We start from the raw sequence: 57671 nt of genomic DNA on the forward strand, positions 1-57671 counted from the left end.
CGGAAAGGAATGAAGGACTTCTCTTGCTGTGCGTTGCAGGAAGTGGGTGATTGTAGTAAGTGAGGTACGAGCGAACGAAAAGAACCTACTGGAAGCAAATGGCTGTGCGGTAGGGAATATCCAAATGCTTCTACAAAAACCAAAGGTTATCTTTTCCAAATTCGGGTATTTCGTTACCGTCAAAATGTGGTAGCATTTCTGCAACCATTTCAGGGTATTTTATCGTAACTGGCAAATTCTGTTGTCTTACTGATTTCCAATACATTCTACTGAATTGATATACTTGGTCTATGAGTTCTCTTACTGTTTTAAAATCATCAACCAATTCTTTTTGAGTGCAGTATATTTTTAGTTTTATCGGGAATGGGTAGCCATCGTGAAAATTGAAACCGTTATTACTGTACCTTGTGTTGTTGAACAATAGAAACTTGTTGTAACCAATATTGATGTATGTACCGCTTAATGGCATTAAGTCCTTCCAGTTTAAATCGAACGCAACAATATCTGAGGTTTCTGTTTTGTTGATAGATACAATGAATACCGGAATACTTAATCCTAAACGTTTCAAACCATTTTCAATTGGTTCTAATTCTGCTCTACCCATTGTTTTGTAGAAATGAATTACCAAGCGTTTTATTTCAGGATTTAGTGCTGCATATTCTTTTACGACTCTTATGATAGAACCCGCCAGTTCTTTTGTTTGGTCTTGTTGGAAACATTCAAAACGGTTAAATCTTCCGTTATTAGAAAAACTGAATGCACTTCCTATGTATTTAATATCGAAATCAGGGTTTTTAAACGCTCCTACACCAATAACCAATTCTTTCTTTATCGTATTATCCAAACGCCAAGGAATACCGTTTAATTTGGCTAATATGGCTATGGCAATGTTGGGTAAGCTAAAGTAATATTTATCGTTGGTCATTACTTTTTCAGCATCTATTACCTGAGAGGAAATTCCCTTTTTGAGCAAAAGCTCTTTCAGTCTGTAATAAATCTTTCTCCTGGACTTATCGAGTGAGTTTTTAGAAAAGGGACTAATGTAAATGGCTATATATTGAATATCGGGTTCAAAATGCTTTTCTGTTACTTTATGGTAGATTTCAGACCAAGGATTTTCTTTATCCTCAAACATTATACTAAATCCCTTTTCAGTATGATAAGGCGTATGAATGAATTTTGATAAGCCTCCAAATCCTTTTTCTGTACCTCTAAAGAAACCATCCATTTTCTTAGCTACCTGATAATCGTCTTTATGAAAAATGAAAAAGAAATGAATATTGGAAGTATCGCTAAAATCAAATGGACCGTGATTTTTCATACCGTTCATTGGAACAATGTCGGTATTGCCTTCTCCAAACAATAACTGGTTGCTATTGCTTTTAACCCTTCCCATTTTGATTTCCTCTACTGGTATAAAGCCATTGGAATTGATAGGGATAAGCTTTTTAAATGCTTCGGTATTTAGATAGGTATTATAAAAGAAGTCAATAGCATCCTTGAACTTTTTGTATTTGTTGGATTTATCGGGTGCTTCTGTAGTTTCACCTAAAGCATCACGAGTATTGAAGTTCCATACAGGAAACACTTGGTTGTAAGCTCTTTTACCTGCATTTGGCAATTCATCAAACCTATACAGCCCATTGTCAAAGATTACCCAATTAAACGCTGTTGGTGAAACTGACTCTTGTAATACCTCTACTGATTGTTTATAAACTTTGGAAATACCCTCAAAGGTTACGAGTAACTCCAGTTGTTTGGTTACTGTCTTGAACTGTACTTTTAGCGAATAGCGGTCGAATAAATTAAACTGTCCTGTTTTATCGTACTTTTTACTTGGTAGCCAAACTTCTGTATCGCTGATAAAATTAGGTTTGACCAAAAAGCCTTGGGCTTTGAAATATTCGTGTATTAAGTAATTGTAATACCGTTTTAATATGGAAACCGATAAAGCCGAATTATTCACAAAGTAAGAACGTTCTTCTCCGTTTTCATCTTCTTTAACCTCATAGCGTGGATTTACCGCTTTGGTTACTGGATAAAAACCTTCTACTTCTTTTGTGAATGATGTGTAATAATGCTCCTGTTCCCCAAAATTCTCAATAACCTCAACAGGTACTAATCTATGATTTATCCTTGAAAGGATTTCATCTTCTACATTGGTAAAGTAGAGTGTTAGTTCTTTCTGCGGATGGTTAAAGGTTAGGATGTTGAAACAGTGATTTTGCATTAGTTTAGTTGGTTTTATCGGTTCATACCAATTGAATGTATTCTTATTCTTAATTCATTTTCTTAAACTCAATTTTTTTAACTGTCTGTTTAAGTATTTCTAATGCCAAGGGTTCTTCATTGAAGTCGTATGTGAGTTTATCACTGTATGCTTCAATCAAAAAGTCATCTTCCGGTACTTTAAAAAAAGTAGCGAGTTTCTCAATTTGTTCCCTTGTTGGAAAGCGTTCTCCGTTTTCAAATTTACTCACCATAGAGGTGTCAACATCTACTGCTGCGGCTACTTGCCTGAGCAATAGTTCTTGTTTTAACCTTAACGTTTTGAGCTTAGAAGCGAATGTTTCCATTTTGGCAAAATTAAACTTGACAGATTCTGCCAAATATAAGAAAGTAAAACGTAATAAAAAGAAAAAGAGAGGTATAAAATAACAGGTAAGGGATTTGAGGAAATAGAGGAAACTAAGGATGTTTAATCCTTAGCATCCTCAACATCCTTGTTTTCCTCAATAGAGAGGTTTGTATAGTTGTCCTGTTGCTCACGGTGAATAAGGTTGGACTTTATAAAACCAGTGATATAGCCTTCGGCTGTTTTTGCAGGAATGTTTAGTTTTTTGGCTACTTCCAAATACTTCTGACGGTTAAAGTTTCTTGGTAAAGCGTATAGGAATTTTTCTTTGCGGTTCATTCGGGTAGGTTTGGTTTCTTCTTTTGGAAGCTCACCAAATACTTTACTGGAATGTTTCACCAATACTTTAATCATAGCCAATGCGGTTTGAAAATCTCTTTCCTCACAAATGAGTTTATTAGAAGTATCTCCAGTTTCCAATATCCTTAATGCTGAAAAGAGCATACAGAAACGGAATGCAATTAGCCCTAATCTTCTAATGGTAGCCATATAGTCCATCCCTTGAAGATTGAGGTATTTTACTTGTATCTCACTAAAAAACTGATTGAATTGCTCTTGTTGGTCTGCGGTTAAGTAAAACTGAAAATCACCATTGCTTTTGAGCAACTTATATAGGTCGTAGAACTGGTTTCCTAAATTCTCAAAGTAATCATCTAATCCGTTATCTGTAGTGCTTGCAAATACGTTTTTCCAAACAGGCTTAACATTCATAAAGTAGAAAATAAAGCGGCTGAACAAGCCGTTTTCTGCACTTGGTATTAAAGCCGAAACTTGTTTTGGCGTACCTGAAAGGACGGTCGATAGACAAGGACTTTCAATGTCTACAAACTCACGGTCGGTTCTGCGGTAATAGGAAATAGTTTCGTGGTGGAATGCTTTTCTGAAACCATCACTATAATTTCCGTAATCGCTTTTAAAGGCGTGTGCTAAGGTATCTCCTTCGGTTTCAAAAATTAAGCCTTTGCCATCACTATCACCCAATAATTGGTATGCACCTGTTGAACTATTGTTTGCAGGGATAAACAGCATTTTTTCAGGTGGTTTGGCTGGTTTTTCTACACCTTCAACTTTACCTTTATTGGCGTTGTACTCCGCCATTTCCAACTCAAAATGTTGCTTATGCAATTTGGCTTCTTCTCGTAATTCCTTGTGAATAGGATTTACTAATTGACGACAATGCACCAAACGTCCTTTTCCTGCGGATGCTTGTGCCGTAATAAATAGAAATAGATTAGAGAATACTTTCTTACCGTCATAAATACCGTAGAGTTTTGGGAAACACGCACTAATAGCCGCTAATGACCCTAAGAGCAAAATATCTCTTTCTTCATCTGAGGTAGCTACATCCACCACTTGTTGTAAGTATTCGGGAAGCTCAGGATATAAGGATTTAGGGAATGTTGGCATTATTTCCTTAATCGGTTCTTCTTCCTGGTATTCTTGTACTGGTGTAGCCTTTGTTGATTTGTGATTACTACTTTTAGCGTTATACTGTTCATTGGATTGTGTTACAATAGAAACGCCTGCTTGTTTGGCAAGAAAGAAAAAGGTTTTCAATGAAACACCTTGACCTTTTGACTTTAGGCAATTATCAAATTGCTTATCACATTCTTTAGAGTTGTAACCTGAATAATATTGGCTTACTCTATGAAATAGGCTTCTTCCAGACTCTCCAAATTCATCAGCAAAAGCGAAACCGATATTTATCCAATCGTTGTAATTGGGAGCTATATCAATATGATTAGCTTCTATATTCTGAATGACTTTTTCAACTTCTGAATTATCGTCTGTAACTGGTAGGTAGTTCTGTTCTGTATGTTGCTCTTGTTGGTTTGAATTATCCATCCATTCCAACGGATTAAATGTTTTCTTTTCCATCATCTATAAATATTTTGGATTGATAAATACATTGGGGTCGTGAGGTAAAAAACAGGCTCTTGAAATGTCTTTACCCGAACCATCTACTTCCAAGCTGTAAGTGTATTGGATGTAATTGGCAACCGCCTTGAAATAATCTTGATGTTTGACTTTGGTTAATTCAATAGGAATAACCCATTTTAAACCATCACCAGAAGGTGATGTAAAAAGAAGTTCTGTTTCAAAGTATTCGTCTTTGAGAAGTTCCTCTTTTAGTGTGGAAATATTACTGATGTGGTCAAAGTCAATCGTTAGAAGTCCTGAATGCTTTTTGAGGTTTTTATCATTTCGTTTTGCAAATGCACCTGAGAAGGTGACATAATCGAAATTGAACGCCTTGTATTTTCGGGCTTCCTTTACATCTTGAATGTTGCGTAGTGTACTTGTACACGTAGCAAATTCATTGCCTTGGATGAGGTTGTAAACCTCTATCAAGGTTATCTCTTTTGTAGGTACTACATTGGTAACAGGCTTTTTGTAATAGCTGAATACTGGTGGTTTTGGTTTTATAATTTCGGGTTCAGGTTCTGTAAATATTACTTCCTCCTGATTGTAAAAACCGTTTTTCTGACCAATACGCAAATGCAATTCTTCATTTAGCTTATCCAGTAGTTCCTGACCAGAAAGCTTAAAATGTAGTGCTGCAAAATCAAATACATTGCCGTCTGCAATAGCTTCTTCGCTATCGATATGCACCGCACAATTATCTACTACCTTAACCCATAATGTAGGCTTGCCTGCATTAAATGGGTTTTTAGTGGGTTTACAGTCCCTTCCCGAAAGGGAAAGAACTGTTTCGCCCGGATAGTACTGTCTTAACACATAGGCATAAATATTTAGGCCGTAATGTGTTTTACTTAATATGTCTTCTCTATTTATGTCCATCACATTTGAAGTTTGGATTGTAATAGTTTGCCTGTAAAAGCTCCTCAATATCAGCTACCTTGTAGTAAAACTTTCCGCTTATTTTACTGTAAGGAATTGTGCCGTTGGTTCGGAATGTTTGCAAGGTGCGTGGACTAATGTGTAGCATCTGCATTACATCCTGATTATCTACCCACGCATTTTTCAGGTATTCAACCTTCGTTGCATTTAGCAATTCAATACGTGTATTTAGGTCTCTAACTTGCTGAGAGAGTGCCACCAGTAAATCGATTATTTCAGTCATAGCTTTACCCTCCCTTTTTTGATTAGATAATCAGCTGCTCGCTGTTCGATTTCATCAGTAGTGGCATTGCGGTTACGCAATAACCATTGGTCTAATTCCTCACGGTTGAAATAGAGTTTCTTACCGTTGGGTTTGTAGTGTGGAATGCTTCCCGCACTTGTGAGTTTATACAAGTGAGATTGCGATAATTCCAAGTACTGACAAGCTTCATTGAAGTTGAGTACATTCTTTAGTATTAGATTTTGGTCTAATACGTGTTTCTCGATAATTTCAAGTCTTTTTAAAATCTCTTCCATCTTATTATGGGTTTGAAAATTTGTAAAAGACTTCTGGCCAAAAGTCATATTCGATGTCCGAATACAGTGCTAAAGTAGATTGACTTTAAGGCTGTTATGGGGTGCAGAAACAGGGTGCAGTGTAGAGTGCAGAGTGCAGAGTGGGAAAACAAAAGCAAAAACCCTTATCGGATTAGAATAAGGGCTAAATAAAAACTGAAAAAGAATAGGAAGTGTAAAGTGCAGAGTAACCTATTTTAATAGGTTTACGGCATTATCGATTTTGTCACCTGTAAGATTTGGACGTTTTAATGACCTGAATTTTGAACGGTCGAACGGTTCTCCGTTTTCATCAACAAAACAAATTATAGTAACCTCCCATATTTTCTGCTTGAGATATTCTACTAATTTCAAATTAGTATGGATGCATTTTATGAAGTAATAAAGCTCACTGATATTTCCTGTCCAAGTAACAGGTGTATTGATTTCTTTACCTGAGAATACCTTTTTAAAAGTGGGTAGAGGTGTGTCAGTGCTAATGAAATTATTGAGCTTTAAGCTATCCCATAAATCACCAAGTTTATCAGGACTGGTGTTGTACTGTTTATAGGTGAAAGAATTGAACGGAATAGGTTTGTCCGTTGTTTTTGGTTTGGGCTTTCTTACTGGTTCAGGAGTAACCTCAATAACTTGTAGTTTCTTGATGTGAAGTTGTTCGGGAATAGGTTCATTTAATAATTGGGTGTAGAAGTCCTCCACAATAAATTCATCATCAACCCAATCTTTGAAAGCCTCCTGAACCTCCAAGTACAATTGCATATAAGCAAGTTTGAGTAGCTGCATTATATAGGTGTTGGCTTTATGTGTTTGGTCTAACTGATGCGAGGTGTTTTTTGGATTTATGTACGTAAGTGCATAATCCTTTTTCTTCAATAATTCTCCAAGGTCTTTCAAGCGTGTTTTTAATCGCTTATTGAGTGTATCATTAAGGTAGTAACGGATTAGGTTCTCGTTTCTATCTTCATCAATGGTTTGGTACAGAGCATCAAAATCAGATTTTACGGTATTCAGAATAAGCTTTGAATAGTATTTGGTTTTATTGTCAAATGGTCTGAAAAATTCAATTTCAAACTGTAAGGGCTGTTGAGGTGTGTATTCTTTTAAACTTCTAAATTTGGAAGCAAATTCATCATCCATACTATTTTGAGCAAGCCAAGGTCTTAACTCATAATCAAGGATTTTATCTAAGGTGTTGTTTTGCTTACTCATAAATCCAGTTTAATTCGGTTAGCGGCTTCTTTCTTTTGTTGGTCGATTACCTTAGCATAAATCTGAGTGGTTTTCAATTCTCTATGACCAAGTAATTTTGAAACTGTATAGATGTCTGTTCCTGCGGAAAGCTGTAATGTAGCGTAGGTGTGTCTCGCACAATGGAAGGTTATGGTTTTAGAAATTCCTGCTCTCATCATCCATTGCTGCAACTTTAAGTTGTGCCAAGCTGAATAACGCAATCCTTTAAATACTCTTTCGTCCTTATCCTGACGTTCACCGAGCAAGCCGAAGGCTTGTTCTGAAATAGGAAGGGTTTCCGCTCCTTTGGTTTTCTTTTGTCTGAAACGGATGTAGTACCCCATTTCATTTGAATGCTGAACTTCTGACCAAAGCAACTTATTTACATCTGACCAACGCAATCCGGTAAGACAAGAAAATATAAATGCTGTTTTCATTAGTGGAATTTCACATTCCGCTTGTACCGCAGCTTGTAATTCTTCAAGAGTTAAAAACTCTCGCTGAGGTTCTCCTTGTTTGAAGGCATCTACACCTTCAGAAGGATTGGTTGGAATGATACCATCTTTAACCGCTTGTTTTAATGCAGCTCTTAATTTGTTGAAATAGGAGTACTTTGAGTTTTGAGATAAGTTCTGGTTACTCTTTGTTTTGGCATCCTTATCAAGATATTCTTTAAAGCCCTGGACAAACTTTCTATCAACTTCCGCAAAAGTGATGTCCATAGGAATATAGGATTGTAAATGCTTTAGCATACTATCCCAATTTCCGTAATTACCTGAGCTATCTTTTCGCTTATCGGTAAGAAGCTGAATGTAGTTGGTAAAACTGGCTTTTAATTTCTCATTGTCACGGAAGCCATAAACACCGTTTTGGATTTCGATTTGTCGCTGTGCTCTAATTGTCTCAGCTAATTGAAGCGTTTTTTTATTGACTTCCTTTTCATCCTTGGTTTTGGCATTAGGGTCTAAATAGAGTTTTAAATACTCTGTTTTACGTTTGCCTTTGTGGTAGTAGTCCAAGTATAAACTGGTCTTACCACCTTGATTGCGTTTTCTTAGTGTAACCTTCATATCTCAAAAAAAATTGCAGTTGTTTCTGTAACAGCAAACTTGTTGTTAGCAACAAAATTTGTTTCTATAACAACAAATTAGAAACGAAAGATACGTAAAAAAGAGCAAATTAGCAACAAATAAGAATAGTTAAATAACTGTAAACACCAATAAAAGAAGGGCTTAACTAATCAAAGGAAGTGTAATTACTTCCCGATACAAAAATTAGAAAATATATTCCCCAAAAGATCATCTGTGGTGACACTTCCCGTGATTTCCCCTAAATGAAACAAGGCCTGCCGGATATCAATGGCCATGAGATCACTGGCCAGCCCCATATCCATACCTTCTTTTACTTTTTGGATTTCCTCCAAAGCCTTTAAAAGCGCATCGTAATGGCGACTGTTGGTAATAATGGTCTCATCACCACTTAAAGCTCCTGAATCTACCAGAGCGAGCAGCTTCTTTTCCAATTCTGGTATTCCCGTTCTGTTTTTGGCCGAAAGAAAAAGAACTTCCGGAATTTCTTGCTGCAATTCCTCTATTTGGGATGGCTCCAACAAGTCTACTTTATTACAAATGGGAACCAACCGTTTATTTGGATAGCGATTTCTGATACGCTCCAGTTCCGAGCGGTCAAAATCCATACGGTCAAAAAGGAAAATGATCAAACGGGCTTTTTCAATTTTGTCGAAGGTTCGCTCAATCCCAATTTTTTCTACTACATCGATCGTTTCCCGGATACCTGCGGTATCGATAAACCGAAAGTTGATACCATTCAAACTGATTTGGTCTTCAACTGTATCGCGAGTGGTTCCGGCAATGTCACTTACAATGGCCCTTTCCTCGTTCAACAAAACATTGAGCAGTGTAGATTTGCCCACATTGGGCTGCCCCACAATGGCAACAGGAATACCATGTTTGATCACATTCCCTAGGGCAAAGGAGTCAATCAATTTTTTTAGGACCTCACTGATGCGGTTCAACAGTTCGTTGAATTGAGAACGATCTGCAAACTCTACATCCTCCTGGGAAAAATCGAGTTCCAACTCAATCAAGGAGGCAAAATTCAGAAGTTCTTCTCGCAATTTTTGAATTTCATTGCTAAAACCACCCCGCATTTGCTGCATGGCAATGTTATGGGATGCCTCACTGTCGCTGGCTATTAAATCGGCCACAGCTTCAGCCTGACTCAGATCCATTTTACCATTTAAAAAGGCACGTAGCGTAAATTCACCTGCAGAAGCCGTTCGGCACCTTTTTCGTAAAATCAATTGAATGATTTGCTGTTGGATGTAGGGGGAACCATGGCAAGAAATTTCAGCTACATGCTCTCCTGTGTAGGAGTGAGGCCCCTTAAAAATGGAAACGAGCACCTCGTCCAAGACTTTGTCGTCCTCAACAATATGCCCCAAATGAATGGTATGACTCTTTTGTTGAATTAATTTTTTCCCTTTAACCGATTGAAAAATGGAATCGGTAATGGAAATGGCATCAGGCCCTGAAATGCGAATGACCGCAATGGCCCCAGTTCCTGAAGGGGTAGCCAAGGCCACAATGTTATCGGTATATGACATAGGGGCAAAAGTACAAATTAGCGGAAAGCTGTAACAATTTGGCAATATTATCTACTAATAGGGTACATCATCAAAATCAATCAAAAAATGGAAGTTGTTAATCAAAATGTTATGCGAAAGGACAGCACACTGTTGTCCATCACCCACTTGACCCAGTTATTATCGTATGTTATTGGATTTGGAAGTCTTATTGTTCCTTTGATCATTTGGTTGTCATCAAAAGACAAGGTTGAAGGAATGAATGAACATGGCAAGGCCATCATCAATCTGCAATTGAGTCTTATTCTGTACATTGTTATAAGTATCCCGGCCATTCTGCTTTTGGGCTTGGGGATTTTGGGCTTAATTGCAACAGGTATATTGGGGTTTGTTTTGCCAATAGTAAACGCTGTGAAGGCTTCGAATGGTGAAGTACCCTCTTATTTTATGACAATACGATTTTTATAAAACAAAAAAGCTGGAACATATAGCTCCAGCTTTTTAAACGTATAGTTTTAGTATTTAGTTATTCAACATCACAGGCATCACCAACATGGTAACGTGTTCGCCTTCGTCCAAGCCATCAATGGGCGTTAGGATTCCAGCTCGGTTGGGTAAGCTCATTTCCAATGAAACATCATCCGAAGATAGATTGTTGAGCATTTCCAACAAGAAGCGCGAATTGAACCCTATCTGCATGTCGTCACCTTGATAAGAACAGGAAAGACGTTCTTCCGCCTTGTTACTGTAATCCACATCTTCAGCCGAGATATTCAATTCGGCCCCGGCAATCTTTAACCGGATTTGGTGTGTGGTCTTGTTCGAGAAAATGGAAACCCTACGAACCGAACTCAAAAACTGATTTCTGGAGATGGTCAGTTTGTTGGGGTTTTCCTTTGGAATTACCGCTTCGTAATTTGGGTATTTGCCATCAATCAAGCGACAAATCAATTCTGAATTGTCAAAAATGAACTTGGCATTGCTATCGTTGTACTCAATGGTCACTTCAGATTCAGAACCAGCCAAAATCCCTTTCAAAAGAGTCAATGGTTTTTTCGGCATGATAAATTCCGCAACTTGCGAAGCCGTTACATCCTGACGCTGATATTTCACCAGTTTATGGGCATCCGTAGCCACGAAAGTCAAATTCTCGGGGGAAAATTGAAAGAAAACACCACTCATCACCGGGCGAAGGTCATCGTTTCCCGCTGCAAAAATGGTCTTGTTGATGGCCGTGGCCAATATATCGCCTAAAAGAGTGGTGGAACTTGGGTTTGAAACTTCCACTGCTTTGGGAAATTCGGCCCCATCAGCATACGCCAAGGCATATTTACCATGGTTGGAGCTGATTTCAACCGTATTATTGTCCTCTACCACAAAGGTGAGGGGCTGTTCTGGAAACGTTTTTAGCGTGTCCAACAACAAACGAGCTGGTACGGCAATGGTACCTTCGGCATCGGAATCCACTTCAAGAACGGAGCTCATGGTGGTTTCAAGGTCTGATGCGGAGACCGTAAGTTGGTTCTGTTTTAAATCAAACAAAAAATTATCTAGGATGGGAAGCGTGTTACTATTGTTGATAACTCCTCCCAAAACCTGCAATTGTTTCAGTAAATATGTACTGGATACGATAAACTTCATCAAAGAAATCCTTTAGTATTGTTGCCCATTTGACTTGAAGTCGGTAAAACTGGGCGTATAAATCGATAAAAACAAATATATCTTAAAACGGCGAAGCAAAGAAACAAATTTATCAACACTTAAGCCGCAAATTTTCGCTTTCTGTAATAGCCGAAGAAAACACCAAAAAGTAAAGTCAATATAACTGGCACACCAATGTTTATGATTTGCCATTTGGTTTTTTCGGTAGCGATTTTCTTCACATCCAATAACGGGATGGATACTTTTTTGCTTCGAATGTTTATAAGTCCGGCGTTGTCCAAAAGATAATTGGTACAATTGACCAAAAATTCCTTGTTCCCATAGAAACTACTGGTCCATTTGTCGTACCCCAATTCCAGTGGTCTGCCATTTCGCAGTTGATTTTTGATGACATCCCCATCCGAAATAACGATCATCTTGTTGGCAGTACCTTCCTCGATGGTATTCTGTAATTTCAGGGGTTTTACCCGGTTTTTGTACATCGAGACAAAATCGCCCTCGATCAGCACAGCCAAAGGCATATTTCCTGGAGTATAGGTTTCTTGGTCAGGTGGATTGTTCAAAATGTCCAGACTGATTTGTCGTGGAGTACCATCCGTTTTGGACAGCGGAGAGCTTTGTAGAAGGACCGTCTTGTCGTAATCATTTTCCAAAATATCCATTGGACTCGTAAACTGATACCGAACCGCCTCAATATTGGTATTGATGGGATGGTTGTTTTTGGAAAACACCATAGGATTGTAATACCACGGAACCGGGTCAAATTGGGAATCGTTTCCTTCTCCTGTGGCGAGAACAATTTGGGTGAAGTATAGGTCGTTTACCAATACGGGATCGATGCGAACCCCATATTTAAAGAAGAAATCCTTGAGATTTAGCTCTCGGGGCAGGGCAAAGGCGCTTCCACCGCCCGCTAGAATGCTGTCCATCTCCATGGCCACTTGATCTACCAGCCAGATGGATTTCCCTCCGTTCACCACGTATTGGTCCATCACATATTTTTCTTGATCGGAAAATGGTTCGGTAGGCTTGGCAATCAAGGCCATATCGAAACTTTTCAATTGGTCCAACACATCTTGAGGGTTAGAAGCCACGGAATCCAAGGTAATGGCGGCAATATTGTAGTACTCGCGAATACTGGTCAAATAATCAGCCAAATACCTATCTTGGAGTTCCCCATTACCTTTAATGACGGCGATACTTTTCTTCTCGGTGATGCTCAATTTGGTAAAGGCATCGGCGAAGGCATATTCCAATTGTTGCACGGAATTGTTGATGCGCTCCTCCGCAGAGGACCCAATTTTATTTTTAAGGAGGGCCACTTTTACGGTTCGGTCACCATGGTTTACCATGGCCCACGGAAAGACCAATTCTTGTGAAACTTTTCCGTTTTCCTCAACGGTTACACTGGCAGGTTGAAGCCCTAAGCTTTGCAGTTCTGCAATGGTCTGTTGGGCCAGACTTTCATCTTCCAGCGGGTCAACCAAGTTATAGGTAATGTTCTTGTTTTTGGAAGCAAAGGATTCCAGCAGTTGAATGGTTTCAGTCTTGAGTTTGGAAAACTCGGGTGGAATATTCCCATCCAAAAGCACATCAATCACCACGGGAGAATCAAATTTTTGCGCAACGTCAATGGCAGGTTGGGATAGCGTATAGCGTTTGTCTTCGGTTAAATCGAAACGTGTGTACACAAAACTAGCCAAGATGTTTACTACCACAACGGCAACAAGTGCCACGACTACTGAAATAAGAAACTTTTTCATCGGGGCAGTTGTTTTAGGCGTTGAAATGTGAGGAATAAAAAGAGTAGTGTCATTGAAATGAAATACACCAAATCCCGAGTATCTATGACGCCTCTTGCGATACTGTCAAAATGGGATTTTGCTCCAATTCCTTGAATCAATTGCTGGGACTCCCCATCTGAAAACAGTGAAGAAACGGCATCAAATCCGTTGAACATCAAAAAACATAACAAAATACCTACTAAAAAGGCTATGATTTGATTATCCGATAGGGTAGAGGCAAACAGCCCAATCGCCGTATAGGTCGAAATCAAAAATAAGAGTCCAAAATAGGAACCGAGAACCATCCCGAGGTCGTAGTTGCCCTCAATCATACCCAAATTGGAAATGGTGAAAACATAGATTATAGTTGGAATCACGGCAATGATGCATAGCAACGCAGCACCCCAAAACTTGCCCAAGACCAATTTCCAAACCGAAATGGGTTTAATCAGCAACAGTTCCAAAGTCCCCATTTTGCGTTCATCGGAAAAACTTTTCATGGTGATGGCCGGAACCAAAAAGATGAAAATCCAGGGAGTCAGCAAAAAGAAGTTGCCCAAATCGGCAAAGCCATAGTCAAAGATGTTGTACTCGCCTCGAAAAACCCATAGAAAAAGCCCGTTGAGCAACAAAAATGACCCTATGATCAAATACCCAATGGGCGAAGTGAAAAATGACCGAACCTCTCTCTTAAAAATCGCGAACATTAAGATGGGTTTGTTGATTCAACTTTGTTGACACTCCAAGCTTCGGGTTTTTCACTGAACAGTTGTTTGGTGGTTCCCCACACACCTTTAAAAAAATCCGATGTCCGATATCTTTCCAAATCCGATTCGTTTTCCCAAAAACTATACGTAAAAAACACACAAGGATTTTTGAGGTCCTGGTACAGCTCTACCAAATTGCAGCCCTCAAACGCCAAGATTCCGTTTTTTGATTCTTTAAAAATTCGCTCAAAACTAGGAATATTTTCGGGTTTAAAAGTGAGTTTCACAATACGTATCAACATTTATAGAAAATTTATAGTTACGGTATCCCTATAATTCAGGCCTAAAAGGGAGGAAGCTCCACCTACCGAATTCAGGTCACTTTTATAAATGGCCAACTCTATATAGCCTGCCGAATTGAACAAGGCCAAAGCATCGCCGGGTCCTTTTCGCTGGCTTTTATCCAAATCAAAATGGATGATGCCATTATAACTACTATGGATTTCCTTGATCTTGGTGGTGCGTGCATTTATCTCAAAAGCTCTACCATTTCTGTAGGCGTTGAAAAGACTTCGTTGAATATTGGTCACCACATTGCCATAGTTGTCAATATAAATAACATTCCCAGAAATGGTTTTTCCCTCATTGATGATTCTAGGTTCAAACTCCCTGAGCTCACGGAGTTCATCAAAAGGTCTTCCAATGACCTCCAATTTTCCACCACGGGCAATATGGCAGGCCACTTGAACAAAGACATTCAGTACAGGGAATGAACCAGAGACCACATTGGGAATTTGTATTTCTACTACCTTTTCAGGTTTTATCTCAGAAGTAATCAACGAAATCACCCCGCTATTGGCACTCACAAAATAATGGCCGTCCACTTGAACCACAATATGCTGGTTTTCTGGGGAAAGTTCAGAGTCTACCCCAACAATATGTACGGTCCCTTCTGGGAAGGAACGATAGGCATTTTTAAGGATATAAGCGCATTCCTGAATGTTGAATGGACTAATGGCATGGGAAATATCAACAAGGTTCACATCGGGAAGGTTACTCAGAATAGTCCCTTTCACGGCACCAACAAAGTGATCTTTATATCCAAAATCTGTAGTTAAGGTTATGATTGCCATGCAATACTGTTGATATGTTTTTCGCTGCTCAAATTGATTTTTGGTTAAGTTTGTGAAGTAAAATTACACTAAAAAAGAAAGAATACAATTCTTGTAAAAACAACATAAAATACCCCGCATTTTTTGAACGAACTGATCATTGAACTCACGGATATCAGCCCACAAGACTTTTTTGGGCAACAGAATGAGAATATTGAACTTCTAAAAAAATATTTCCCAAAGCTAAAGATTGTTGCCCGAGGTAGCAAAATTAAAGTCTATGGTGATGAAGAACTCTTGGAAGAGTTTGACAAACGGTTCGACATGCTCACTAGCCAATTTGCCAAGTACAACAAACTGGATGAAAACATGATTGAGCGTGTCCTTACTACCGATGGGCAAGAAGAAACAGCCTCCAAAAGTAGTGGTGATGTTTTAGTGCACGGTGTTAGTGGGCGATTGATAAAGGCGCAGACCCTTAACCAACGTAGAATGGTGGATGCCTGTAAGGTAGACGATATGGTCTTTGCCATTGGGCCTGCAGGTACTGGGAAAACGTACACTGGAGTGGCTTTGGCCGTGAAAGCGTTGAAGGAAAAACAGGTGCGTAGAATCATCTTAACCCGACCTGCGGTGGAAGCTGGGGAAAATTTGGGATTTCTTCCTGGCGACCTCAAGGAAAAATTGGACCCGTACATGCAACCATTGTACGATGCACTCCGCGATATGATTCCCGCAGAAAAACTGGCCAAGTATATTGAGGATGGGACCATTCAAATAGCTCCCATGGCCTTTATGCGCGGTCGTACGTTGGACAATGCCTTTGTGATTTTGGATGAAGCCCAGAACACCACCCACGCCCAAATGAAAATGTTCCTCACCCGAATGGGCAAGAATGCCAAATTTTTACTGACCGGCGATCCTGGCCAAATTGATTTGCCAAGACGGGTGATTTCTGGTTTGAAGGAGGCTTTGCTTATCCTTAAAAATGTGGATGGCATCAGCATTATTTATTTGGATGATAAGGATGTGATTCGTCACAAACTGGTCAAGAAAGTCATCGACGCATACAAGAACATAGAGCACCAAAACCAATTTTAAGATGGGGCAGAACACGCTTATGGACACGGATTTTCATTTTCCGAGTCAAAAATCAGTCTATAAAGGAAAAGTACGAGAGGTTTACACCTTAGGTAATGATATTTTGGTGATGGTGGCTACAGATCGTCTTTCTGCGTTTGATGTTGTCATGCCCAAAGGTATTCCTTATAAAGGCCAGATTCTGAACCAGATTGCCACCCAAATGATGCAGGCCACAGAAGATATTGTACCCAATTGGTTGATGGCCACGCCAGACCCCAATGTTGCTGTTGGGAAAGCTTGCGAACCTTTTAAAGTTGAAATGGTGATTCGCGGGTATCTTTCCGGTCACTCTGCACGCGAATACAAAGCGGGTAAAAGAATGTTATGCGGGGAACCCATGCCCGAAGGGATGAAAGAAAACGATAAATTTCCTGAACCCATTATTACTCCAGCCACCAAAGCAGAAAAAGGAGACCATGATGAGGATATTTCCAAAGAGGACATTCTAAAAAGAGGTATCGTTTCCCAAGCCGATTATGAAGTTTTGGAAAAATATACCAAAGCGCTTTTCCAAAGAGGAACCGAAATTGCTGCTAAGCGTGGATTGATTCTGGTGGACACCAAATACGAATTTGGGAAGACCAAGGAAGGCGAAATCGTTTTAATTGATGAAATCCATACACCAGACTCCTCACGCTATTTCTATGCTGATGGCTATGAAGAACGTCAGGCTAAAGGTGAAGCACAAAAACAATTGTCCAAGGAGTTTGTGCGCCAATGGTTGATTTCCAATGGATTTCAAGGTTTGGAAGGACAAACTGTCCCAAAAATGCGTGATGATTACATCGAATCCGTTTCAGAACGCTACATTGAACTGTATGAAAGCATTACGGGTGAAGACTTCATAAAAGCAGATGTGTCCAATATCCATGAACGCATTGGTATCAATGTTTCCAATTATTTGAACAGTCTTCCATAAAAGTGTTGGTCTTTTCAATTTTTGATGGTTTTTTCTGAGGATTTCATATATTTCTTCAATCAAACCGAACAAATGAACACCGACCTTCGCAAAAAGTATTGGAAAGAAAATCTTAAATACCTCTCAATTTTACTGGCAATCTGGTTTCTGGTCTCTTACGGCTTTGGAATCCTATTGGTTGATGAACTTAACACCATCCGAATGGGCGGCTTCAAACTAGGCTTTTGGTTTGCGCAACAAGGCTCCATCTACGTCTTTGTAATCCTCATTTTTGTATACGTTCGGCTCATGAACAAATTGGACAAGAAATACGGCTACAACGAAGAATAACAACCCTCTAAAACGCAATCATGAGTGATGTTCAAATTTGGACCTATGTATTGGTCGCATTGTCATTTGGTCTGTATATAGGAATTGCCATTTGGTCGCGAGCGGGTTCCACCAAAGAATTTTATGTAGCTGGAGGTGGGGTTTCCCCATTGGCCAACGGAATGGCCACGGCAGCAGATTGGATGTCGGCGGCCTCTTTTATTTCCATGGCAGGGATTATCTCCTTTGCGGGCTACGATGGGGCTGTATATTTAATGGGATGGACTGGAGGTTATGTGCTTTTGGCCCTGTTATTGGCACCTTACCTTAGAAAATTTGGAAAGTTCACCGTACCCGATTTTATTGGAGAACGGTATTACTCCAAAACAGCCCGAGTAGTAGCGGTTTTTTGTGCCCTTATTGTTTCTTTTACCTACGTAGCGGGTCAAATGCGAGGTGTGGGCATTGTTTTTTCAAGATATTTGGAGGTTGATATCAACACAGGAGTGGTCATCGGTATGGTGATTGTTTTGTTCTATGCCGTCCTTGGTGGAATGAAAGGAATCACCTATACCCAAGTGGCACAATATTGCGTATTGATTTTTGCCTTTATGGTACCGGCCATATTTATTTCAATTCAGATGACAGGGAACCCCATTCCGCAATTGGGTTTTGGTGACACCTTATCTGATGGTTCTGGAACTTATCTTTTGGATAAATTGGATGGCCTCTCCACCGAACTCGGTTTTGCGGAGTATACTTCGGGCTCAAAAAGTACAATCGACATATTTGCCATTACATTGGCCTTGATGGTGGGTACGGCAGGTCTACCACACGTAATTGTTCGTTTTTTTACTGTGAAAAGGGTTCGGGATGCCCGAAAATCAGCGGGACTGGCTTTGTTGTTCATTGCTATTTTGTACACCACGGCACCGGCAGTGGCCGTATTCGCAAGAACAAACCTCATTGAAACCGTAAGCGGGAAAGAATATGATGAAATGCCCGAATGGTTCAGTCGATGGGAAACCACTGGACTCATCGCCCATGAGGATAAAAACGGTGATGGTAAAATTCAATATGTGGCAGCACCGGAAGTAAACGAGCTTACCGTGGACCGTGACATTATGGTATTGGCCAACCCAGAAATAGCAGATTTGCCGGCTTGGGTAATTGGTTTAATTGCCGCAGGTGGATTGGCGGCAGCGTTGTCAACCGCTGCAGGATTGTTGTTGGTCATTTCCTCGTCCGTATCCCATGACTTGATCAAGAATGTCCTTAATCCTGGCCTATCCGAAAAGGGAGAGCTTTGGGCGGCTAGGATTTCGGCTGCCGTTGCTGTAATCATTGCAGGGTATTTTGGAATCAACCCGCCGGGCTTTGTGGCCGCGGTGGTAGCATTGGCCTTTGGACTTGCGGCGGCATCATTCTTTCCTGCGATTATCTTGGGCATCTTTTATAAAAAGATGAACAGCCAAGGGGCGATATCAGGAATGGTAGTAGGGCTTTGTCTTATGCTTTTCTACATGATGAAGTTTAAATTCGGAATTTTTGATGGAGGACAGGAAGCTGTTGCTGGTTTACAAGGTGATTGGTGGTTTGGTATTTCGCCAGAAGGATTTGGGACCATCGCAATGCTAGTCAATTTTATTGTGGCCATAGCAGTGAACACCTTTACCAATGATCCTCCTGAAGATGTTCAGGAAATTGTGGAAAATATCCGTATTCCAAGTGGTGCTGGAGAAGCCGTTGAACATTGATAAACCCAAAAATTGAACCCTTTTTCATAATTTTAAAGTCACATTAAAAATTAAGCATACTAAATGAGCAATTACCATATTAAACATTTGGAAGAGTATTTTCAGGTCTATCGTAAATCCGTAAGAAACCCAGAGGCGTTCTGGGAAGAAGTGGCAGAGGAGCACTTTTTCTGGCGTAAAAGATGGGATTCGGTTTTGGAATGGGATTTTACAAAACCTGAAATCAAATGGTTTGATGGTGCCCAACTCAATATTACCGAGAATTGTATCGACCGCCATTTGCGGAGTAGAGGCGATAAAACAGCCATTTTATTTGAACCTAATAATCCGAAGGAAGAAGCACAACATATAACCTATAACGACTTGTATGAAAGAGTCTGTAAGTTTGCCAATGTCCTCAAGGATCAAGGCGTTAAAAAAGGGGACAGGGTAGTAATTTATTTACCCATGATACCCGAATTGGCGGTATCGGTTTTAGCCTGTGCCCGAATAGGTGCTATACATTCGGTTGTTTTTGCAGGATTTTCATCCACTGCATTGGCAACTAGAATCAATGATTGTGAAGCAAAAATTGTCATTACCTCAGATGGTTCATTTAGGGGAAATAAAACCATTGATCTAAAAGGAATTGTTGATGAGGCATTGAAACAATGCCCAGGTATTGGAAGTGTATTGGTGGCCAAGCGAACTGGAGCGAAGATCGATATGATGGAAGGACGTGACCAATGGCTACAACCACTGTTGGACAAAGCCTATGCCGATTGTGTCCCTGAAATTATGGAAGCGGAAGACCCACTGTTCATTTTGTACACATCAGGTTCTACAGGACGTCCAAAAGGAATGATGCATACCACGGCCGGGTATATGGTGTACACCGCATATACTTTTAAGAACGCTTTTCAATACCGAGAAGATGACATCTATTGGTGTACGGCCGATATTGGTTGGATTACAGGCCACTCCTATATTGTGTATGGACCATTGATCAATGGGGCCACTACAGTGATGTTTGAAGGTGTCCCTTCCTATCCTGATTTTGGTCGATTCTGGGAAGTGGTGGAAAAACATAAAGTCACCCAATTTTATACGGCACCAACGGCTATCCGAGCCTTGGCCAAGGAAAATTTGGACTTTGTGACGAAACACGACCTTTCTAGCTTAAAAGTTTTGGGTACCGTGGGAGAACCTATTAATGAGGAAGCTTGGCACTGGTACAATGATCATGTTGGAGATAAAAAATGTCCCATTGTGGATACCTGGTGGCAAACGGAAACAGGAGGTATTTTAATTTCACCCATTCCTTTTTCAACCCCGACAAAGCCTACCTATGCCACTTTGCCGATGCCAGGAGTGCAACCAGCATTAATGGATGAAAATGGAAAAGAAATCAAGGGGAACCAAGTAGATGGGCGATTATGCATCAAATTTCCATGGCCTTCCATAGCACGAACCATCTGGGGAGACCATCAACGCTATAAAGACACTTACTTTTCAGCTTTTGAAGGAAAATATTTCACCGGAGACGGTGCTTTGAGGGATGAAGTTGGTTATTACCGTATTACGGGTAGGGTAGATGATGTCATCATTGTCTCTGGGCATAACCTAGGTACAGCACCTATTGAAGATGCTATAAACGAACACCCTGCAGTGGCAGAATCGGCCATTGTTGGCTTCCCCCATGATGTAAAGGGAAATGCGCTATATGGCTATGTGATTTTGAAGGAAACAGGGGAATCCCGAGACCGGGACAACCTAAAAAAGGAAATCAACCAAATGATTACGGAGCACATTGGTCCGATTGCCAAGTTGGACAAGATTCAATTTGTACCAGGTTTGCCCAAAACGCGCAGTGGAAAGATCATGCGTCGTATCCTCCGAAAAATTGCATCTAAAGAAACTGATAATTTGGGGGACATTTCCACTTTGTTGAACCCTGAGGTGGTAGAGCAAATTATTGAGGAAAGCTTATAGATTAGTAATATAAGTTACAGTGATATAAAGAAAAAGACCATTTTTAAAATGGTCTTTTTTGATTTATTCATCTAGACTTGATATTGTTGATTTCTTGATTCAATTGTTATTTGGAATTTGTCAACCTTGGATTGAAGTTCCTTTTTCAAACTTTCATTACTAATTTCTCCGTTGTTGAAATTATCATAGAACGAGGGTAACGAAAAAGTATCAGTGATGCTAGCTCCCATAAAAGGGAAGTAGGTACTCGCAGATTGTAATACGGTTGCGCCACCTCTGCCACCTGGTGATGTAGCCATTAAGAGCATGGGTTTGTCTCTCCATATTTTCATATTTAAGCGGGATAACCAGTCCACGGTGTTTTTGAAAACCGCTGCGTAAGACCCATTATGTTCAGCTAGGGATACGATGAATCCATCCGCTGTATTGAATAATTCGTTTAATCTTTTAACCGCAGTTGGAATGCCATTTTCAACTTCAAAATCTACACCGAAAATGGGCAAAACATAATTGTTCAAGTCAATTGTGATAATTTCTACGTTCTCCAATAAACTATTGGTATAGGTCAGTAAACTTTTATTGATGGATTTTTGACTATTGCTCCCTGCAATTGTGATTATTTTTTTCATGTTTGTTTTTTTTAATAGATTAGTCCATTGGCCATTTTATAATGCCATTTATTACTGCGGTTAAGACAAGACTGATTGCCAAAAGAGAATATTCGATATCTTCACTAGATTGATTCTCGAACCAGTCCATGAAAAAACCATGCGTTTATTTAAAACTTCGAAGATTAAATCACTATAGTATTACTTTGAAATTTTTATCTGTACCTAGTACAACAATACAAGCAATGCAACAATACAAAGCAGTGTAAAAGTATTCGTAGTCATTATGAGCGAAATGAGTTATCAATGCACCAATTGCGAATGGCAATAACCATAGAACCGATAGGTTTTTAACTTGATGCATCCAAAACCCAACAACCAAACCAATTACTCCAAACAATTCGCCATAACCAATAAATAGGGTCCATATTTTTCCGAAACCAAAATTGCTCATGTTGTCCATCATACTTTGCTTCTGGAAAACTTTAAAAAGACTCGCATAACCAAAGGCATAAATCAAATACGCATAGGCTACCCAATGTGAAACTTGCACTAAATTTTTCATAATGTTTAAGATTTAATAATTGTTTATAAAGTTTTTCGGTAATACACACCGAATAATGATTTTTCTATAGGATTTGATCCATACTCGTCAAAGTCCACACCAAGACCAAATTGGTGCCCATTGAATGATACGCCCGCCCGCACCTGCTGAAAACTTCTTGAATGTGTCCTAAACTCATCCCAGACGGTTAAAAACTGACCGTTGAGCCATAGCGATATTTTATCATTTATAGGGGTATTAAACTGGATTTGCGCAAAGGTTTCAGCATAAGTATTTTTGGTTTGTTGATAGCGCCCCACGGTAGGAATGACCACAAGTAACAGTCTGGAACTTTTCAATGTAAATTTAGCCGACAAACGCCCTGAATACCCTGAAATGCTATTGTAATAAACCGAGGGCCCTACTGAGATGGTCTTATTGATATTCCAGAATAACGTGGGTTGAACACCAACCTCATCAAAATCCGCATTCTCTTTTTTGTTGAATTTCTGAAAGAATGCAAGGGTTGCAATGCTCAATGAATTTTTGGCATTGATTGGATAACTTGAATACAGTGTAAAATCCGTTTTATCAAAGCCTGAGAACAGTTCTATCTGGGTGAATTGCGCATTTGAGTTCTTCGCAAATCCGAGAATTAATAGTGAAGTGATTATTACTATTTTTTTCATGCTTCAAAATTCCGAGAGGAACACATGAAAAAAAATGAACTAGTTTAAGACTTTTACATCCTATTGACCTTGGATATAATTTTACTCATAAATTCTGGTGTAATGCCAATGTAGCCTGCCAAGTCTTTCTGGGTAATTCTATTTATAATTTTCGGGTATTTATTTTTGAATTCGATATATCGTTCTTCAGCCGTTAAGGATATACCATGATTGGAACGTCTTATATAACTTATGAGCGACCTTTGATAAAGCATACGATAAAACCGTTCAAATTTTGGTATTTCTTGAAAAAGTAAATCATAATTAACCCTTGAGATACCCAACAGTTCTGAGTCTTCGGTAGCTTTAATGAAATAGCGTGATGGTTCCCTAGTGATAAAACTGGCCATGTCTCCTGTCCAATAATCTTCAATCGCGAACATGGAGATATGAGGAACCCCTGCTTCATCCAGGGTATACACTTTTAAGCAGCCCTTGGTGATAAAGTATTCATATTTTGTAATTTCACCAGCTTGAAGCAAAAATTCCTTCTTTCTAACTTTGACTGCTGTTAACAAAGAAATATACTTCTGTTTTTCGAGCTCGGTTAAATCAATAAACCTGCTAACGTTATCAATAATCAGTTTATGCGATTGCTCCAATTTCAAGATGATTTTATCCGTTCTTTAAAATTAGGCATTTGCTCCTTGCTATGAAAAATTTGTACGTTTCCCCAACTGCTTTATTATAGCACATTTTAAGCTTTTAACTACCACTGTGTAAGACAGAAAAGATAAAGTTATTGGGCAGATTTAAAAAGTCTGGAAAGATTTTAGACATAAAAAAAGACCATTTTGTGAAATGGTCTTTTTTTTGTAGCGAGAGGGGGACTTGAACCCCCGGCCTCCGGGTTATGAATCCGACGCTCTAACCAGCTGAGCTACCTCGCCTTATCATGGTTTGTTTTTAAAAATAGGCTAAAAGAGAATCCGACGCTCCCCGCCCGAACGTGCCGTTCGGAACGGGCGGGTAACCAGCTGAGCTACCTCGCCATGATTCGTTTTAGCGGGTGCAAATATAGAGTTTAATTTTTGCTGAATCAAAATTCAGGATTAATTTATTATTTGATATTTATTTTTTTATCTTCCCAAATTATATCAATTGTTGAAAAGGATTAATTGCGCGCTATAATGAGTGATAAGGTAAAATTTGAAATTGAATTTGTTATCCAAGCTTCCCCACAGTTGCTTTACCAATATATTTCTACCCCGTCTGGACTATCTGAATGGTATGCCGATAATGTGAATTCACGTAGTGAAATATTTACATTTATCTGGGATGGAGCTGAAGAACAGGCCAAAATGCTTAAACGGAAAAGTGAGGAGTTTGTAAAGTTTACATGGATTGAGAACGAGGATGATTCTTTTTTTGAAATGCGTATCATAGTGGATGAGATTACCAAGGATGTTTCTCTTTTCATTACCGATTTTGCAGATGAAGATGAAGTGGACGAGGCCAAAATGCTTTGGCAAAACCAAATCTCAGATTTAAAACAAGTCTTGGGGTCCACCTAGAAAGGATTCTCAACTATACCGTATCTTTGATCCCGATTAAAATCGGGATTTTTTATGATCAATTGTAACGGCTCACTCTTTCCAGAAGATCAAGAAATTTTGACCCATTCCAATAGAGGGTTAAAATACGGTGATGCCCTTTTTGAAACGGTACGGTGTGTGAACGGAACCCTTTTCTTTTGGGAAGACCACTATTTTAGGTTGATGGCCTCCATGCGGATTCTCCGAATGGAAATTCCCATGGAATTCACCTTGGAGTTTTTGGAAGAAGAAATCAAAAGGACCATCGCAGAGAATAATGGTACCGACAAGGCTGTTAGGGTTAGATTGACCATTTTTAGGAATGAAGGTGGGTTGTATGCCCCTGAAACTAATGATATTTCCTATATCATAGAAACCAAGCTCCTAGACTCTCCATTTTATGTAATCAATGAAGGGGATTATGAAGTGGAACTCTTCAAAGATTACTACGTAAACAAGGATATGCTGTCCAGCCTTAAGACCACCAACAAGATTTTAAATGTGGTGGCCAGTGTCTATGCCCAAGAGAATGGGTATGCCAACTGTCTTTTGGTGAATACGGACAAACAAGTGGTGGAGGCCATAAATGGAAATCTTTTTGTGGTGAAAGGGGATACCGTCAAAACGCCACCTTTGGCGGACGGCTGTTTAAATGGTATTGTCCGGAAAAAATTAATGGAAGTTATTGAAGCTACCGAGGAGTTTCAATTGGTTGAGGAATCCATATCACCTTTTGAACTGCAAAAGGCAGATGAGTTGTTTATCACCAATAGTGTTGTTGGTATTCAACCCATCTCTAAATACCGAAAGAAAGCGTTCTCTAGCACGATTGCCAAAAAATTAGTGGGAAAATTAAATGCTAGGGCCAGAATGGGTAGCTAGTTGAGGGATGGATTTTCAGGAGAATTTGACCACAACAGGTAATCTCCGCCCAATTCCACCATTTTTTCCTTCCAAAAAGCGGATGAGGATTTCTCCAAAATACCACTTTCATATTCGTTTTTGATGACTACCCAAGATTTGGACATCAGTTCTTGGTCCAATTGCTGGGAGTCCCAACCCGAGTAGCCCAAAAAGAATCGGATATCCTGTTCCGTGATCACACCTTTATTGATGAGTTCTACGGTCTTTTCAAAATTACCGCCCCAAAATATGCCATCGGAAATCTCAATACTATCATGGATTAAGTCTGGAACCTTATGGATAAAATATAGATTATCCTGTTCCACAGGGCCGCCATTGAATACTTTAAAAGGAATAGTGATTTCAGAAATAAGATCACATATGGTATAGTCCAAGGGTTTGTTAAGAATAAATCCTACAGAACCCTCATGGTTATGCTCTGCAAGCAACACCACTGATCTATTGAAGGAAACATCTCCGGTAAGTGAAGGTTCCGCAACAAGTAACTTACCTTTTTTAGGTTTATGACTTACCATTTTCATAACACTGTTACCTCTAATCGTTGTATAATATACAATTTTTCCAAAAACCTAAAGCATTGCCAAAATAAAAAAGCACTTCCTTTTGGGAAGTGCTTCTGTATATTAAAAAAATAATTGATTAGTTTACAGCACCGCTCAATTCTGCACCAGCTTTGAACTTTACAACGTTCTTAGCGGCAATCTTGATGGTCTGTCCAGTCTGTGGATTTCTACCTTCTCTGGCGCTTCTTTTGGAAACTGACCAAGAACCAAAACCAACTAGGGAAACTCTATTCCCTTTTTTAAGTGATCCCTCTACATTTCCCAAGAAAGATTCCAATGCTTTTTTGGCTGCTGCCTTAGTGATGCCAGCATCAGCTGCCATAGCATCGATTAATTCTGTTTTGTTCATAATGGAATTAAATTAATTGTTGTTAAAATAATTTTAATGCTGAACAAATTTATATGGATTTGCTATTAACGCAAGTAAAACCTAGGGAAATAGGGGTTTTTGTTAATAACTTGAAACGTTTGTTGATAAAGTCGGAAAAAAATGACATGTTTTAGCTAGCCCAAGCATAGCAAGGGATTAGCGAAGGTGGGCATTTTTATCCAAGTCTAGGCCATTTAAAACGGCTGAAGTTTCCATTTTTCTCTTACCAGGGAGTTGTATTTCCAACAATTGAAGATAGCCTTCAGCAACTGCAACTTTTAGTGTTTTTTTATCCGCAATCAGTTTTCCAACTTCATCGGTATGTTGGACGAATTCTTTTTTGGTCTTGTAAATTTTGATGGTCTCTTCCTTACCATGATTTACAAAAACACTCCACGCGGCTGGGTACGGACTCAATCCGCGAATAAGATTATGGATAGCATCCAAAGAAGCGTTCCAATCAATTTGGCAGGTTTCCTTGTGGATTTTGGGAGCAGGCTTTAGATTATCAAAATGCTTTTGTGGTGTACTGGATACTTGTCCCGAAGCAATTTGTCTACAGGTTTCCACCACGAGTTCACCACCGAGTTCCATCAAACGGTCATGCAGACTGCCCACGTTGTCCTCATCCGTTATTTGCTCCGTCTTTTGGAGAATGATACTCCCCGTATCAATTTCCTCGTCAATAAAAAAGGTGGTTACACCAGTTTCTGTCTCTCCGTTAATGATGGCCCAATTGATGGGAGCCGCACCACGGTATTGGGGAAGGAGGGAGGCGTGTAAATTAAAGGTACCGTGCTCGGGCATTTGCCAAACGGCTTTAGGTAACATTCTAAAAGCAACCACCACATTTAAATTGGCATTAAGACTTTTGAGTTCTTCCAAAAAACCTTTATCCTTAAGATTGGTAGGCTGCAGCACATTTAAGTCTTGTTCTGCGGCAAATTGTTTTACTGCAGACTCCTGCACTTTTCTGCCCCTTCCAGCAGGTCTATCTGGTGCGGTGATGACCCCAACGATATCAAAGTCAGCTTCTACGAGGGCTTTTAAACTTGCAACGGCAAAGTCTGGAGTGCCCATAAATACAATTCGCAAGGGATTATTCTTTAAGGATGTACTCATTTATTTGGTTTAGTTCCACTACTTCATCGTCAAGCAGTTGTTGCAAGGCTTTCAAAAGGGCTTTTTCATCTGCTCCTGTTGCCTTTTCTAACTTTCTGGAGGTGCTGGGACTTATCTTCAATAGGCCAATGATTCGCTCTTCCAGGTTAACAGGGGAGTCCTTTTTTTCCTTCTTGGTGCAAATATCGCATGTACCACATTTTTCAGCTGTGTTTTCACCAAAATATTTCAACAAATAAACACTCCGGCAAATCTTCTTATTTTTAATGTAACCCAACATGGCAGCCATGTTGTTTTGCTTCACCTGATTAAAATCCTGCACTTTTTTGGCAAACGGATTTATGGTGTGGTCATCTTCGCGCGGCACCAAAAAGGTAATTTCCAAATCGCTAGTGGTGTTCTTATATTCTGTAATGCCATCTTTTTGAAGTTGCTTCAGTATTTTTTTGAGGGACTTTTCATTTTCCCCCGTTTTTTTGGAGAGCAAATGAAGATTGATTTTGGTCTCGTATTCCGTAATTCCGCCGTACGTCCGCAATATGGTCTGAATGATGGGGGCCGTTTTTCGGTTTTTATCCAAATACTCGAAAATTCCAGCTTTGGAGGCCACAAACTGCAAGGTGGTCTTTTCCTGAAAGTTTTCAGATAATGCAATTACCGAGTTTTGGTCCAAGATTCGAAGTGCGTTGAAAGCCATATTTGGATGGAACTCATACCGTTTACAAAACGCATTGAACTTAAAGGACATGGGTTCCAACACAGATTCACCGTAGGAAATTTGAAAAAAGGTGTTGAGTTTGGAATATACTTTCTTAATAAAGGAAACATCCGGGAGGTTCGCCAAGAACTGCTGTTTGGCCAATTCCTCATCTTCTTTGGTAGTAAGAATTATGGCCGTGGACGGTTTTCCATCCCTTCCTGCCCTTCCCGCTTCTTGAAAGTAGCTCTCCAAACTATCGGCAATCTGATAATGCACCACCAAACGAACATCGGACTTGTCCACTCCCATCCCAAAGGCATTTGTAGCCACCATAATGTTGACTTTTCCCTCCAACCATTCCTTTAGTTTTGTTTCCTTTTCAGATTTTGAGATTCCGCCATGGAAAAAGGAGGCCTTAAATCCGTTCTTGTTCAAAAATTCCGAGAGGGAAACTGACATTTTTCGAGAACGGACATACACAATGGAACTTCCGGGAATCTTGCCAATATATTTTTTTAGCTGGTACAGCTTGTCCTCTGTTCGTTTTACCTTGAAAACAATGTTTGAACGGGAAAATGAATCTTTAAAAACAGCAACATCCTCCAATTTTAGATTTTGAACTATGTCATCCACCACTTTGGGCGTTGCTGTGGCCGTAAGGGCTATCATGGGGGTGTTGGGAATGAGTTCCTTCAAAATGGAGCATTCCAAATAGGAGGGCCTAAAATCATTCCCCCACTGCGAAATACAATGGGCCTCATCTATGGCGATAAGGTTCACATCCATTTCTTGGATTCGTTCTTGTATTAGCGATTGTTGCAACCGTTCTGGGGAGAGATAGAGAAACTTATAATTTCCATAGAGGCAATTGTCCAAGAGATCGTTGAGTTCAGTAAAAGGAATTCCGCCTGTGAGTGCAATGGCTTTTATGCCCCGGGACTTTAATTGGCTTACTTGGTCCTGAATCAAAGCCACCAAAGGTGACACCACAATACACAAGCCTTCCTTAGAAAGTGCAGGAATTTGGTAACAGATGGATTTTCCCCCACCTGTGGGCATCAATGCCAAGACATCCTTTCCCGAAAGTACAGTGTCTATGATGGTTTTCTGGGAGCCCCTGAAATCATCATACCCCCAGAATTCCTTTAAAATAGCTTTGGTCTCTTTCCGCACTAAAGTTGATTAAGTGTTTCCAAAATATAGTCAATCCTTTTTTGGATTACATCTTTTGGCACTGAAATGGGGTGATAGCCAAATTGGGTATATGTATTCATCAACGCTAGATGTATACTTTCTGCTTCCTCATACGTTTCCAATCGTTCACCATCGGAAACATAAATTTCTTCCCACGGTGGTACAATGAAAACGGTATCATACCGATGATTCATGCAGATATCAATAAATTCCTTACCATACGGTTGTCCAAAAAAATCCATATACGCAAGCACATCTGGAACGCCTCTGTCAAAAAAACTAACGGGAACCTGGATGTCCAATGATTCTTTAAAATGTTTTGCCCTTCCATACAACAAATCTTTGTTGAACTGCATGGCGTCATCCACAAAAACCAACGGGTTCGATTCAAAAACTTTGGTATCCCCTTCCTGCTTGGCCTTTGAGGTCATATCTCGTATAATTTCATGGAAGCAATGAAAACCCATACTTTCCAATCCATTGACAATGGATGTCTTTCCCGTTCCGGGAGCCCCTGTAATGACTACTTTTTTCTTGCCCAAGCCTTTTATTTAACACTACAAAGTAATGAAATAGGCTCAAGGAAAAAAAATTGCAGTGTAACCCATATATTTGTAAAAAAATAGGCATGGAGAAGGAGAACACAGATGAATTTTACGCGCGGCTCAAAGAGCAGTTACTGGAGAATACGAATTGGCCTTCGACCTACCTTTATAAGTTTATTGTTCCTACGGACGATAAACGCATTGCACAAATCCATGAAATCTTTGATAATACGGGTGCCGTCATTGAGTCCAAGAAATCCAAAAAAGGAACTTACACCAGTCTGTCCATCACGGTGCATCTTAAAAATCCAGATGAAGTGATTCAAAAATACAAGGAAGTGGCCGTTGTTGAAGGAGTAATTTCGCTCTAACCCCGTGGTTTGCCATAATTTTATTATTTTGCAAGCGTTATTGGATATACTTCCCAAGACTATTATTTCATAAAATATTTTAATTTGAATACAGTAGAAAACCTAGAATATAATACAGAGCGTCCGCAGCTCATCATTCCCGAATACGGTCGACACTTCCAAAAAATGGTGGACCATGCAGTTTCCATCTCAGATAGGGAAGAGCGCAACAAGGTTGCACAGGCCATTATCAGTGTTATGGGGAACCTTCAACCCCATTTAAGGGATGTGCCGGATTTTCAACATAAGCTGTGGGACCAATTGTTCATCATGTCAGACTTTAATTTGGATGTGGACTCCCCATTTCCAATTACATCCAAAGAAGTGCTACAGCAAAGGCCAGAACCTTTGGAATACCCTCAGAATCACCCAAAATACCGGTTTTACGGGAACAACATCAAGCGTATGGTAGATGTGGCCGTAAAATGGGAAAAGGGAGATATGCGCTCTGGTTTGGAGTACGCCATAGCCAACCATATGAAAAAATGTTACTTGACCTGGAACAAGGATTCGGTGGAAGATTCCGTCATTTTTGGTCATTTGAAGGAATTGAGTGATGGGCAGATTGACCTGTCCAGTGATGGCGAAAACCTTACCGAAAGTGGTCAGTTCCTCAAAAACAGACAATCCAAGTCCAACAGAAGTGGTGGCAATAACCAGAAGGGAAAACGCGGCAGAAAAAAAAGGTATTAAACTCCAAAGCAATCCATGGGAACATTTCGAATAGAGGGTGGTCACCAATTACACGGTGAGATAACACCCCAAGGGGCAAAGAACGAGGCACTTCAGATTCTTTGTGCCGTATTGCTATCCGAAGAAAAAATCACCATTAACAATATTCCAGACATTTTGGATGTCAACAAGCTTATTTCCTTACTTGAGGATTTGGGCGTGAAAATCCAAAAAAAGGGTAGGGGCTCCTATACTTTTAAGTCTGATGACATCAATTTAGAGTACCTCCAATCTTCAAAATTCAAGGAAGATGGCCGTGGCTTACGAGGTTCCATTATGTTGGTGGGTCCACTTTTAGCCCGATTTGGCAAGGGATACATCCCCAAACCAGGAGGCGACAAGATTGGCCGGCGCCGTTTGGACACCCACTTTGAGGGTTTTATCAAACTTGGGGCAAAATTCAGGTACAACCGCGAGGAACATTTTTACGGTGTTGAAGCAAACAAACTCAAAGGCACTTATATGCTTTTGGATGAAGCATCCGTAACCGGAACTGCAAACATTGTTATGGCCGCTGTTTTGGCCGAAGGTACAACGACCATTTACAATGCTGCTTGTGAGCCATATTTGCAGCAGTTGTGTAAAATGTTGAACCGAATGGGCGCAAAGATTTCGGGTATTGGTTCCAATTTGTTGACCATTGAAGGGGTTGAGCGTTTAGGTGGAACGGAGCATACCATGTTGCCCGATATGATTGAAATTGGAAGCTGGATTGGTCTTGCCGCCATGACCCGAAGCGAGCTGACAATTAAAAATGTCAGTTGGGATGATTTGGGACTTATTCCAACAGTATTCCGGAAATTAGGAATAACAGTGGAGCGCAGGGATGATGATATTTTCATTCCCAAACACGAAAAAGGGTATCAAATCCAAAACTTCATTGATGGTTCCATTCTTACCATTGCCGATGCACCTTGGCCGGGACTTACTCCCGACCTTTTGAGCATTATTTTGGTAGTATCTACCCAAGCTAGGGGAGAGGTGCTCATTCATCAAAAAATGTTTGAAAGCCGATTGTTCTTTGTGGACAAGTTGATAGATATGGGTGCTAAGATTATTTTGTGCGACCCTCATCGTGCTACTGTAATTGGACATGATTTTAAATCAACATTGAAGGCCACAACCATGGTATCCCCAGATATTAGGGCAGGCGTATCATTGTTGATAGCAGCTTTATCAGCAAAAGGTACTTCAACCATCCATAATATAGAACAAATAGATAGGGGTTACGAAAACATTGACGAGCGTTTGCGTGCCATAGGAGCCAAAATTGTTAGAGTTTAGTAGAGCCTCTCAAAAATACACTCGTTTGATTTAGGATATACGGTTTTGTCTACTCCTTTGGAATGAGGATAGTTACTCTGGTACCTGTTTCCTTTCCATTATTTAAATTTTCAATCTTAACCAACTCCTCATTGGAGAATTTTTTAAGGGCTTCAATTCGCTTGGCCGTAATGGACATACCCCTTGATTTTTCCCTTTTATTCTGTTGTTTTTTTGATGAATTGAACCCCACACCATTATCCTCAATGATGCTCTCAATGTGATTCTTTTTATCATTAAAAGATACCGATAATTTTTTAGCCCCCTCTTTAGGTAGAAGACCATGTAGAATAGCATTTTCTATATAAGGTTGTACCAAAAGCATGGGAACTTCAAGTTGATAGAGGTCCAGATTTTCGTCAATTTTGAAGGAATGGCTGAAAGAGTTGTCAAACCGGAGCGCCTCTAATTCCACATATATCTTTAGGAGTTCGATCTCTTCATGAAGCACTAAACTAACATTGACCGAAGTTTCCAAGACCTGTCGCAATAATTTTGAAAACTTGTTCAAGTAGGTCAATGCCGCCTCCTTATCACCCGAACTTACAAGATATCGAATGGAACTGAGGGAATTAAAAATAAAATGCGGGTTCATTTGGGCACGTAACATTCTTTTTTCCAGTTGGGAATTCATTTTCTCAATAACTTCCTTTTGCTGCGAAATCAGATTGTTTTTCTCATGAAGGATCCGGTTGGATTTTTTCTTATTTAGATACCGGAAGTAAAGCAACCCGGCCGAGAACAATAATAGTACTAGGATTATGGACAAATAGACCATTCGTTTGTTGTTCAAGGATACCGATGTATTCAATAGTTCAAGCTGCAGCTCATTTTCATTAATTTCCTTATCCTTGAGATATACATCGTGCTGTATCTGTAGATTCTGGATTTCTTTGATTTTGGTCTCGTTCAATAGACTGTCCTTGTATTCCATGGATTGATTGAGGTGGTGGATGGCCTTTGCCAACTGACCTTGGGCCTCATATATCTTATAGGCTATTTCATGCGCATCTTTTTTTTGTTCATGCCCCCCTGTATTTTCTAAGTTCTCAAGACTTTTATTGGAATAATCAACAGCTTCTAGAAACCTTCTCTGCCGAAACATCAAATCTGCAAGCTCATAGTATACCATGGATATTTGCTGCCCAATGGAAAGTTGTTTGGCGAGATTCAATGACTTTTGAAGATATTCCTCTGCCAATTTCCATTCTTCCAGTTCCTTATAACAATTTCCAATATTGGAATAATCAACGCTTAATTCAATATTGCTGTTTTGTTGGCCGTGGTAAGCACTTACTTTAAGCCATTTTTTTAATGCTGACTCATAATTTCCGTCATCAAAGTTTATCCTAGCTAGGTTGGATAAGATATCATTTTCCAAAGACTCACGACCATCTTTACTACCTTTATATACATTCAATGCTGTATCATAGCTCTCAACAGCCTTGTCCTTTTCACCCATTAAATTATAAAGTACCCCTAAATTAAAGTAGGGGGTGGATGTATCTTGGTCCAATTGTAATGAATCTATCAGTTTGATACGCTTGAGATAGTAACTTTGACTGGTTGGATAGTCCCCAATATTTTTATAGACTATACCCATGGAATTATAGACATAATTGATTCTTTTATAGTCTTTATGCTCAACGGCCAAATCTAGACACCTGTTCAAATACTCAAGTGATTCAGCATAATTTCCAGTCATACCATGAGTGACCGCTATGGAATAGAGTCCCTGGATTTCGCCTTGCGCAAATCCAACTCGTTTAGACTTTTCCACACTTAGGTGGAGATACTCAAGGGCTTTTTCTTTGTTATGGGAGCGTATGCGAACCCCAAGAGTTCTCATTGTATGAATTTCTGTAGTGTCCTTGGCAGTTTTTAATACGTTTTGGAGACTGTCAATTTCTTGGGTTTGTGCAAAGCATGTATTTAGAGTGAACCAGAAAAGAAGTATCAGACAGAAGGATGATTTGAAGAACTTCATACTCATATTTTACCCATTAAGGTAAGATAAACCTAACATAATTACTGCATTGTACCTTTATATTGTATTTTGAGCTGTAATGGTGTAGATTAATCTTTAGTATAACATTCTAACTTCTTACAATGTATCCTTTTCCACTAATGTGCCATCAGGATAAAGTGCAAACCTACCCCTGTCTTTATCATGTGCATTATCTGGATAGGGCCATGGCCATCCCCCAAATTGGGTCAAACGATATTCTTCCATAGCCTTTTGAATTTCTTCTTCGGTGTTCATAACAAAAGGGCCGTACTTGGCCACTGGTTCTTCGATGGGTCTTCCTTGGAGTAATAAAAAATGAGCTTTTTCACTCCCTACTTTAAAAGTCACTTCTTGAGACGGGTCCAGCTCAACCCCAAAGTTTGGGATGATTTTTCCATCTTCAAAGAAAATTTCAGATCCTTCATAAAAGTAGAGGGTACGGGTCACCCCAGAACTTGCTTTTGGAAGGGTATACTCAGAATCAGCTTCGACATGGATATTCCAAATGGCAACATCGTTGGCTCCATCAGCTGCCCACGAATTTGGAGCAGGATGAATGGCTTGCGTACCTTTGTAGTTGCCCGCAACCACTTTAATTTGTGCATTTTCCTCTTTTACAATAGGGATATCTTCATGCCACAACATTTTAAAATGCGGCTCAACAAACTTGCTGACCTTTGGAAGGTTTAACCATATTTGAAACAATTCCATTGGATTGTCGGCATCATCGTGGAGTAGGGGAAACATCTCTGAATGCTGTACGCCCCGACCGGCAGTCATCCACTGTACATCACCCTCTCCGAACCTACCAGCGGCCCCCAAAGAATCTGAATGATCACAATATCCCTTATTGACAATGGTAATGGTCTCAAATCCACGATGAGGATGGTACGGAAACCCTGGAATGGTCTGCCCGTGGTACATGCGCCATGCTTGGTTGGGATTAAAATCATTACCAAGACTTCTTCCCTCAAGAAGGGCGGGGTCGGGACCCATTTCTCCATTTCCTTTGGGAAAATGGTCCAAATGGTATACGCAGAATAAAAACGGGTCTTGGGTCTGCCAAGGAAAGCCTAACGGAAATGTTTGTAATATGGGGTTGCTCATAATTAATGTGTTGCGGTATTGATTTCAATCCAGTATCCTTCGGGGTCTTGAATGTAGATTTGTTTTACGCCATCAGAACGATCCGTGATGGAACTCTTGTTTCCGGGCCAATCATAAAAATTGATGTTATTGGCCATTAAATGTTCTATGAAACCTTCCAAATCTTGGGTGGCCAAGCATAGATGCATACTCTTGTTCTTGCTGAAATCAGCAATATCTTTCTTGATCAGATGCAATTGGGTGTTCCCTTGTATCTGAAACCACCTGAATCCAGGGGACCTATCAGGATGCGGAATTTCGGTCAGCCCAAGGATATCCCGATAAAAATCACCTGTTTCCATAAGTTTTGTAACCACTATTGAATAATGGTCGTACTGAAACCCGAAATCAGCTTTTTCTGCCTTGAACTGGGTTTGTAAATAGGTTTCTTTCCAAGTTCCATTCTCATAGTTACCTACCGTGAAATCATAGGTGTTGGCATCCACATATTTCCAATAATCCGTGACCACGGAACCACCATACTCATAGGTGTAGATAATGTCTTTTCCTTTGGTACTTATGGTTCCTGAGGTGACACCTCCGAATACATCGAATTCCCAAAATTTCAAGGAACTACTTTCAGTGTCAAACTTTCGGATACCGTGGTTTCTTGGCCCATATTTCGTTTGTTCCTGGTTGATAAACCCTTTGGATTCAGCCAAAACCAAGGTGCTGTCCAAACTATATTTAAACACGGTCTCTTGCTTAAATTTGGAGCCATCTCCCCAACTCCCTTCAGCTTTCCATGTTTTACCCAAAAGCGGTTCAAAAAAGGCAAGCTCGGATTTCTGGGCGTGTAGGTTGAAAAAGCCTGCAAGGAGCAGGCTTATCGGTAGTATCTTTTTCATAATGTTCAATTACCCTCCAATTCCATTGATGGGTGGAGGACCATCAATCATTGGTTCGTATTTCTCATCTCCTTTTCGGGTTTTGAACTCCTCTTTGACCTCTTCAACCAGCTTTGGGTCATCAAAAAGGTCCAACATGGTCATAGCCATAGCTTTTGATGCATAGACCAACCCTTTGTGGCCAATGCTCATGCTTCCGCAGGCCACAACGGCCCAAGAGTGCCATGGTGTATCCTTGGGCGCCACAGTTACGCTAAGGTTGATGTTGGGCACGTTCCAACTTACATCACCAACATCGGTGGAACCACCTCCGGGCAATTCTTCTGTTTCTTTTAGGGGTTTAATCTCGCTGTCCATGCCCACCTCAGGTTTTCCCGTAGCTTTTTGGATGGATTTGCCAAAAGCTATTTCTTCATCCGTATAAGTGATAGGCCCTAACAGTTCCAAGTTTTTTTGCATGATTTCACCTCCTGCACGGTTGACCAAGACTTCGTAGATTCCTGAGACCAATGATATTTTGTAATCTACATTGGCCATGATGGCAGCTCCTTCGGCCATTGCTTTGACTCGCTCATAAGTGGGAAGCATCACCTTACGCTTGGGGTCGCGAACGCGTACCCACAGTCTCGCATAGTCGGGAACCACATTAACTACCTGTCCACCGTCTTGGATATGATAATGAATTCGTGATGTGGGTTTAATATGCTCTCGGTAATAGTTGATTCCATTGGTGTAAAGTTCCAAAGCGTCAGAAGCACTTCGTCCATTCCATGGGTCTCCAGAGGCGTGGGCAGCTTGTCCGTAGAATTCAACGATAAAATCCACCAAAGAGAGGCCACTCTGTACATCAGCCTCAATATTGGCGCCTGGGTGCCAGCTTACATTAACATCCACATCGTCCCAAAGTCCAGCTTCCACCATCCAAACTTTGGCAAAGTATTTCTCCTCGGCAGGAGTTCCCAAAAATTTTACGGTCCCTTTGATAGTGCCAGCTTCAATCTGCTCCTTTATGGCAATTGCAGCTCCTAAGCTCGCTGCACCAAACATATTGTGTCCACAACCATGTCCAGGCGCACCTTCAATTCTTGGGTCCTTGGTGGGCACTGCTTTTTGTGAAAGTCCCGGTAGCGCGTCAAACTCTCCCAGGACACTTATCACAGGCTTTCCAGAGCCGTATGTGGCTGTAAATGCCGTGGGGATATTGGCAACTCCGCGTGTAACCGTCATTCCATTTTTTTCTGCGTAGTCGGCTAAAAGCTCTGCGGATTTAGATTCTTCAAAAGCTGTTTCGGCTAAAGCCCAGATGGAATCGCTGAGCATAATTAGGTTTTCCTTGTGATTTTCTACAGAGGCAATGATTGCCTTTTTATCCTTGGTCAATTTTTGAGCGGTGAGGTTCAATGATATCAAACCCAACAGTAATAAGGCTGTACTTTTTTTCATTTTAAACATTTGAGTTAGTTATTCACTAATTCAACCTTCTCAGTATTATGGTTCAAAGCCAAAAAAGGTCGAACGGATACTAAAAATACTGAAAATGCATTAACCTACAGCCTCTTTGTAGACTTTTAAACAGCGTTCCCGGGCCATTTTGTGATCTACCATTTTTTCTGGATAGCTAAGTTCTTGTAATTCAGGGACCCATTCATTTATATATGCCTTATCCTTATCAAATTTGTCAACTTGTGTCATGGGATTGAAGATGCGAAAATAGGGTGCGGCGTCCACACCGCTTCCTGCGGCCCATTGCCAGTTGCCTACATTGCTGGCCATTTCATAATCCAATAACTTTTCGGCAAAATAGGCCTCGCCCCAACGCCAATCAATCAGCAAATGTTTGCAAAGAAAACTGGCTACCAACATTCGTACACGGTTATGCATATACCCGGTACTGTTAAGCTCCCGCATTCCTGCATCCACAAAGGCATAACCAGTTTTTCCAGATTTCCAAAGTTCAAATTCCTTCTCGTTGTTGCGCCATTCAATACGGTCATACTTAGGTTTAAAGGCCTTGTGAACGGTTTCTGGAAAATGCCATAGAATTTGCATGAAAAATTCACGCCAGATAAGCTCGTTCCAAAAGGTTTCATTTTTTTCAGCAATAGCTTTCGTTACCATCTTTCTAATGGAAACGGTGCCAAACCGTAAGTGAGGCCCAAGCCTGGACGTACCTTGTTCTTTGGCGGGATAGTTTCGGGTCTTTTCGTATTTCTCAATAAAGTTTGGAGAGACATGATAATCCGGCACGGTTATTTCAGAAGGTTCAAAACCAATGTCATTTAGTTCCAAAATGGGAAATTCTGAATCCGTAAACAATCCCTGTTTTAAATGCGAACGGGTTTCATATTCAACAAGGTGAATGGATGGATTGAATTTTTCCTTCCATTTTTTCATGAAGGGCGTGTAGACCACATAAGGGTCACCATCATCTTTTACGACTTCATCTTTTTCAAAAATGACCTGATCTTTAAATGTTTTGAAAGAGATGTCGTGCTTTTTTAGAAAATCATGAACCTCGGAATCTCGTTTGTTGGCATACGGCTCATAATCATGATTGGTAAAAACAGAATGAATCTTGTATTCTTTCTGCAGCTTTTTAAAAACAGCAATGGGATGGTCAAAAAATTGAGCGACTCCACCTTTAAACTCTTTCTTAAGTTGATTATTGATTTTCTGAACCTGCTGATGGATGAAAGACACCCGTGCATCATCTTTTGGAAGTTTATCCAAGATTTCTGGGTCGAATATGAAAATGGGCAGTACCGGATGCTCATTTTGAAGGGATTGATATAGCCCAACATTATCATCCAGCCGCAGGTCACGTCGAAACCAAAACATAGAAATAGCTTTGCTCACGAATTTGAATTTAAAGTGGATATCCCACCATCAACACCGATTACTTGTCCGGTGATCCAAGAGTTTTCAGAATGTAACAAAAAAGTGGCCATGTTGGCAATATCTTTTACATTTCCTACACGTTTAAGAGGGTGTCGCTCGCTCATTTGCTTTTTCTTTTTGTCGTTACTCAACAAGCGTGAAGCCAATGGAGTATCCACAAGTGATGGTGCAATTACGTTCACTCTTATTTTAGGCGCATACTCTGCCGCCAATGCTTTCGCAAAACCCTCAATGGCTCCTTTGGCCGCTGAAATACTGGTGTGGTAAGCCATGCCTGAATCAACGGCAACTGTACTGAAAAACACCATGCTTGAACCTTCGGCCATCCTACCAACAATTGCTTTAACCACTTTGACCATGGCGAAGAAGTTTATTTCCATATCTTCTTTAAAATCTTGAATATCCAACATTTTAAAGGGTTTTAGGTTGATACTTCCAGGACAGAACACAAAGCCATGGATTTCATCAGGTATGTCTTGGCCTTCAATAGTATCTGACAACGCATCAAAGGAAATGTGATTTACATTTAAATCAGACAAGTCTTTTGCGGTACGTGAAGCTACGTATACGTTATTTTGTTTTGAAAGTTGGTTGGCAATCTCACGGCCAATTCCGTGTGACCCACCAATGAGCAATATATTTCTCAATTTAAATGGATTTTAGTTCGAGAATCGTATTTTTTTCGGCAATGGCTCCAAAAAGCGATTCCAATTTTGTTTTTCGGTATTCAAATATTTTTTTGAGCTGGGACTTCACCAAAATGGGGTGCATCAAAGTTCCTATGAAACCAAAAGGAAGTTTATAATCAATAATGTCTTCAATTTCCACCCCATTGGAAGTTTCATGTATAAAATGCTTGTGGTGCCAAAGTGCGTAGGGGCCAAATCGCTGCTCATCCACAAAATACTCACCCTGTACCACATGCGTAATTTCCGTGACCCATTTGGTGGACAAAAATGGAAAAGGTTTTACCATGTACTGAATGATTTGTCCAGCAAACATGGGTCTGTCTCCACCAGATAGAATATGGAAACCCATATGTGGAGGAGTTATTGTCTTTAGGTTTTTAGGATTGGATAAGAATTGCCATGCTTCGTCTCTAGATATAGGCAACTGTTGTTTGGCATTTAGTTGATACAATCTCATCTTGATTAATTTCTTCAAAAGTACAAAATGTTTAATTATATTTAAAATATGTTAAACAAAATAGTTCGTTTTATGAAAAGTCTTGGCGTATGCCTAAGGTTTAATCCATTTCTTTTTAGGAATATATTAACAAATCTAATTTTCAATCTAGTTAGCTTTGCTATACTAACATCTTAAACACTATATCCTATGAAAAAATCTGTATTATTTGTGTTTGTTGCATTGCTTTCCATATCATTGGAGGCACAGATTCAAACACCAGCACCTAGTCCATTTTCTGTTTTAAAACAGACTGTGGGACTAACCGAAGTTACTGTGGAATACTCAAGGCCTTCCATGAAAGGAAGAACCATTTTTGGGGATTTGGTACCCTATGATGCCCTTTGGAGAACGGGAGCCAATATGAATACCAAAATTACTTTCAGCGATGATGTAACGGTTGAGGGCAAAGAGCTAAAAGCGGGAACATACGCCATTTACTCGAGACCCCAAGAGGCTGTTTGGGAGGTTATTTTCTATACTGATTCAGAAAATGGCGGATTGCCCCAAGAATGGGATGCTTCTAAAGTGGCCGCTACGGTAAAAGTGGAGGTTTACCCAATCCCAATGCCCATTGAAACGTTTACCATTACCATAGATGATATGCACAACAATGGTGCAACTTTGGGCTTGATGTGGGAGAAGGTATACGTAGGGGTCAAATTTATTGTTCCTACAGTTGCTAAAGCCACTTCGAGTATTGACAAAGTAATGGCAGGTTCCGATATTTCTGTCAATGATTATTTTGCCGCTGCGCAATATTACTATCAAGAAGGTATGAACATGGGTAAAGCCAAAGAATGGATAGACAAAGCGGTTTCCATGAACGATGAAGCGTTCTGGATGTATAGATTAAAATCATTGATCTATGCTAAAATGGGTGACACCAAAGGTGCAATTGAAGCTGCTAAAAAATCCATGGTAATGGCTCAGGCTGCCGGTAATATGGATTATGTTAAAATGAACAAGGACTCCTTAAAAGAGTGGGGGTCAGAATAAGTCCTCTTAGAAAAAGAATCGAAAGCCCGCTTTTAAGCGGGTTTTTTTATGATTTAATTTCGGGGTGGGAGTTGCCTAAAAAATTATCAAATGCCTGTGTGATCATTGCCAAAAGAATAACCAGAACGCAACCAAAAGCATTGAGCCATAAATAGGACATCCAATCCAAATACCATCCAATGATTACAATAACCTGTGTTACGATTGCCGCAACAAAAACTGCATTCCCCCTGACAAATTTAAAGAAGAAGGCTAGGAGGAAAATTCCTAAAACATTTCCATAAAAAATGGAGCCTATGATATTTACCAACTGAATTAGGTTGTCGAAAAGGTTGGCCACGCAGGCTATAAGAATGGCAATGGTACCCCAAAGCAAGGTAAATCCTTTTGTGGCCCTAAGGTAATGCTTGTCATTATGTTCCTTTTTGTTGTTCCTTTTATAAAGGTCAAGTGCAGTAATGGTACCCAGCGCATTCAATTCAGATGCGGTTGATGACATGGCTGCGGATAGAATTACGGCCAGTAGCAATCCAATGAGACCAACAGGTAAATTGTTCAAAATAAAGTGGATAAAGACATAATCCTTGTCATTGGTCTCTACTACAGAATCAGCTTTGGCAATCAACTCCCGTGCAGCTTCCCGACTTGCACTTTCTTTTTGGTTTATTTTTATAATATCGCGCTTTGCCTGTTCAATGGCGTTGTACTCTTTCAGTTTAAGGGCTGCGGAAAATGTGTTTTGAGCAATTTTTTTCTCCATTTCCAACTCCAAATGACCTCTTTCCAAAGCCTTGTAGTCATCAACATATTCGGATTCAAGGACAGCTTGGGTGGCCGCAGGATTAAAATTTAAAGGGGAAGCATTGTATTGATAAAACACAAAAACCATCGCTCCGACCAAAAGAATAAAAAACTGCATTGGTATTTTAAGGATACCATTGAAAATCAGCCCTAATTGACTTTCCCGCACTGATTTTCCGGAAAGATAGCGCTGTACCTGACTCTGATCTGTGCCAAAGTACGCCAAGGCTAAAAAGAAGCCCCCAGTGATACCACTCCAAAAGGTATAGCGGTTATCCGTATCAAAAGTAAAATCAAGTATCTGCAATTTATTATTGGCACCGGCAATCTTCAATGCTTCTCCAAAGGAGACTCCCGTAGGAAGGGACCCTAGAATAAAGAAAAAGGCAAAAAACATGCCCGTCATAATAATGAACATCTGTTGCTTTTGTGTAACACTTACCGCCTTGGTACCACCTGATACCGTGTAGATGATTACCAAAATTCCAATTATGATGTTCAGTGTGCGCAAGTCCCATCCCAAAACTGCGGATAAGATTATGGAAGGCGCAAAAATTGTGATTCCCGCCGCAAGTCCGCGCTGTACTAAAAATAATATAGCGGTAAGGGTACGGGTTTTTAAATCGAAGCGGTCCTCTAGCATTTCATACGCGGTAAAGACCTTGAGTTTTTTATAAATGGGAATAAAAACAACGCAGATGACAATCATAGCCAGCGGCAACCCAAAATAGAATTGTACAAATCCCATCCCATCATGAAATGCCTGTCCAGGTGTGGATAAAAAAGTAATGGCACTGGCTTGGGTGGCCATCACCGAAAGTCCAATGGTCCACCATTGGGCATCATTGCCACTGAGGACGTAGTCATCAACGTTTTTGCTTCCGCGGGTTCTCCAAACGCCAAATCCAACAATGAACAACAGTGTGCTCCCAAGAATGATCCAATCTAATAAAGCCATTAAGGTTTTAGTTATTTAATATCATGATGAGGTAAAAGGCCAAAATATAAATGGCATTCAAAAGAATGACAATGCTGTATTCCTTTTTCCACTCAAATTTGGTATTCATGTTATCCTTTGACATTATCTTCTTTTTTTACGTCATCTTTTCCTATGGAAAGCATATTTGCAAAAAGTTTATAGGCCCCAGAAACCCCGGCAGGGAGCTCCCTGAAAAAGCTCAACCCGGTGTAAATATAGTGACCTTCTCCATAGGGCGCCACCAAAAGACTTCCTTTAGAGGGTTCATCATCTTCATCGTGCATGGACAGAACTGGGGTAAACTCGGCACTCCACTCACTGGGGTAATAGAGTCCTCTTTCCTGGACCCAGCCATCAAAATCACTTTTATCAATGGCATTGGGATAACTAACTAAAGGATTATTTGGTGCAATAATATCAACCTCTGCAGTTTCATCGGTTACCCGATCACGGGAAATGGTCAAATCATACGGAGCAATATTACTAAATTGTTCGGCCCATCTTCCAGCAGTATTGTATTGCACAATCATGTTGCCACCGTTTTTCACATAATTGAAAAGGATGGGTTGTTTAAATTTTAGGGCATCCACCACATTATAGGCACGAATGCCCACTACAATGGCATCGTATTTATCCAGTTCACCTTCTTGTATATCATTCGGGTCGATGGTATGTACTTGATAACCAATTTGCTCCAAACTTTCGGGAACTTTGTCACCAGCACCCATAATATAGCCAATGTGTTCACCAGACTTTTGAATATCCATGCGAACCACTTTGGCCTCAGAAGGCAATAAAATGGATTGCTTGGGGATGTGGTCGTAATTGATTTCTACAAGTTCTTTTTTATAGGATTTGTTCCCAATGGTGATGACAGGTGCAATTTTACCTTCACTTTCCACGGAAGGAGGTGTTACTTGAAAAGTAACGGTCTTTTCCTGCCCTTGTTGGGGAATTGAAAATGAAAAACTTTGTGGGGAAACCTTCCAACCAGAGGGATGGTCCAAGGTTACCGTTCCGGAGACATCATTCTTTCCTGCTCTGACCTTTACCTGGATATCTTTGGTGGAAGCATTCGCAAAGATCAAGACCTTTTCATCAATTTTAGAAGTGGCTACAGGAAGCACTGCAAATGGTTCGTACAGTTCCCCCTTGTCCGGTTTGGAAAATCGATGGATGACCGGTTTCTCAAACTCCATTTCCATACCATCAAATTCCAACGTAAACTTGGCATGAAAAACAGCAGGAGTTTCAGGTTTGCCAATCAACCTTTGTTCATCGACCTTGTACATACCCAACGTTCCAGGTTCGTCCAACCAATAGGGACTGGAATAGCCAATGTCATTTGGAACTGTGAATTCAACATCAAAATTCTTTTTCTCATTGTCGGTCAACACTTGGTTTGGAGAAATTGTGGCATCGGTTTCCGTTAACTGGATTTTTTTAAGGATGATGTTTTGTGCACTTCGGTTGAGTATCTCAAAATTTACTTTAGCCTCACTTCCGGGGCTCGTGGAGGCAGCAGTAGCATTTGCTTCCAAATACAAACCGGCACAAGCTTGAATAAGATCTTTAAGCTCTTGTGATTTTAACGTTTTCCAGTGCTCATCTTCAATCTGTTGCAAGAGTTGGTACGCCTCAATCAATTGAGGGATATGCTTTGAAGGGTTTCTAAAATCAAAATTTTCTTCGACCTTATATAAAATGGCGCCCACTGCATCACCACCTTTTACGCGTGACCAAGAAGTGTCAATTCCATCAAAAAGATTATTGCTGTTTGGTTTATCACCTTTTAAGAATTCCACATATTCTTCTTCTGATCCTCTTTGACTCAATCGTCCAAAACCTTGGCACAAATGCTGGCTACTGGCCAAAGAAGCAATTTCGTTGTTGGAAAGCCCCAAAAGGGGGTAATAAGAACCAATATCCAATTTGATCATATTGGACTTGTCAGCTTTTTCAAAATTTTCGGGACTTCCATAGAACCACCAAGAGGTATTGAAAAATATGCGCTTGGGTTGCCAAGTAGAAGTAAATTGCAGTTGTTTTGGGTAAGCATTGGGGTCATTGGTCAAATCAAAAGCTTCCATGCTCAACATGGCAGATGCGGTATGGTGCCCGTGCGTGGTCCCAGGCGACCTATGGTCAAAACGGTTGATGATAACATCTGGTTTCAGGGTTCGAATGGCCCAAACCACATCACCCAAAACTTCTTCTTTGTCCCAAATTTTAAGGGTTTCCTTGGGATGCTTGGAAAATCCAAAATCATTGGCACGGGAAAAAAGTTGTTGTCCACCGTCAATACGTCGGGCAGCCAGCAGTTCCTGTGTGCGAAGAACGCCCAAGAGTTCTCGCAATTCGGAACCGATAAGGTTTTGCCCGCCATCTCCTCGCGTTAGGGAAAGATAAACGGTATGCGCTTTGTCATGATTGGATAAATATGAAATCAACCTCGTGTTTTCATCGTCTGGATGGGCAGCTACGTAAAGTGCGGTACCCAAAAAATTAAGCTTTTGAAGGTTGTGGTAAATTTCTGTGGATGATGGTTTTTGGGGTTGTTGGGCAGAAAGTTTGAAAAATGTGCTCAATAAAGCCAGCGTGCAAACCCAAAAGTATCGCATAATTGGTTGTTTAAGTGGTTGTGCCAAATATAGAAAGATATAAATCAGTGAATATTCAATTTAGAACATCTTTAACAGGGTTCCTTGCCACTGGATAGAACTTTTTACAATCCCAGGCTATCCCGTAAAACCAAATCATCATTGTCGTGTTGCCCCCAATAAGCGGTTTTCATTAATTTTATTTTTGTGGCCTTGGTGGTTAAGGTTTTTGCATTTTGACCAAAACCACTTTTGAATTCTTCTGACCAACTTTCTATGGAATATGGGAATTCTGTTGTGAAATTAAGTTTCAAACTTCGTTCCAAATCGGGGTATGTTAAAGTGTAGGTTGTAATCCCATTTTCTGAAGAAACCGAAGCAGTGGCCTCATAAGCTTTTACTTCTTTATGCGCCAGACGCAGATACTCCAAAGCGGGTATTACGTTAAGATTCCCTGTGGGCAAATCTTCGGGATGAATCCGAAGCTTTGTCCAGATTTCATTCTCAAGAACTTGTTTGTCCAGCTCAAAATTTTGGTCGGCCTCACCTTCAAAATAGGAGTGGGACGTAAACTCAAATTGATCTCTATTGTTGATTTGAGAATAGACATGTCCGCACCATTCCTGAACAGACAAACTGGTCTTTATTGCATGTTGGTTGTCGTGTACCGGATAAAATGTACTTCCCATGATAGAGTAGGGGTAGATTCCTGTTAGAAACTTTTTGGTTGTATTCAACTTTAAAACGGAAACATTATCAGGATTGCTTTGGTCTGATTTTACTTGTTTTTCGGGCAAGAAGGGTTCAGTCACGTAGATTAGGACAGCGTGACCATCCCGCATCTCACCATAGCGTGCTTGCTCCAATTTATAGGATGCAATTTCGGCATCTCCGGCATACCAATAGGCTTTAAAATCTTCAGAAAGTGGTTTTTTGGGATATTTTGGAGTCGCTTCTTTTGCTGTACTGTTCATGGCCATTTCACTTTCTGGAGCTTTGCCTTTTTCACCGCAGGACAGTAATATCAATAGAGAAAATGTTAGAAATAAGCTCAAAGAACCGTAAGGGTATATCTTTTTCATAAACTGGGTTTTCGTAAAGTTACGCATCGCAACTCAGGAAACCATGTCCATTAACGTTTTGTAAACCAGATGAGTGGGTAGGCCAACCACATTAGTGTAGGAACCTTTTATTTCCGAAATGCCAATCATTCCTATCCATTCTTGAATGCCATAGGCACCAGCTTTGTCAAAAGGGCGACATTGATCGATATAGGAGTTGATTTCTTCCTCGGTGAATTCCATAAACTTGACCAACGTAGTGCAATTCACGGTTTTTTGGGTGTCCGAGGTGGTAAAACAAACCGATGTAATTACCTCATGCCAATCCCCACTTAAGGTTTTGAGCATATCAAATGCCTCCTCTGGGTTTGCAGCTTTGGCCAATGAAATGCCCTTATGCCAAACCACTGTATCGGAAGTGATTACAATTTCATTGGGTTGCAATTTGGCTTTAAAGGGAGTAGCTTTCAACTTGGCCAAGTAATCGGAAATCTCTTTTCCTTGCAAGTGGTCTGGGTAGACTTCCTCCACGGATTTGGGTCGAACCTCGAAATCTAAACCCATCTCCTCTAGAAACATTTTCCGTCTGGGAGAACCGGAACCTAAAATAAGCCTGGATCCCTTTAGTTTCTCTTGAAGCGGATTAGTCATTTTTGGCACTGAAATTATCGTTCCAATCGCCACGGACTTTGAGTACTTGCTCCACAATGTCACGAACACAGCCATCACCGCCATTTTTGTGCGAAACATAATCCGAAATAGCCTTTACTTCCTGTACTGCATTTTGGGGGGAAGCAGCCAAGGCCACCATTTTCATGGGAGGAATGTCGGGAACATCATCACCCATATAAAGCACGGTTTTTGGGTCAATGTTATAGATGTCCAGATACTCTTCCAAAGGTTCTTGTTTGTGGTGCGCACCCATATAAAAATCCGTTACTCCAAGGCCCTTGAGGCGTTCCTTCACTCCCTCATTGGTGCCTCCTGTTATAATGCAGACGTTATATCCCTTTTTTATGGCGGTTTTAATGGCGTAGCCATCTTTTACGCTCATACTGCGCAGCAATTCGCCTTTGGAGGTAACCAAAACCGTTCCGTCGGTAAATACGCCATCCACATCAAATACAAAGGTGGTAATGCTACTGAGGAGTTCTTTATAATTTTTCTTCATATACCTTTTTTATCGCCTCGCTTAACAGTGAATAAATTTCTTTTTGTTCCTCATCACCCAAAAGGGCCAAATGTGCTTGCATGGTTTTCATATCGCCTCTTCGTGCCGGACCGGTCTGTGCTTCTTTGGGAGACATTGCTTGAATTTTTTCAGCGGTCTCTAGAATCAGGGGTTTCAACAAATCAAAAGGCAGTCCTTCCTCCTTACATAATTTTTCCCCAACCCCGTAGAGATAGTTGGAGAAATTACTCGCGAACATGGCTGCAAGATGCAACTTTTTCCGCTGATGGGTGTTAATGTCGTACACATGATCAGAAAGATGTCCTGCCAATCCTTTTAAGATTTCTGCTGATTTTTCGCGATGTGCCTCAATGCAAAACGGAATGGTTTTAAAATTCAACGGTCTACCTTCGGTAAAACTTTGCAATGGATAAAAAACCGCACGGTTTTCATGAGGAATATCGTCCATAGTTGTGGCACCAGATACATGGGCCACAATACCTTTCTTGTTGGAAAGATATTTTGAGACTTCAAAGATGGCGTCATCTTTTACGGCAATAAGATAAACATCGGCCTCCATAACCGATTCAAAATCAGTGGATATGGGTGCGAATCCTGAAAACCACAACAATTGCTCTTGGTTTCTGCCCACAACTTGGGCCAACCGAACCTCCTTTACTTTGGAGAGCGCACCTACCAAATGCTTTGCGATATTTCCGGTTCCTAGAATGACAATGGAAAGCATGACACAAAACTACAAATTTAGAGAGGGATGCATCAAAGAAAAAATTAACAAATCTCTTGGATTTTTATACAAGTTGTGAACTTGGAAGTTATAAAAAGGCCGTATTTTTGCAAGCTGAATAGCACATCGGAATTCAATGATTGACATTCTCAAAAAGACGCTCTTTTCCACTAGACTTATGGCCGTTCTTTTTTTGGTTTTTGCAACAGCAATGGCCTTTGGAACGTTTGTGGAAAGTTGGTACAGCACAGAAACAGCCCGAATTTATATTTATAACGCCACTTGGTTTGAGGTCATAATGGTGTTTTTTGTAATCAATTTCATCGGCAATATTTTCCGCTATCAATTGCTCAGTTGGAAAAAGTGGCCTGTTCTTGTGCTCCACCTTTCTTGGATTTTGATTATTCTCGGTGCTTTTGTTACCCGATATATTAGCTATGAAGGGATGATGCCCATTCGGGAAGGAGCCACTGAGAATCAATTTTTTTCGGATAAAACCTATTTGACCGCTTACATTGATGGTGATATAAACGGTGAAACCAAGCGAAGGGTTTTGGAAGATGATATTCTCGTCACTCCCGAAGGCTCCCGTTCCAGTTTGCCGTGGAAATCGGATTTTAATGGACAACCCTTTACCATTTCGTATGTTGATTTTATCAGCGGGGCAGAGGAAGGGTTGATTCCAGATGAAAATGGAAAGGAATACCTTCAAATTGTTGAAGCAGGAAATGGCCAGCGTCATGAACACTATCTTGAAAACGGACAAGTGGCCAGTATTCATAACATACTTTTTGCCTTAAATAAGGAAACAGACGGAGCCATAAATATTTTTTATTCGGATAGTACTGGGTATCAGATAAAGTCACCATTTGAAGGTAATTTTATGCGGATGGCGGACCAGTTTCAGGGCGAGGTGTCACAAGATAGTCTGCAAACCCTACAGTTGAGGTCGCTTTATAACATGGCGGGAATGCAGTTTGTAATCCCCGAACCTTTGGTGAAAGGGAGTTATGGTATTGTTAAAGTACCCAACGAAGAAATTACGGAAGCTACCCAAGATGCTTTGGTGGTTTCGGTTTCTGCCAACGGCGAGACCAAAGAAGTAAAACTGTTGGGCGGTAAAGGAACTTCCAATTTTTCAGACAAGATTGAAATAGGCGGATTGGACTTTTCCCTGAGCTACGGGTCAAAAGTGTATGAGCTTCCATTTTCCATTAAGTTGAATGATTTTATCGCAGAAAAATACCCCGGTACCGAAACAGGATATGCGTCATTTATGAGTCGTATTACTGTTCAAGATGAGCGAATTTTTGACTACGACATCTATATGAACCATGTGTTGGACCACAGAGGGTATCGATTCTTTCAATCCAGTTTTCATCCAGACGAGAAAGGAACCATACTTTCGGTCAATCATGATTTTTGGGGAACGTGGATTACCTATATTGGTTACTTTTTGCTCTACATTGGTTTAATGGGCATTATGTTTTTCGGTAAAACCCGCTTTAGGGATTTACAACAGCTATTGGAAAAAATCAAATCAAAAAAAGCGGCTTTGACCGCTGTGGCCTTATTTTTTGCCACCACTTTGATAAGTGCGCAAGAAACCAGTACTGACCACGAGCATTCGGGAATGCCCACACAGGAACAGGTAGATTCCATTATCCAATCCACAGTGGTGGCCAAAGAGCACGCTGAAAAATTTGGCGCGTTGGTCATTCAGGATGAAGGAGGACGAATGAAGCCCATTAATACGTTCGCTTCAGAACTTTTACGAAAATTGAGTGGTGATGACCACTACAATGATTTATCCGAAAATCAAGTGTTTCTTTCCATGATGATGAACCCAGGGGTTTGGTACAATGTGGAATTTATTAATCTGGGTAAGAAGGAGAATGATAGCATACGCAAGATCATTGGTGTTCCTGAAGGCACTGAATACGTAAAGGCAACTGACTTCTTCGATACGAAAGGTTCGTACAAGCTTCAATCCTATCTGGAAAAGGCTACATCAACCAACAACCCTTCAAATTTTGAAAAGGATTTTAAAAAGGTAGGGGAAAGACTTAGTTTGTTGAACATAGCCTTGAGCGGACAGATAGTAAAGATATTTCCATTGTTGAATGATGAAAACAATAAGTGGGTCTCTGCTGTGGAATATCGTTCCGGACAATACCAAATCCAGGATTCGCTCTACTCCAATTTTGTCCGAAATGCCATGCCTTACTATTTGGGGTCCCTGCAAAGCTCAGTAGCCAGTGGAGATTATTCCCAACCCGATCAATTGTTGGCAGCCTTTAAACAGAACCAGCTGAACCATGGGGCAGAGGTTTTGCCCTCAGAAAAAAAGATAAAAACGGAAATCATCTATAATAAGTTGGACTTGTTCAACCGCCTGTATAAATACTATGCAATGGTTGGGGTGCTGCTGTTCATTGTCTTAATCATTAGAATCTTTAAGGATAGGGAAATTTTAAAGGCCGGAGCCTACTTACTTAAAGGCACCATAATCCTATTCTTTATCTGGCACACTGCAGGTCTTATTTTACGTTGGTATATCTCTGGACATGCGCCTTGGAGTGATGCGTATGAAAGTATCCTATACGTTTCGTGGGCTACCATGGGCATTGGTTTGGCCTTGGGGAGAAAAAGTGAACTCACCATTGCGGCCAGCGCTTTTGTGACCTCAATGCTGCTGTGGATTGCCCACCAGAGTTGGGTGGACCCCGCCATTGCCAATTTGGTTCCGGTTCTAGATAGTTACTGGTTGATGATCCATGTGGCTGTTATTGTAGGAAGTTATGGGCCATTGACGGTAGGGATGATTTTGGGTGTGGTGGCCTTGTTGCTGATGGTGCTAACCACGGAAAAGAACAAAAAACGTATGGATTTGAATATTAAGGAGCTTACCGTGATCAACGAACTGGCCCTAACCGCTGGTTTGGTAATGCTCACTATAGGTAACTTTTTGGGTGGCCAATGGGCCAATGAAAGTTGGGGGCGTTACTGGGGTTGGGATCCCAAAGAAACCTGGGCCTTAATTTCCATTATGGTCTATGCTTTTGTACTGCACATGCGTTTGGTACCTGGTTTAAGAGGAAAATGGAGCTATAACTTTGCCAGTATTCTTGCCTTTGCCAGCATAATGATGACCTATTTTGGTGTGAATTTTTACTTGGTTGGGCTGCACAGTTATGCCAGTGGAGATCAAGTGATAACCCCTAGTTTTATCTGGTATACCGTACTGGGAGTCTTTATTTTGGGAGGAATTAGTCTTTGGAGGTATAAGGTCCACTATGCCAAATAATTGATTTTTTGGTTTGCACTTCAAAAAAAAGTTGCATATTTGCTTCATCATGAAGTTATAAGAATTATGTCCACGATAGATGTCACATTTGGCACCACGCCAAAAAAGTAACCGAAACTCTTCTTCGGTCAGTTGACATTTCCCCTTTTGTTTTACACATAATTCTTAAAAAATGACACATTCAAACAATACATTTTCATTAAAAAAATTCATCAGTTATTTCTGGATTGCTGTATCCGGTAAGGAAACAGAATTTACATCAGGTAGTATCCGCAAGGCCATCTTTATGCTTTCCATTCCTATGATTTTGGAAATGCTGATGGAATCAATTTTTGCCTTGGTAGACATTGCTTACGTATCAAAAGTTAGTGTTAACGCGGTGGCAACTATTGGATTGACCGAATCCGTTATCACATTGATCTATGCCTTGGCAATAGGTCTTAGTATGGCTGCAACCGCGGTTGTGGCCCGAAGAATTGGAGCAAAAGATGTCCAAGGTGCCAAGGAAGCCGCTGTACAAGCCATTGGTTTGGGTGTTTTGGTTTCTATAGTTTTGGGCATAGTAGGAATTATTTTTGCGAAGGAAATCTTGGCCTTGATGGGCGGTGAACCCGACTTAATTGCAGAAGGTTACGGTTATACCCAATTTTTGATTGGAGGGAACATCACCATCATGCTTTTGTTTCTCATCAACGCCATTTTTAGAGGCGCGGGAAATGCATCCATTGCTATGTGGACATTGGTTCTTTCCAATGGACTCAATATTATTTTGGACCCTATTTTCATTTTCGGGTTGGGTCCCATTCCGGCCTACGGGGTCACCGGAGCCGGAATAGCCACCAATATTGGTAGAGGTACCGCTGTGCTGTTTCAATTGGGAATATTGTTCTTTGGATGGGGCAGAATTAAATTGATGTGGAAAGATTTGGTCTTGAACCTCAAGGTGATGCACAATCTTGTTCGGGTTTCATTGGGAGGAATAGCCCAATTCTTGATTGGAACCTCAAGTTGGGTATTTCTTATGCGAATCATGTCTGAATTTGGTAGCGAAGTGCTTGCGGGCTATACCATTGCCATTCGGGTGATGATGTTTACCTTGATGCCTTCTTGGGGTATGAGTAATGCAGCAGCTACTTTGGTAGGTCAAAACTTGGGAGCCAAACAACCGGACAGGGCTGAGATTTCAGTCTGGAAAACCGGAAAATACAATGCCATTTTTATGGGTACGGTTTCCTTGGTCTATCTCATTTTTGCAAAAAGCATCATATCATGGTTCAATACCACACCCAGTGTAGTGGAAAATGGAGCCTTGTGCCTTCAGGTCATTGCGGCTGGATATATCTTCTATGCCTACGGCATGGTAGTGAGTCAAGCCTTTAATGGAGCAGGGGACACTAAAACCCCGACCAAGATCAATCTAATTTCATTTTGGCTGTTCCAATTACCGTTGGCCTACATAGCGGCAATGGTTTTGGGATGGGGTGCCAAGGGTGTTTTTATAGCCATTACTTTGGCCGAAGTGCTGTTGGCCCTCATTGCCATGGTTTGGTTCAAAAAAGGAAAATGGAAGCAGGTGGAAGTATAACGGGTTTCGTATCTTTAGCTTTCTAAAGCAAACGAACATGAAATCCAACAAAAAAGGGCTGAACACCCTGTGCACGCACGAGGGTGATTTGAAGGATACACAATTTAAAGGAGTTGTTTCTCCTTTGTATATGTCCACGGCCTATGCCTTTGACGATGTTGACATAAAACGATACCCTAGATATTTTAATACGCCCAACCAAGAGGCGTTGTGCAAAAAACTGGCGGCCTTGGAACATGCCGAGGCTGCTTTGATTTTTGGTAGTGGCATGGCCGCTATCAGCACAGCGTTGATGGCTTTTTTGCAAGCAGGCGACCATATTGTGCTCCAGCAGACCATGTATGGCGGCACCTATCACTTTGCGGTAACACAATTGAACAAATATGGCATTGAATATTCCTTTACCGATGGATGGCAAGTAGAAGATTTTGAGAAGGAAATCAAATCCAACACCAAGGTGATCTATATGGAAACACCATCAAACCCCTTGTTGACCATTACTGATATAGCGGGAGTGGCCCAATTGGCGAAAAAGAAAGGTTTGGTATCCATGATTGATAATACGTTCGCAAGTCCTATCAACCAAAATCCAATTGATTTTGGTGTGGATGTGGTTTTGCATAGTGCCACCAAATATATGGGCGGGCATTCAGATATTTGTGCGGGAGTTGTTGCAGCTTCCCAAGAGCATATCGACACCGTTTTTCAATCCGCCATCTGTTTTGGAGGAAGCTTGAGTGAATATACCGTTTGGCTTTTGGAACGAAGCATAAAGACCATGGCCATTAGAGTAAAGGCGCAGACTGACAATGCCCAAAAAATGGCAGAATATCTAGTGGGTAATGAGGATGTTGGACAAGTATATTATCCCGGTTTAAAAACCCATCCGGATTATGATTTGGCCAAATCACAAATGAAAGGCTTTGGAGGAATGCTTTCCTTTGAGTTGCCCAATATGGATATATCCCTATTCTTTAAGCACCTTAAATTGATAAAACCGGTAATGAGTTTGGCAGGAGTGGAAAGCACTGTGATTTCGCCAGTGACCACATCCCATGCACTGATGAGTCCCGAAGACCGTGAAAAGCAAGGCATTAAAGATTGTTTGGTTCGGTTCTCTTTGGGAATAGAAGAAGTTGAGGATTTGATTGAAGATTTGGAGCAAGCCATTGCAAAGGTGAAATCGTTGTCTGTGCCAGCATAAAAGAACCTATGAAATTAGACATTTTAGTATTTGGAGCGCATCCAGATGACGCCGAACTTGGCGCAGGAGCTACCATAGCCAAAGAAGTTTCTCGTGGAAAAAAAGTGGGAATAATCGATTTGACCCGTGGTGAACTCGGTACTCGTGGGTCTGCAGAAATCAGGGACAAAGAAGCTCTCAAGGCAGCAAAAATTCTGGGGGTTGAGATTCGGGAGAATATGAAATTTGATGATGGATTTTTCATCAACGATAAATGGCACCAGATGGAAATCATTAAAATGGTCAGAAAGTACCGACCAGAGGTCGTTATCTGCAATGCTGTTGAAGATAGACATATTGACCATGGAAAAGGTAGTCAGCTGGTAAGCGACGCCTGTTTTTTAAGCGGATTGGTGAAAATTAGTACCCAACTCAATGGCACTGACCAGGAGCAGGAACCTTGGCGGCCAAAACGGGTATATCACTTTATTCAGTGGAAAAATTTGGAACCTGATTTTGTAGTGGATGTATCTGGTTTTATCGAAAAAAAGAGGGAAGCCATTTTAGCCTATGAATCACAATTTTACGATCCAAAGAGTAACGAACCGGAAACACCCATTAGCAGTAAAAATTTTACGGATAGTATAATTTACCGTTCTCGTGATTTAGGAAGGCTGGTTGGTGTGGAACATGCTGAAGGCTACACTGTGGAACGCTACGTTGCAGTGAATAGTTTAGATGACCTGATTTGATCAACTGGCCTTCTGGTACTTGTTTTCAGCCTTTGGGAGTGTGAAGAAGAATGAGGTACCCTTTCTAGGAACACTTTCCACCCAAATTTCTCCATTGTTCTTGAGCACCATTTCTTTGCATAACGAAAGCCCTAGACCGGTTCCTTTCTCATTGTTGGTACCATAGGTAGTGATGTTTGTGGAATCCTCAAAGATTTTTTTCTGGATTTCCTTGTTCATCCCTATTCCTGTATCGCGTACCGAGATTTGCCACATACCCTCTTTTTCTTTGGCCTCAATAGTGATCAATCCGTTGTCTGGTGTAAACTTTATTGCATTGCTCAAAAGGTTCCGCACCACAATATCGATCTGATTTTGATCGGCCCAAATTTGTGGGTTTTCGGGCAACTGATTAATCATCTTTATGGACTTGCTGAAGGCGAGCTCTGTTAAGAGTTGAATATTGTTTTCCACAATTTTATTCAGTGAAATCCTTTTAGGCTTTGTTACCACTCCATTGAGTTGATTTTGTCCCCAAGTCAACAAATTGTTCAATGTAAATGCAATGTTTTCAACATCCGCCTTTAACTTCGGGATAAAGGAGATAAATTCGTTTTTACTGATTTCTCCATCGGTAAACAACTTCAATAACCCTTGTAGGCCGCCAATAGGTCCTCTAAGGTCGTGGCCAATAATGGAGAAAAGTTTCGTTTTGGTCTTGTTGATTTCGTTCAGTTGTGCTTCTCGTTCACTTACGGCCTGTGACTTTTCTTGAAGCTCTTTGTTTAGCTTTTTCTGTGTTTTTGCACTGTGGCGTACTACAAGAATAATGATACTTAGAATGAACAAAATAATGATGGAAAAATAGATGTAGTTCCTTTGTTTGGCCAAAGCAATTTTGTTGGACTCAATTAGTTCTTGCTTTTCCTGCTCATAGTGTAACTTAGTTTCCAATAAAGACAAGCTTTGCTTGTTATTGTCTTTGAACAATGAATCTGAAAGCTTTTTAAAAGTTTCCAGGTAGGCTAGTGCCTCAACGTGTTCCTCATTTCTTTTATGGAGTTTATAGAGTGTTTCTGAACAGTCTATTTGCCCTTGTAGGGATTTTATTTTTTTAGATATTTCCAATCCTTCCTTGGCGTGTACCATGGATAAACTGTCTTGCTCCAGACCCAAATAGACCTTTGCCATGCCATTCAGCAATTGAATGCGAATTCGGTCATCCTCGATTTGATTTTTAAAGAGCATGTTGCTTTGGTCGTACCAGTACAGGGCCCACTGATATTTCTCTTGTTCAAGATAAATATCGCCCTTTACCTCAAAGGCATAGGCTAACCAATCATATATTTTGTTTTTTTCAAACGTGGTGATGCTCTGGTTGATATTGAACATGGCATACTTGAAGTTTTTTGCATCTTTATATAAGGCAGCCAAGTTACTCTGGGTTTCGGCATCGATGATTTCGTCTCCTATTCTACGATTGATTTTTTGCACCGTGTCATAAAAAATCAGGGCATTTTTAAAATCTTTTTGTTCTGCATACAGACCTGCAATGTTCTCGTTGAGAATGGAAAGCATTTTATTGCAATCGGTCTGTCTGGCAATGTCTATTCCTTTTAAATTTAGATTAAGCGCCTCGGCGTAATTGCCTTCAAAACTGTAGTTTTGAGCCATGGTATTGATGATGTTCAGTTCCAACCTTCTATCATCTATTTGCTTGGCCAATTCAAGGGCTTTTTCAAATTTTGGCATCGACTTTTTACGCTCGCCCGAGTTGTAATAATAATTGCCAAGCGCGCTCAATGCTTCTACCTTGCCTTTTGTGTAGTCAATTTTCTCACTATGGTGTAAAACCCTTTCCGAAATTGATCG

At 40.5% G+C, this 57671-nt stretch carries 54 protein-coding genes and 1 tRNA gene (2 of these 55 cut by a window edge); 17 read left to right on the forward strand and 38 right to left on the reverse strand.

The window, feature by feature from the left end; genetic code table 11:
• Positions 1–50: the end of a hypothetical protein gene (locus tag AB1A65_RS10350; RefSeq protein ID WP_366588633.1), read on the forward strand. The gene continues 109 nt to the left of window position 1, outside the view; the window shows 50 of its 159 coding nt (coding positions 110–159); the start codon falls outside the window, past its left edge; its stop codon occupies positions 48–50.
• A gap of 80 nt (positions 51–130) precedes the next feature.
• On the opposite strand, the gene AB1A65_RS10355 is transcribed toward AB1A65_RS10350, so the two are convergent.
• The 9 genes from AB1A65_RS10355 to mnmE form a co-directional block, all read right to left on the reverse strand.
• Positions 131–2230 carry a Piwi domain-containing protein gene (locus AB1A65_RS10355; RefSeq protein ID WP_366588635.1) on the reverse strand — a complete coding sequence of 700 codons (2100 nt, stop codon included), beginning with the start codon at positions 2228–2230 and terminating at the stop codon, positions 131–133.
• Positions 2231–2279: 49 nt separating this feature from the next.
• A complete protein-coding gene (locus AB1A65_RS10360) occupies positions 2280–2576 on the reverse strand; it encodes a helix-turn-helix transcriptional regulator (RefSeq protein ID WP_366588637.1) in 297 nt (98 codons plus the stop codon).
• 122 nt (positions 2577–2698) lie between these two features.
• A complete protein-coding gene (locus AB1A65_RS10365) occupies positions 2699–4516 on the reverse strand; it encodes a DUF3987 domain-containing protein (RefSeq protein ID WP_366588639.1) in 1818 nt (605 codons plus the stop codon).
• Positions 4517–5437 (reverse strand): BT4734/BF3469 family protein, encoded by a 921-nt coding sequence (locus AB1A65_RS10370; protein ID WP_366588641.1) that lies wholly within the window; start codon positions 5435–5437, stop codon positions 4517–4519. It lies immediately after the preceding gene.
• On the reverse strand, positions 5424–5720 hold the full coding sequence (locus tag AB1A65_RS10375; RefSeq protein ID WP_366588643.1) for a helix-turn-helix domain-containing protein: 297 nt from the start codon (positions 5718–5720) through the stop codon (positions 5424–5426). The genes AB1A65_RS10370 and AB1A65_RS10375 overlap by 14 nt, the downstream gene beginning before the upstream one ends.
• Positions 5717–6016, reverse strand: coding sequence for a helix-turn-helix domain-containing protein (locus AB1A65_RS10380; protein ID WP_148454166.1), 300 nt, complete (start codon positions 6014–6016; stop codon positions 5717–5719). Before AB1A65_RS10380 ends, AB1A65_RS10375 begins: the two co-directional genes overlap by 4 nt.
• A 231-nt stretch (positions 6017–6247) precedes the next feature.
• On the reverse strand, positions 6248–7264 hold the full coding sequence (locus AB1A65_RS10385; protein WP_366588646.1) for a DUF6617 family protein: 1017 nt from the start codon (positions 7262–7264) through the stop codon (positions 6248–6250).
• The gene (locus AB1A65_RS10390; RefSeq protein WP_366588648.1) at positions 7261–8355 is read right to left on the reverse strand and encodes a site-specific integrase; all 1095 of its coding nucleotides are present in this window, start codon (positions 8353–8355) and stop codon (positions 7261–7263) included. The genes AB1A65_RS10385 and AB1A65_RS10390 overlap by 4 nt, the downstream gene beginning before the upstream one ends.
• 185 nt (positions 8356–8540) lie before the next feature.
• Positions 8541–9911 (reverse strand): tRNA uridine-5-carboxymethylaminomethyl(34) synthesis GTPase MnmE, encoded by a 1371-nt coding sequence (gene mnmE, locus AB1A65_RS10395; RefSeq protein ID WP_366588651.1) that lies wholly within the window; start codon positions 9909–9911, stop codon positions 8541–8543.
• Between the two features lie 87 nt (positions 9912–9998).
• Between mnmE and AB1A65_RS10400 the strand changes: the two genes are divergently transcribed.
• A complete protein-coding gene (locus tag AB1A65_RS10400; protein WP_366588653.1) occupies positions 9999–10358 on the forward strand; it encodes a DUF4870 domain-containing protein in 360 nt (119 codons plus the stop codon).
• A 54-nt stretch (positions 10359–10412) separates the two neighbouring features.
• Here the strand turns inward: AB1A65_RS10400 and dnaN are convergent, their stop codons facing one another.
• The 5 genes from dnaN to AB1A65_RS10425 all read right to left on the reverse strand — a co-directional run bounded on the left by dnaN (position 10413) and on the right by AB1A65_RS10425 (position 15176).
• Entirely contained in the window at positions 10413–11531 is a 1119-nt protein-coding gene (gene dnaN / locus AB1A65_RS10405; protein ID WP_366588656.1) for a DNA polymerase III subunit beta, read from the reverse strand.
• Positions 11532–11650: 119 nt separating this feature from the next.
• Positions 11651–13315, reverse strand: a complete 1665-nt coding sequence (gldG, locus tag AB1A65_RS10410) for a gliding motility-associated ABC transporter substrate-binding protein GldG (RefSeq protein WP_366588658.1) — start codon at positions 13313–13315, stop codon at positions 11651–11653.
• Positions 13312–14043, reverse strand: coding sequence for a gliding motility-associated ABC transporter permease subunit GldF (gene gldF / locus AB1A65_RS10415; RefSeq protein ID WP_366588660.1), 732 nt, complete (start codon positions 14041–14043; stop codon positions 13312–13314). The genes gldG and gldF overlap by 4 nt, the downstream gene beginning before the upstream one ends.
• The gene (locus AB1A65_RS10420) at positions 14043–14345 is read right to left on the reverse strand and encodes an antibiotic biosynthesis monooxygenase family protein (RefSeq protein WP_366588662.1); all 303 of its coding nucleotides are present in this window, start codon (positions 14343–14345) and stop codon (positions 14043–14045) included. Before AB1A65_RS10420 ends, gldF begins: the two co-directional genes overlap by 1 nt.
• Positions 14346–15176 carry an SAM-dependent chlorinase/fluorinase gene (locus tag AB1A65_RS10425; RefSeq protein ID WP_366588665.1) on the reverse strand — a complete coding sequence of 277 codons (831 nt, stop codon included), beginning with the start codon at positions 15174–15176 and terminating at the stop codon, positions 14346–14348.
• Between the two features lie 123 nt (positions 15177–15299).
• On the opposite strand from AB1A65_RS10425, the gene AB1A65_RS10430 reads away from it, so the two are divergent.
• From AB1A65_RS10430 to acs, 5 genes are all read left to right on the forward strand, one after another.
• Positions 15300–16256, forward strand: coding sequence for a PhoH family protein (locus AB1A65_RS10430; RefSeq protein WP_366588668.1), 957 nt, complete (start codon positions 15300–15302; stop codon positions 16254–16256).
• Between the two features lies 1 nt (position 16257).
• Positions 16258–17217 carry a phosphoribosylaminoimidazolesuccinocarboxamide synthase gene (locus tag AB1A65_RS10435; protein WP_366588670.1) on the forward strand — a complete coding sequence of 320 codons (960 nt, stop codon included), beginning with the start codon at positions 16258–16260 and terminating at the stop codon, positions 17215–17217.
• A gap of 72 nt (positions 17218–17289) precedes the next feature.
• Complete coding sequence (locus tag AB1A65_RS10440) at positions 17290–17547, forward strand: DUF4212 domain-containing protein (RefSeq protein WP_366588672.1); 258 nt, start codon at positions 17290–17292, stop codon at positions 17545–17547.
• Between the two features lie 20 nt (positions 17548–17567).
• Positions 17568–19283 carry a sodium:solute symporter family protein gene (locus tag AB1A65_RS10445; RefSeq protein WP_366588674.1) on the forward strand — a complete coding sequence of 572 codons (1716 nt, stop codon included), beginning with the start codon at positions 17568–17570 and terminating at the stop codon, positions 19281–19283.
• A 63-nt stretch (positions 19284–19346) separates the two neighbouring features.
• A complete protein-coding gene (gene acs, locus AB1A65_RS10450; RefSeq protein WP_366588677.1) occupies positions 19347–21254 on the forward strand; it encodes an acetate--CoA ligase in 1908 nt (635 codons plus the stop codon).
• Positions 21255–21325: 71 nt separating this feature from the next.
• Here the strand turns inward: acs and AB1A65_RS10455 are convergent, their stop codons facing one another.
• The 5 genes from AB1A65_RS10455 to AB1A65_RS10475 all read right to left on the reverse strand — a co-directional run bounded on the left by AB1A65_RS10455 (position 21326) and on the right by AB1A65_RS10475 (position 24024).
• The gene (locus tag AB1A65_RS10455) at positions 21326–21883 is read right to left on the reverse strand and encodes an NAD(P)H-dependent oxidoreductase (protein WP_366588679.1); all 558 of its coding nucleotides are present in this window, start codon (positions 21881–21883) and stop codon (positions 21326–21328) included.
• 172 nt (positions 21884–22055) lie between these two features.
• On the reverse strand, positions 22056–22427 hold the full coding sequence (locus AB1A65_RS10460) for a DoxX family protein (RefSeq protein WP_366588682.1): 372 nt from the start codon (positions 22425–22427) through the stop codon (positions 22056–22058).
• A gap of 23 nt (positions 22428–22450) precedes the next feature.
• Complete coding sequence (locus AB1A65_RS10465; RefSeq protein WP_366588684.1) at positions 22451–23095, reverse strand: hypothetical protein; 645 nt, start codon at positions 23093–23095, stop codon at positions 22451–22453.
• 53 nt (positions 23096–23148) lie between these two features.
• Positions 23149–23736: a Crp/Fnr family transcriptional regulator gene (locus AB1A65_RS10470; RefSeq protein ID WP_366588687.1), complete on the reverse strand. Its 588-nt coding sequence runs from the start codon at positions 23734–23736 to the stop codon at positions 23149–23151.
• 214 nt (positions 23737–23950) lie between these two features.
• Positions 23951–24024 (reverse strand) — tRNA-Met (locus tag AB1A65_RS10475).
• Positions 24025–24264: 240 nt separating this feature from the next.
• On the opposite strand from AB1A65_RS10475, the gene AB1A65_RS10480 reads away from it, so the two are divergent.
• Positions 24265–24648, forward strand: coding sequence for an START-like domain-containing protein (locus AB1A65_RS10480; RefSeq protein WP_366588690.1), 384 nt, complete (start codon positions 24265–24267; stop codon positions 24646–24648).
• Positions 24649–24702: 54 nt separating this feature from the next.
• Entirely contained in the window at positions 24703–25551 is an 849-nt protein-coding gene (locus AB1A65_RS10485; RefSeq protein ID WP_366588692.1) for an aminotransferase class IV, read from the forward strand.
• On the opposite strand, the gene AB1A65_RS10490 is transcribed toward AB1A65_RS10485, so the two are convergent.
• The 5 genes from AB1A65_RS10490 to AB1A65_RS10510 all read right to left on the reverse strand — a co-directional run bounded on the left by AB1A65_RS10490 (position 25548) and on the right by AB1A65_RS10510 (position 30084).
• Positions 25548–26108 carry a YqgE/AlgH family protein gene (locus AB1A65_RS10490; RefSeq protein WP_366588694.1) on the reverse strand — a complete coding sequence of 187 codons (561 nt, stop codon included), beginning with the start codon at positions 26106–26108 and terminating at the stop codon, positions 25548–25550. The genes AB1A65_RS10485 and AB1A65_RS10490 overlap by 4 nt on opposite strands.
• A 124-nt stretch (positions 26109–26232) precedes the next feature.
• Positions 26233–26505 (reverse strand): HU family DNA-binding protein, encoded by a 273-nt coding sequence (locus AB1A65_RS10495; protein ID WP_207098436.1) that lies wholly within the window; start codon positions 26503–26505, stop codon positions 26233–26235.
• A gap of 177 nt (positions 26506–26682) precedes the next feature.
• On the reverse strand, positions 26683–27648 hold the full coding sequence (gene fmt, locus AB1A65_RS10500; protein WP_366588696.1) for a methionyl-tRNA formyltransferase: 966 nt from the start codon (positions 27646–27648) through the stop codon (positions 26683–26685).
• On the reverse strand, positions 27626–29521 hold the full coding sequence (locus tag AB1A65_RS10505) for an ATP-dependent DNA helicase RecQ (RefSeq protein ID WP_366588698.1): 1896 nt from the start codon (positions 29519–29521) through the stop codon (positions 27626–27628). Before AB1A65_RS10505 ends, fmt begins: the two co-directional genes overlap by 23 nt.
• A complete protein-coding gene (locus tag AB1A65_RS10510; RefSeq protein ID WP_366588701.1) occupies positions 29521–30084 on the reverse strand; it encodes an ATP-binding protein in 564 nt (187 codons plus the stop codon). Before AB1A65_RS10510 ends, AB1A65_RS10505 begins: the two co-directional genes overlap by 1 nt.
• A gap of 86 nt (positions 30085–30170) precedes the next feature.
• Here AB1A65_RS10510 and AB1A65_RS10515 point away from each other — a divergent pair, with 86 nt between their 5' ends.
• From AB1A65_RS10515 to murA, 3 genes are all read left to right on the forward strand, one after another.
• Positions 30171–30458 (forward strand): DUF493 family protein, encoded by a 288-nt coding sequence (locus AB1A65_RS10515; protein ID WP_366588703.1) that lies wholly within the window; start codon positions 30171–30173, stop codon positions 30456–30458.
• Positions 30459–30542: 84 nt separating this feature from the next.
• Entirely contained in the window at positions 30543–31190 is a 648-nt protein-coding gene (locus tag AB1A65_RS10520; RefSeq protein WP_366588705.1) for a DUF4290 domain-containing protein, read from the forward strand.
• 15 nt (positions 31191–31205) lie between these two features.
• Complete coding sequence (gene murA, locus AB1A65_RS10525) at positions 31206–32513, forward strand: UDP-N-acetylglucosamine 1-carboxyvinyltransferase (protein ID WP_366588708.1); 1308 nt, start codon at positions 31206–31208, stop codon at positions 32511–32513.
• A gap of 49 nt (positions 32514–32562) precedes the next feature.
• Here murA and AB1A65_RS10530 read toward each other — a convergent pair whose 3' ends face one another.
• The 7 genes from AB1A65_RS10530 to AB1A65_RS10560 all read right to left on the reverse strand — a co-directional run bounded on the left by AB1A65_RS10530 (position 32563) and on the right by AB1A65_RS10560 (position 40598).
• Entirely contained in the window at positions 32563–34401 is a 1839-nt protein-coding gene (locus AB1A65_RS10530) for a tetratricopeptide repeat protein (RefSeq protein WP_366588711.1), read from the reverse strand.
• Positions 34402–34656: 255 nt separating this feature from the next.
• Positions 34657–35667, reverse strand: coding sequence for a pirin family protein (locus tag AB1A65_RS10535; RefSeq protein WP_366588713.1), 1011 nt, complete (start codon positions 35665–35667; stop codon positions 34657–34659).
• Positions 35668–35669: 2 nt separating this feature from the next.
• Positions 35670–36554 carry a VOC family protein gene (locus AB1A65_RS10540; RefSeq protein ID WP_366588715.1) on the reverse strand — a complete coding sequence of 295 codons (885 nt, stop codon included), beginning with the start codon at positions 36552–36554 and terminating at the stop codon, positions 35670–35672.
• Between the two features lie 9 nt (positions 36555–36563).
• A complete protein-coding gene (locus tag AB1A65_RS10545; RefSeq protein WP_366588718.1) occupies positions 36564–37997 on the reverse strand; it encodes an amidohydrolase in 1434 nt (477 codons plus the stop codon).
• A gap of 99 nt (positions 37998–38096) precedes the next feature.
• Positions 38097–39410 carry a deoxyribodipyrimidine photo-lyase gene (locus AB1A65_RS10550; protein ID WP_366588720.1) on the reverse strand — a complete coding sequence of 438 codons (1314 nt, stop codon included), beginning with the start codon at positions 39408–39410 and terminating at the stop codon, positions 38097–38099.
• On the reverse strand, positions 39407–40099 hold the full coding sequence (locus AB1A65_RS10555; protein ID WP_366588722.1) for an SDR family oxidoreductase: 693 nt from the start codon (positions 40097–40099) through the stop codon (positions 39407–39409). Before AB1A65_RS10555 ends, AB1A65_RS10550 begins: the two co-directional genes overlap by 4 nt.
• 1 nt (position 40100) lies before the next feature.
• Positions 40101–40598: an SRPBCC family protein gene (locus AB1A65_RS10560; protein WP_366588725.1), complete on the reverse strand. Its 498-nt coding sequence runs from the start codon at positions 40596–40598 to the stop codon at positions 40101–40103.
• Between the two features lie 189 nt (positions 40599–40787).
• Here AB1A65_RS10560 and AB1A65_RS10565 point away from each other — a divergent pair, with 189 nt between their 5' ends.
• Positions 40788–41636 carry a DUF2911 domain-containing protein gene (locus tag AB1A65_RS10565; protein WP_366588727.1) on the forward strand — a complete coding sequence of 283 codons (849 nt, stop codon included), beginning with the start codon at positions 40788–40790 and terminating at the stop codon, positions 41634–41636.
• 46 nt (positions 41637–41682) lie between these two features.
• Here AB1A65_RS10565 and AB1A65_RS10570 read toward each other — a convergent pair whose 3' ends face one another.
• The 6 genes from AB1A65_RS10570 to AB1A65_RS10595 all read right to left on the reverse strand — a co-directional run bounded on the left by AB1A65_RS10570 (position 41683) and on the right by AB1A65_RS10595 (position 48993).
• The gene (locus tag AB1A65_RS10570) at positions 41683–43395 is read right to left on the reverse strand and encodes a sodium:solute symporter (protein WP_366588730.1); all 1713 of its coding nucleotides are present in this window, start codon (positions 43393–43395) and stop codon (positions 41683–41685) included.
• A 110-nt stretch (positions 43396–43505) separates the two neighbouring features.
• Complete coding sequence (locus AB1A65_RS10575; RefSeq protein WP_366588733.1) at positions 43506–46037, reverse strand: PIG-L family deacetylase; 2532 nt, start codon at positions 46035–46037, stop codon at positions 43506–43508.
• A 104-nt stretch (positions 46038–46141) separates the two neighbouring features.
• Complete coding sequence (locus AB1A65_RS10580) at positions 46142–47098, reverse strand: septum formation inhibitor Maf (RefSeq protein WP_366588735.1); 957 nt, start codon at positions 47096–47098, stop codon at positions 46142–46144.
• Between the two features lie 33 nt (positions 47099–47131).
• Positions 47132–47728 carry a Maf family nucleotide pyrophosphatase gene (locus tag AB1A65_RS10585; protein ID WP_366588738.1) on the reverse strand — a complete coding sequence of 199 codons (597 nt, stop codon included), beginning with the start codon at positions 47726–47728 and terminating at the stop codon, positions 47132–47134.
• Positions 47721–48248 (reverse strand): HAD-IIIA family hydrolase, encoded by a 528-nt coding sequence (locus tag AB1A65_RS10590; protein WP_366588740.1) that lies wholly within the window; start codon positions 48246–48248, stop codon positions 47721–47723. Before AB1A65_RS10590 ends, AB1A65_RS10585 begins: the two co-directional genes overlap by 8 nt.
• A complete protein-coding gene (locus AB1A65_RS10595) occupies positions 48232–48993 on the reverse strand; it encodes a DUF2520 domain-containing protein (protein ID WP_366588742.1) in 762 nt (253 codons plus the stop codon). The genes AB1A65_RS10590 and AB1A65_RS10595 overlap by 17 nt, the downstream gene beginning before the upstream one ends.
• A gap of 136 nt (positions 48994–49129) precedes the next feature.
• Between AB1A65_RS10595 and ccsA the strand changes: the two genes are divergently transcribed.
• The 4 genes from ccsA (at position 49130) to bshB1 (ending at position 55820) form a co-directional block, all read left to right on the forward strand.
• On the forward strand, positions 49130–52300 hold the full coding sequence (ccsA, locus tag AB1A65_RS10600) for a cytochrome c biogenesis protein CcsA (RefSeq protein ID WP_366588746.1): 3171 nt from the start codon (positions 49130–49132) through the stop codon (positions 52298–52300).
• 172 nt (positions 52301–52472) lie between these two features.
• On the forward strand, positions 52473–53885 hold the full coding sequence (locus AB1A65_RS10605; protein ID WP_366588748.1) for an MATE family efflux transporter: 1413 nt from the start codon (positions 52473–52475) through the stop codon (positions 53883–53885).
• A gap of 37 nt (positions 53886–53922) precedes the next feature.
• Positions 53923–55089 (forward strand): PLP-dependent aspartate aminotransferase family protein, encoded by a 1167-nt coding sequence (locus AB1A65_RS10610; protein ID WP_366588750.1) that lies wholly within the window; start codon positions 53923–53925, stop codon positions 55087–55089.
• 8 nt (positions 55090–55097) lie between these two features.
• Entirely contained in the window at positions 55098–55820 is a 723-nt protein-coding gene (bshB1, locus tag AB1A65_RS10615; RefSeq protein WP_366588752.1) for a bacillithiol biosynthesis deacetylase BshB1, read from the forward strand.
• Here bshB1 and AB1A65_RS10620 read toward each other — a convergent pair whose 3' ends face one another.
• On the reverse strand, positions 55821–57671 hold the 3' portion of the coding sequence (locus tag AB1A65_RS10620; protein WP_366588754.1) for a tetratricopeptide repeat-containing sensor histidine kinase. Its footprint extends 99 nt past the window's final position; the window shows 1851 of its 1950 coding nt (coding positions 100–1950); the start codon falls outside the window, past its right edge; it ends in the stop codon at positions 55821–55823.

It is taken from the genome of Allomuricauda sp. ANG21, assembly GCF_040705235.1.
GTDB lineage: Bacteria > Bacteroidota > Bacteroidia > Flavobacteriales > Flavobacteriaceae > Flagellimonas > Flagellimonas marina.

Bases quoted from the DNA above. Each gene is read 5' to 3' on its own strand.
- AB1A65_RS10355 (WP_366588635.1), bottom strand. From the start codon at position 2,230: ATGCAAAATCACTGTTTCAACATCCTAACCTTTAACCATCCGCAGAAA.
- AB1A65_RS10360 (WP_366588637.1), bottom strand. From the start codon at position 2,576: ATGGAAACATTCGCTTCTAAGCTCAAAACGTTAAGGTTAAAACAAGAA.
- AB1A65_RS10365 (WP_366588639.1), bottom strand. From the start codon at position 4,516: ATGATGGAAAAGAAAACATTTAATCCGTTGGAATGGATGGATAATTCA.
- AB1A65_RS10370 (WP_366588641.1), bottom strand. From the start codon at position 5,437: ATGGACATAAATAGAGAAGACATATTAAGTAAAACACATTACGGCCTA.
- AB1A65_RS10375 (WP_366588643.1), bottom strand. From the start codon at position 5,720: ATGACTGAAATAATCGATTTACTGGTGGCACTCTCTCAGCAAGTTAGA.
- AB1A65_RS10380 (WP_148454166.1), bottom strand. From the start codon at position 6,016: ATGGAAGAGATTTTAAAAAGACTTGAAATTATCGAGAAACACGTATTA.
- AB1A65_RS10385 (WP_366588646.1), bottom strand. From the start codon at position 7,264: ATGAGTAAGCAAAACAACACCTTAGATAAAATCCTTGATTATGAGTTA.
- AB1A65_RS10390 (WP_366588648.1), bottom strand. From the start codon at position 8,355: ATGAAGGTTACACTAAGAAAACGCAATCAAGGTGGTAAGACCAGTTTA.
- mnmE (WP_366588651.1), bottom strand. From the start codon at position 9,911: ATGTCATATACCGATAACATTGTGGCCTTGGCTACCCCTTCAGGAACT.
- AB1A65_RS10400 (WP_366588653.1), top strand. From the start codon at position 9,999: ATGGAAGTTGTTAATCAAAATGTTATGCGAAAGGACAGCACACTGTTG.
- dnaN (WP_366588656.1), bottom strand. From the start codon at position 11,531: ATGAAGTTTATCGTATCCAGTACATATTTACTGAAACAATTGCAGGTT.
- gldG (WP_366588658.1), bottom strand. From the start codon at position 13,315: ATGAAAAAGTTTCTTATTTCAGTAGTCGTGGCACTTGTTGCCGTTGTG.
- gldF (WP_366588660.1), bottom strand. From the start codon at position 14,043: ATGTTCGCGATTTTTAAGAGAGAGGTTCGGTCATTTTTCACTTCGCCC.
- AB1A65_RS10420 (WP_366588662.1), bottom strand. From the start codon at position 14,345: ATGTTGATACGTATTGTGAAACTCACTTTTAAACCCGAAAATATTCCT.
- AB1A65_RS10425 (WP_366588665.1), bottom strand. From the start codon at position 15,176: ATGGCAATCATAACCTTAACTACAGATTTTGGATATAAAGATCACTTT.
- AB1A65_RS10435 (WP_366588670.1), top strand. From the start codon at position 16,258: ATGGGGCAGAACACGCTTATGGACACGGATTTTCATTTTCCGAGTCAA.
- AB1A65_RS10440 (WP_366588672.1), top strand. From the start codon at position 17,290: ATGAACACCGACCTTCGCAAAAAGTATTGGAAAGAAAATCTTAAATAC.
- AB1A65_RS10445 (WP_366588674.1), top strand. From the start codon at position 17,568: ATGAGTGATGTTCAAATTTGGACCTATGTATTGGTCGCATTGTCATTT.
- acs (WP_366588677.1), top strand. From the start codon at position 19,347: ATGAGCAATTACCATATTAAACATTTGGAAGAGTATTTTCAGGTCTAT.
- AB1A65_RS10455 (WP_366588679.1), bottom strand. From the start codon at position 21,883: ATGAAAAAAATAATCACAATTGCAGGGAGCAATAGTCAAAAATCCATC.
- AB1A65_RS10460 (WP_366588682.1), bottom strand. From the start codon at position 22,427: ATGAAAAATTTAGTGCAAGTTTCACATTGGGTAGCCTATGCGTATTTG.
- AB1A65_RS10465 (WP_366588684.1), bottom strand. From the start codon at position 23,095: ATGAAAAAAATAGTAATAATCACTTCACTATTAATTCTCGGATTTGCG.
- AB1A65_RS10480 (WP_366588690.1), top strand. From the start codon at position 24,265: ATGAGTGATAAGGTAAAATTTGAAATTGAATTTGTTATCCAAGCTTCC.
- AB1A65_RS10485 (WP_366588692.1), top strand. From the start codon at position 24,703: ATGATCAATTGTAACGGCTCACTCTTTCCAGAAGATCAAGAAATTTTG.
- AB1A65_RS10490 (WP_366588694.1), bottom strand. From the start codon at position 26,108: ATGGTAAGTCATAAACCTAAAAAAGGTAAGTTACTTGTTGCGGAACCT.
- AB1A65_RS10495 (WP_207098436.1), bottom strand. From the start codon at position 26,505: ATGAACAAAACAGAATTAATCGATGCTATGGCAGCTGATGCTGGCATC.
- fmt (WP_366588696.1), bottom strand. From the start codon at position 27,648: ATGAGTACATCCTTAAAGAATAATCCCTTGCGAATTGTATTTATGGGC.
- AB1A65_RS10515 (WP_366588703.1), top strand. From the start codon at position 30,171: ATGGAGAAGGAGAACACAGATGAATTTTACGCGCGGCTCAAAGAGCAG.
- murA (WP_366588708.1), top strand. From the start codon at position 31,206: ATGGGAACATTTCGAATAGAGGGTGGTCACCAATTACACGGTGAGATA.
- AB1A65_RS10530 (WP_366588711.1), bottom strand. From the start codon at position 34,401: ATGAGAACTCTTGGGGTTCGCATACGCTCCCATAACAAAGAAAAAGCC.
- AB1A65_RS10535 (WP_366588713.1), bottom strand. From the start codon at position 35,667: ATGAGCAACCCCATATTACAAACATTTCCGTTAGGCTTTCCTTGGCAG.
- AB1A65_RS10540 (WP_366588715.1), bottom strand. From the start codon at position 36,554: ATGAAAAAGATACTACCGATAAGCCTGCTCCTTGCAGGCTTTTTCAAC.
- AB1A65_RS10545 (WP_366588718.1), bottom strand. From the start codon at position 37,997: ATGAAAAAAAGTACAGCCTTATTACTGTTGGGTTTGATATCATTGAAC.
- AB1A65_RS10560 (WP_366588725.1), bottom strand. From the start codon at position 40,598: ATGAGATTGTATCAACTAAATGCCAAACAACAGTTGCCTATATCTAGA.
- AB1A65_RS10565 (WP_366588727.1), top strand. From the start codon at position 40,788: ATGAAAAAATCTGTATTATTTGTGTTTGTTGCATTGCTTTCCATATCA.
- AB1A65_RS10570 (WP_366588730.1), bottom strand. From the start codon at position 43,395: ATGGCTTTATTAGATTGGATCATTCTTGGGAGCACACTGTTGTTCATT.
- AB1A65_RS10575 (WP_366588733.1), bottom strand. From the start codon at position 46,037: ATGCGATACTTTTGGGTTTGCACGCTGGCTTTATTGAGCACATTTTTC.
- AB1A65_RS10580 (WP_366588735.1), bottom strand. From the start codon at position 47,098: ATGAAAAAGATATACCCTTACGGTTCTTTGAGCTTATTTCTAACATTT.
- AB1A65_RS10585 (WP_366588738.1), bottom strand. From the start codon at position 47,728: ATGACTAATCCGCTTCAAGAGAAACTAAAGGGATCCAGGCTTATTTTA.
- AB1A65_RS10590 (WP_366588740.1), bottom strand. From the start codon at position 48,248: ATGAAGAAAAATTATAAAGAACTCCTCAGTAGCATTACCACCTTTGTA.
- AB1A65_RS10595 (WP_366588742.1), bottom strand. From the start codon at position 48,993: ATGCTTTCCATTGTCATTCTAGGAACCGGAAATATCGCAAAGCATTTG.
- ccsA (WP_366588746.1), top strand. From the start codon at position 49,130: ATGATTGACATTCTCAAAAAGACGCTCTTTTCCACTAGACTTATGGCC.
- AB1A65_RS10605 (WP_366588748.1), top strand. From the start codon at position 52,473: ATGACACATTCAAACAATACATTTTCATTAAAAAAATTCATCAGTTAT.
- AB1A65_RS10610 (WP_366588750.1), top strand. From the start codon at position 53,923: ATGAAATCCAACAAAAAAGGGCTGAACACCCTGTGCACGCACGAGGGT.
- bshB1 (WP_366588752.1), top strand. From the start codon at position 55,098: ATGAAATTAGACATTTTAGTATTTGGAGCGCATCCAGATGACGCCGAA.